The organism is Pseudomonas sp. NPDC087697 (assembly GCF_044743155.1).
Classification (GTDB): Bacteria; Pseudomonadota; Gammaproteobacteria; order Pseudomonadales; family Pseudomonadaceae; genus Aquipseudomonas.
Genome location: NZ_JBIUVW010000012.1, coordinates 9,142 through 61,025 on the forward strand (window position 1 = coordinate 9,142; position 51,884 = coordinate 61,025).

Below are 51,884 nucleotides of genomic sequence, written 5' to 3' on the forward strand. Positions count from 1 at the left end.
CTTCTCATGGGCGAACTGGCCAAAGAAATCCTCCCGGTCAATATCGTAGTCGAGGTAGGACTGTTTCAGCTCGTCTTCGATATTGACCGGGAGGATTTCTTTGGCCAGTTCGCCCATGAGAAGCCTGATTCCTTTTTCTGGTGAAACTTCGTCACATCCATATGGGACGAACGAAGCTCGCCGCTGCAGGCTGAGTGCCAGCACCGACTTACGACAAATCAACGAGTTATGCCATGGATCTGCGCAGTAAAGGCAGCCACATCGGGCTACCTTGGAAACCGCCGGATGTTATCACAAGAGCCGCCACGCACCTATCCCCCTGATGCGCATGGAGCATAGTTAGTTGACCGGTGACAGGCGCAAAGGCGACGAGAGAGGCTTAGAGGCAGATCCCGGGTTCGACCCAGGCTGTTTTGTTGACTTTGAGGACCCCTTCGCGAGCAAGCCCGCTCCCACAATTGACCGAGCCGGTCGCAAATTTGCGCACAACACCGAACCACTGTGGGAGCGAGCTTGCTCGCGATGGCGATCTTTCAGACGCCAGATAACGTCAATGCAACCGCTTGCGGCACATCAACTGCGCCATCTTCGCGGTGTCCGGCCGCTCGACGATGCCTTTTTCGGTGACGATGACGTCAATCAGATCAGCCGGCGTGACGTCGAACACCGGGTTAAAGGCATCGACATCAGCCCCCACCCGCTTGCCGCCGACCTCCAGCAACTCGCTACCATCACGCTCTTCGATCGGGATGTCATCGCCACTGGCCAGGTTCATGTCGATGGTCGAACTAGGCGCCACCACCATGAAGCGCACGCCATGGTGCATGGCGTTGACAGCCAACTGGTAAGTGCCAATTTTGTTCGCCACGTCACCGTTGGCGGTAATTCGGTCCGCACCAACGATCACCCAGGTCACGCCTTTGGTTTTCATAATGTGCGCGGCGGCCGAGTCGGCGTTCAGAGTGACCGGAATGCCTTCGTTGGCCAGCTCCCAGGCGGTCAACCGCGAGCCTTGCAGCCAGGGCCGGGTTTCGTCGGCGTAAACCCGCTCGATCATGCCTTCCAGGAACGCTCCACGAATCACTCCGAGCGCAGTGCCGAAACCGCCAGTGGCCAGCGCGCCGGTATTGCAGTGAGTCAAAACCGCCTGGGCATTGCCCTGATGCTTGCGGATCAGGTCTACACCCAACTGCGCCATGGTCAGGTTGGCTTCGCGGTCACTTTCGTGGATCGCCAACGCCTCTGCTTCAAGGACTGCCAATGGATTGGCGTGATCCCTGAGCCGTTCCAGACGCTCACGCATGCGACCCAATGCCCAGAACAGGTTGACGGCGGTCGGCCGCGAATCCGCAAGCAAGGCAAAGTCTTCTTCCAGCGCCACCTGCCAATCACCGCCGGCAGCGAACCGGGCGCGCGCCGCCAACACCACACCATAGGCGGCGCTGATGCCGATTGCCGGAGCACCACGCACTACCATCGAGCGAATAGCCTCAGCCACACCCGCGGCACTGGTATAGGCAATCCAGGTTTCTTCGAATGGCAAAATGCGCTGATCCAGCAGATACAGGGCGCCGTCCCGCCAATCGATGGCCTTCACCTTCTCCGCAGCCAACAGTCGATTGCGCATCCTTCACCCCGTACTCAATGAACAAAAGCCGCCGATTATAGCGATCCCCCCGCGAAGACGCTCGGGTATACTTCGCCATCCTTCATAAAAGCACTGGACCGAACCCTCGATGCCGAATCCTGCCGCTGCGCTCGACTTACTCTTGCTGCCGACCTGGTTAGTACCTGTCGAACCCGCTGGTGTGGTCCTCAAAGAGCACGGCTTGGGCATCCTCGACGGGCGCATTGCCTTCATCGGCCCGCGCAATGAGGCCCTGAAGCTCAACGCCACTGAAGTCCGCGAGCTGCCGGGCATGCTGCTCAGCCCTGGCCTGATCAATGCCCACGGGCATGCGGCGATGACGCTGTTCCGTGGCCTGGCCGATGATTTGCCACTCATGACCTGGCTCGAACAGCACATCTGGCCAGCCGAGGCCAAATGGGTCGATGAGGCCTTCGTCCGCGATGGCACCGACCTGGCCATTGCCGAGCAGATCAAGGGCGGCATCACCTGCTTCTCGGACATGTACTTTTTTCCGAAAGTTGCCAGCGAACGCGTGCACAACAGCGGTATTCGCGCGCAAATTGCCATCCCGATCCTCGACTTCCCGATTCCCGGCGCCAGCGATGCGGATGAGGCGATCCGTCAAGGCGTCGAGCTGTTCGGCGACCTCAAGCATCACCCGCGCATCAAAATCACCTTCGGCCCTCATGCACCCTACACCGTCGGCGACGAAAACCTCGAAAAAATCCGGGTAATCACCGAAGAACTGGACGCTGCGATCCACATGCATGTCCATGAAACCGCCTTCGAAGTCCAGCAATCGGTCGAGCAACACGGCGAGCGGCCACTGGCCCGCCTGGGACGCCTGGGCTTGCTCGGACCGCGCTTTCAGGCCGTTCACATGACGCAAGTCAGCGATGAAGACCTGGCGTTGCTGGTAGAAAGCAACAGCAGCGTAATTCATTGCCCGGAATCGAACCTGAAACTGGCCAGCGGCTTCTGCCCGGTGGAGCGCTTGTGGCAGGCTGGAGTCAATGTGGCGATCGGCACCGATGGCGCGGCCAGCAACAATGACCTCGACCTACTGGGTGAAACCCGCACCGCCGCCCTGCTGGCCAAAGCCGTTGCCGGCTCGGCCACGGCGCTGGATGCTCATCGCGCCTTGCGCATGGCGACCCTCAACGGTGCCCGTGCGCTGGGACTGGAAGCAGAAGTGGGCTCGCTGGAAGTCGGCAAGGCCGCGGACCTGGTGGCCTTCGATCTGTCTGGCCTGGCCCAGCAACCGATTTACGACCCGGTTTCGCAGCTTATCTATGCCACTGGCCGGGACTGTGTGAAACACCTTTGGGTCGCCGGCAAGCAATTGCTCGACGACCGGCACCTGACGCGCTTCGATGAACAACAGCTATGTGCTACCGCCACCGCCTGGGGCCAGCGCATCAGCGGACACACCGAATAGAACGCTCCCTTGAACTGAACCTCAAGGCTGACAGCAGAATTTTTTAGATTTAGAGGATTACCCATGAGCAACGTCGACCACGCTGAAATCGCCAAATTCGAAGCCCTGGCTCATCGCTGGTGGGACCGCGAAAGCGAGTTCAAGCCGCTGCACGACATCAACCCGCTGCGGGTCAACTGGATCGACGAACGCGTCAAACTGGCTGGCAAGAAGGTGCTGGACGTTGGTTGCGGTGGCGGCATCCTCAGCGAATCCATGGCGCAACGCGGCGCAACCGTGATGGGCATCGACATGGGCGAAGCACCGCTGGCGGTCGCGCAACTGCATCAGCTGGAATCCGGCGTCAGCGTCGAGTACCGGCAGATCACCGCCGAAGCGCTGGCTGAAGAAATGCCCGAGCAGTTCGACGTGGTCACCTGCCTGGAAATGCTTGAGCACGTGCCTGATCCGTCATCGGTCATTCGTGCCTGCTTCCGCATGGTCAAACCCGGTGGCCAGGTGTTCTTCTCGACCATCAACCGCAATCCGAAGGCTTACCTGTTCGCCATCGTCGGCGCCGAATACATCATGAAGCTGCTGCCGCGCGGCACGCATGACTTCAAGAAATTCATCCGCCCTTCTGAACTCGGCGCCTGGAGCCGCCAGGCCGGCCTGAGCGTCAAGGACATCATTGGCCTGACGTACAACCCGCTGACCAAGCACTACAAGCTGGCCGCCGACGTTGACGTCAACTACATGATCCAGACCCTGCGCGAGGAATAAGCCCATGGCAATCAGAGCAGTTCTTTTTGACATGGACGGCACCCTGCTCGACACCGCGCCGGACTTCATTGCTATCTGCCAAAGCATGCTCGCAGACCGCGGGTTGGCACCGATCCCGGATAAACACATCCGCGACGAGATTTCCGGCGGGGCGAAAGCCATGGTCGCGGTGACCTTCTCGATGGACCCGGAATCGCCGGGCTTCGAGGCGTTGCGACTGGAATTCCTGGAGCGTTATCTCAAGGGTTGTGCGGTTCACAGCAAACTCTTCGATGGCATGGCAGAACTGCTGGCCGACATCGAGAAAGCCAATCTGATCTGGGGCGTAGTCACCAACAAGCCGCTGCGGTTCGCTGAGCTGATCATGCAACAACTGGGACTGGCCGAACGCTCGGCGTTGCTGATCTGCCCGGACCATGTAACGAACAGCAAGCCAGACCCGGAGCCGTTGATCCTCGCGTGCAAAATGCTCGACCTGGACCCGGCCAGCGTGCTGTTTGTGGGCGATGACCTGCGCGATATCGAGTCGGGCCGCGATGCCGGTACCAGGACCGCCGCAGTGACCTTTGGCTACATTCACCCCGATGACAATCCAAGGAACTGGGGGGCGGATGTGGTGGTGGATCACCCTTCGGAGTTGCGCAAGGTACTGGACGGCGCGTTGTGTAGCTGCTGATTCAGTCAAAAGATCGCAGCCTGCGGCAGCTCCTACGCCGATCGCGGCCCTCTGTAGGAGCTGCCAAAGGCTGCGATCTTCTTCAGCCCTGTAAATGGATTGTTTAGAGGTTTTTTATGTTTGATTATTCAGCCCGTCCTGAACTGCTCAAAGACCGGGTCATTCTGGTCACTGGCGCCGGTCGTGGTATCGGCGCTGCTGCGGCAAAAACCTATGCCGCTCACGGCGCCACCGTGCTGCTGCTGGGCAAGACCGAAGCCAATCTGACTCAGGTTTACGACGAAATCGAAGCAGCCGGTTATCCACAGCCTGCGGTGATTCCGTTCAACCTGGAAACCGCCCTGCCGCATCAGTACGACGAACTGGCGGCCATGATCGAAACCGAATTCGGCCACCTCGATGGCCTGCTGCACAACGCCTCGATCATTGGTCCGCGTACGCCGCTGGAGCAGCTGTCCGGCGAAAACTTCATGCGCGTGATGCACGTCAACGTTAACGCCATGTTCATGCTGACCAGCACCCTGCTACCGCTGCTCAAGCTGTCTCAGGACGCATCGGTGATCTTCACTTCCAGTAGCGTCGGTCGTAAAGGTCGCGCGTACTGGGGCGCTTATGGTGTGTCGAAATTCGCCACCGAAGGCCTGATGCAAACCCTGGCTGACGAAGTCGACACTGTTGCGCCGATTCGCTCCAACAGCATCAACCCAGGGGCCACCCGTACCAGCATGCGCGCTCAAGCGTATCCAGGCGAAAACCCGGCCAACAACCCGACGCCCGAAGAGATCATGCCGGTCTACCTGTACCTGATGGGACCGGACAGCACCGGCATCAATGGTCAGGCGTTCGACGCCCAGTAAGCCCCTCGCCACACCCCGCTGCCGCGACGGCATACCGTCGCGGCACGCTCCACACCCCCCTTCAGGCGCCTGACTGAAGTCAAACAAATGCCGCCGCACCCGCCACCACTGACAGCAGTACATCCCAACAAATTGATTTATAACGAGTTTTATAAAATAGAACCGAATGGCACAACTTTCGCTCTAACACTGCGTAAACACGCAGCGTGTTAGCGGTCGGGCAGCACCCTGTCGAGGCTTACTTTTGCTCGGCAAAGCGGACTAAACTTCAGCCACATGTCCTACGGGACTGATGGACCAGTATGACGCGCAGCCCAAAGCCGCTCTCACCCAGCCTGTAAGACAGCATTCCTGCTTAGGGGCTCACACCATATGAAATCTCCAACCCAGACCAACGCAATTGACTTCGATAGCGCCAAATTGCAACGCCTGGGCTTTGGTCAGCAGTCTCCCCTCCTGGAGCGTCCCGCCAGCCTCGGCCAATTGCGCCAGCAAATGGGCCTGCAACTACAAACCAGCCTTGAGCCGCAGCGCATTCTGGGACTGTTTTTCCGTGAAGTTCAGCGCCTTGTCCCACTGGACGCCTTGAACTATCAGCACACGTCCAGCGATTTGCGCCTGGAGTTCGGTCAGCGCGGACATCACTCGGTGAGCTACAGCCTGAGCCACGAAGGTGCACACCTGGGCGAGCTGGTGTTCCGTCGCAATCAGCGCTTCAGCGAAAAGGATCAGGGCAACCTCGAATCCCTGCTGTCCGCTCTGCTCTTCCCGATGCGCAACGCCCTGCTCTATCGAGCAGCCACTCAAAGTGCACTGCGCGATCCCCTGACAGGCACTGGCAACCGCATTGCCATGGATCAGACCCTGCAGCGAGAGATCGACATGGCCCGGCGACACATGCAGCCGCTGTCATTGCTGATGCTCGATATCGATCACTTCAAACGGATCAATGACACCCACGGCCACAGTGCCGGTGATGACGTGCTAAAGGCTGTCGCAAGCTCAATCAAAAGCCAGTTGCGCAACGTAGACATGGTCTTTCGCTTTGGCGGTGAAGAATTTCTGATCCTGCTTTCCAACACCAACCGCGAAGCCGCCGCGATGGTTGGCGAACGCCTGCGTTATGCCGCACAAACCGAGGAGTATCGGGCCGATGGGACGCTGATCGAGTTGACGGTCAGCCTCGGGTGCTCGACGCTGCTGCCGGGTGAGTCCGCCGAGAGTCTGTTGCGACGCGCAGATAGTGCGTTGTATGTGGCTAAACGCGAGGGACGTAATCGATTGGCGATGGCGGGTTGAGTCGCCAGCAACAACACAAACCAAATGTGGGAGCGGGCTTGCTCGCGAATGCGGACTATCAGTCAACATAGTTGTTGAATGTTGAACCGCATTCGCGAGCAAGCCCGCTCCCACACTGGTTTTGTACTGCCTTCGGATCAGCTTTCGACCAGCACCATCCGCTCCCGGGCTACCGGAGCCCTTTCCGAGTGCTCCAGTTGCATGCAGCGCTCCAGGAACAGGAACATGTAGTCGTAGCTTTTGCAGACCGCCTGACGCAGTTCAGCTTGCAGGGATTTGCTAGGGTTCAGGCCTGCCAGCGTGCAGATGATTTCCAGTGCTTCCCACGGATGGGCATCATCGTATTGAGCGTGCATTTTCAGCCACTTCATGGCGCGTTTGCGGTCTTCCTCAGGGAACGCTGCCGCATAGACCCCGCTGGAACACACCACAGCCGACCACTCCCCGGTAGCCCCTTCAATGGCATAGTTGGTCGCCGCAATGGCGACAATCAGCGAGTCCGCCGAACTGGTATGCCAGCACCAATGACTCAATGCATGAAGTTCAGGGGCAACCTGCTGCGCCTGCAAGTCTTCCAGACTGACGCCATGCGCTCGACTCCAGTGCACCCAATAGTCGGCATGGTTGAGCTCAACCCGAATATTGCGCATCAGCCAGCGACGTGCCATGTCCTCACCGGGGTGGCGGGCAAAGCGGGTTTTGGTCAGGTTTTGCGCCATGTACAACGCGAACTGCTCAACGACCGGCCAGCCACCAATCAGGTACTGACGCATGGTCTTTGCGCTGAGTTTGTTGTCACGCATCCGCTGATACAGTTCATGTTCGACAACCCGGCGCTTGCTCTCGCTGCAATCCTGGATCAGCTGCTGAGCCCAGGCTGGATAACTTGCGGCTTCCATAAGCGGGCCGGATCTGTTGAATGTATCGATCACTGTCGCACTCCTTTTGATTGTGATTGTACGGATCAGCAAGAGACTTCAACGGAATGTGCCAGGCGCCTTGAATAACAGAGGCCGCGGTCTGGTGGGCCGACATTGCAGGCTGTCACAGGTAAACAATTGCGGGCGTTCGATGACATACCCTTGAGCATAATCCACCCCGATCTCCAGCAATGCCTGCTCGATCTGCGGTGTTTCAACAAACTCGGCAATGGTGCGCTTACCCATGACATGACCGATGTGATTGATCACTTCGACCATTGCACGGTTAATCGGGTCGTCCAGCATATCCTTTACGAAACTCCCGTCGATCTTCAAGAAGTCTACAGGCAAATGTTTTAGATAAGCGAATGAGGACATACCGGCACAAAAGTCATCCAACGAAAAATGGCAACCTAACCCTTTGAGTTCATTAATAAATCTGATAGCGCTGCCCAAATTCGAAATAGCACTGGTTTCAGTGATTTCAAAACAAATCATTTCAGGCGGGATGGCATAGGCAATGAACTTCTCACGCAGGAAGTGTAGAAAAGCCTCATCACCGATCGTAATACCTGACAGATTTATCGCACACATGGCCAACGGCCCTTCGCACTCTTGCGCGATGCCCTGCGCAATGATCCTGAAAACGTTCTCGACCACCCAACGATCCAGGGACGTCATCAGTCCATAACGCTCGGCGGCGGGAATGAAGCTGTCCGGCAGAATCATCCGCCCGGCTTCATCATGCAGACGCAGCAGGATTTCGATATGCCCACCTCCTCGCTCTGTATGCCCCAGCGCGGCGATTTCCTGTGAATACAGGCAGAAGCGATTCTCTTCAAGCGCCATGTGCAGGCGCTGCACCCAGGCCATCTCGCCAAAGCGCAGGGACAATTCGGAGTCGTCAGCATGATAGACCTGCACCCGATTGCGACCCTTTTCCTTGGCCATATAGCAGGCCATGTCGGCAGCACGCAATGAAGCCTCAAGGGTGGCCGGAGCTTGAATGATGTGCACCAGACCGACGCTGACGGTGGTCACGAACGGCCGGCCTTTCCAGACAAAGTGCAGGTTTTGCACCGTCTGACGCAGGCCCTCGGCGATTTTCTCCGAAGCCTCCGGCGAGCAGTTCTCCAATAGAATGCCGAACTCGTCACCACCCAGTCGGGCCAGGGTGTCGCCCTCGCGTAAACCCGACTGCAACAACGCGCAGATGTGTCGCAGCAGCTCATCACCCGCAGCATGTCCGCACGTGTCGTTGACCAGTTTGAATTGATCCAGATCGAGGAACATCAACGCATGTCGGGCAGGTTGGCGCGTCAGGTTGTGCAGTGCCTGCTCCAGGCGATATTCGAATTCGCGGCGGTTGGCCAGGCCGGTTAGCGCATCGTGGGTGGCCTGCCAGGAAAGATTGGCGATGTACTGCCGCTCCTGGGTCATGTCATGCAGCACCAGCACCGTGCCGCTGACTTTACCGGCATTGCGAATCGGCGAGCCCACCAGCGTTACCGAAACCGTGCTGCCGTCCAACCGCTGAATCAGCTTGGAGTGTTCACTGCCACCGCTGAGCTGACCGCTGAGAATATGCTCGATCAGTGTGAAGCCATCCGCCTGGGCATTTTCATCCAACAGATTGAACAATGCCGCCAGCGGCAGCCCAACCGCCTGCTCGGCCTTCCAGTGAGTCAACTCCTCGGCTGCCGGATTCATGTAAGCGATGGCACCTTCAACATCGGTGGTGATCACGCCGTCGCCAATGGATTGCAGAGTGATTTGCGCGCGTTCCTTTTCCAGTTGCAAGGCATTGGCGAACGCATGGCGCTGGGCCAGAAGCTTATGGGTCCGCAACAGTGCCAAGGCAATCAACCCCAGCGCCGTGGCCAGGTTGGTGAACAGCAGCAACCGCAGAATCAGCCGCGAGCCCTCGCCCAATGCGTCACTGAACGCTTTGGCAGCGGGTGTCACCCCTTCGTTGATGGCAAATATCTGGGCTTTCCAGCGTTGGATGTCAGCGTCGGTCGCCTGGTTGCTGACGATGCGCTGATGCATTTCAAGGGCGACGTTATCGAGCTGCACCAGGTAGGCATCACCCACGGTCCAGCGATCGATAGCGGTTTCCAGGTAACTGAAATGCCGGAAGTTCAGGTACAGCCAAATCAGGCTTGAAACGTCATCGGGATGGTTACCGCCCTTGAGGATGCCCCGCCGTGCGGCCGCAAGATCGGGCGGTTGATGATCCAGCGCGACCCGCAGTTCATGCCCGCCCTGGGGAACCGAAATAGCATTCTGGTACTTGAGGAAAATCGACTCGTCGCGACTGTCGGCGTAGAGATTGAGGTAATAGATGGCGTCTTTCTGGCCCTTGGACCACAGGCTTTCGCCGGCAACATAGCCGCGAACCGCCGACAGAACGTACAGGCTGACGCCGCCCAACAGGGCCTGAAATAACACGACGGCGATAAATGGCCAGACGATGCCCAACAACCGTGGCGTTCCGAGAGTCAGCTTTTGCTTCATGAGGTCCCTTGCACAAGCACTGCCTGATGAACACCCGAGAGAATTCCATTCCTAACAGCACAGACTAGGCTAATTTTCGATTTTTCGAAGACATTAGGCTTCGATCAAGATCGTTTTAGGGGCAACGCAACAATCAGACGGTGCACAAGCCTGATTCCCCCAAAGGGACATCTGATCAATAAGCACAGAAATCCGGGCAAAATTCAAGGTTGCTAAAGCTGCTGCAAATGCCCATAAAGCTTGGCATACAAACCACCATCGGCAATCAATTGCTGATGGTCGCCATCTTCGGCAATGTGGCCGCCATCGAACACCAGCACACGGTCCGCCTGTTTTACCGCCGATAACCGGTGAGCAATGATGAGTGTCGTGCGACCGCTCAAAAACCGCGCCAGCGCTTGATGGAGGTTGTATTCGGTGGCGGCGTCCAGCGCCGAAGTCGCTTCATCGAGGACCACGACCTTGGGTTCGGCCAACACCATGCGCGCAATGGCCAGGCGCTGGCGCTGGCCGCCGGACAAGCGCACACCGGAACGGCCAACGACACTGTCCAGACCTTGCGGCAACGCCTTGACCGTAGCGTCGAGCTGGGCGATTTCCAGCGCCTGCCAGCAGGCTTCGTCGCTGCGTTCGCGGCCCATGGCCAGGTTGGCCCGTATAGTGTCGTTGAACAATGCCGGATGCTGCAAAACCACCGCAACATTCTCGCGTACGGTTTCCAGACCGATGTCCTGTTGAGTCGCGCCACCAAAACGGATGCTGCCCGACTGCGGCGTATAGAGCCCCAACAGCAATTGCACCAGCGTGCTTTTACCGCCACCGCTGGCACCCACGATCGCGACTTTCTCGCCTGGGGCGATGGACAGGTTCATCTGATCCAGCACCAGCTCACCGCCGTAGCCGAAACTCAAGCCTTGCACCTCGATGCCTACCGTCTCACGCCCCTTGAATGGATCGATGCCACCCGGGTACTGCGGCTCATCGGCACGCGACAACAACTCGTTGATTCGCGTCAGCGCACCACCGGCCGCGTAATAGGCATATTGCAGATTCAGCAATTGTTCGACCGGCCCGATCATGAACCACAGGTAGCTGAACACTGCGAGCATCTGGCCAATGGACAAGTCAGAAAACAATACGGTGAGCATGGCGGCGGCGCGGAAGATATCGATGCCGAACTGGAACAGCAATCCACTGGCGCGGCTGGATGCGTCGCTTTTCCACTGTGAGTTGACGGCATAGTTACGCACTTCCTGCGCCCGCAATCCGAGCCGTCCAAGGAAAAAACCCTGACGATTGCCAGCGCGGATTTCCTGAATCGCATCCAGGGTTTCGGTCAGCGCCTGGGTGAACCGGGAGGTGCTGTCGTTCTCAAGCTTTTTCAGGTGTTTGACCCGTTTGCCCAATTGCACCGTGGCGTAGATCACCAATGGATTGAACAACAGAATCAGCAGCGCCAGTTTCCAGTGCATCCAGACGAGAATGCCCGCCGTGCCCACCAGCGTCAGCATCGCCACCAGAAAACGACTGAGGGTTTCACCGACGAATTTATCGAGCGTGTCCAGGTCGGTGACCAGGTGCGTGGTCACCGTACCGCTGCCCAGGCTTTCGTATTCGCCAAGGGAAATGCGCTTGAGTCGCTCGATCAGCCGCACGCGAATGCGATAGACGATGTCTTTGGCCAGACCTGCAAACAGACGCGCTTGCAAGACGTTGAACATCAACGCACCGCAACGCAGGGTCAAGGTCACCAGCAACATCAAACCGATGTAGCCGGCAGCGGTTTGCCAGCCGGCCGGCAGCGCGTGGTTCATGACTTTCAGTGCCGCGTCGCCATGTCCCAGCAGCACTTCGTCCACCAGCAATGGCAGCAGCAAAGGAATCGGCACACTGCACAGGGTCGCCAATACGGCGACGCCGTTGGCGATCCACAAGGATTTTTTATGGTGAAGCGCCAGACGACGGATTTCCGCCCAACTCAGCCGATCGACCCGCTTGGGTTGTTGCTCATCATCGGGCTGGTCATACACAGGCAGCACGCTCCAGCCAACGGCCGAGCAACGGTGACAGCTCGCTGAGCGGTTGATAGCCATTGGTCAATAGCGCCAATTGACCATTGCGCTCGGCCAGCAAGGTCGGGAACCCGGCGATGCCCAGATCCTGAACCCAGGTGAAGTCTGCCGCCGTGGCCGCGTGCTGATCAGCACGATCGAAGGCTGCAGCGAACTCGATACGTGGCAAACCGGCTTGTTCGGCCAACTCCACCAATACGCTGGCGCGGGTAACGTCACGACCCTCGGCATAAAACGCCTGCTGGATGAGTTTAAGCAGTTTCCAGGCACAATCCGGCGCCAGGCTGCGCGCCGTCACCAGCGCGCGACAGGCCGGTTCAGTGTCGTAGACAAATCCGTCAGGCAGCGCGCCTTCGAACTTGAACGGCTGGCCGGTGGCTTCGGTGACCGCCTGCCAGTGTTCGAGAATGTAGCGCCTGGTGGTGGGCTCCAGTGCCGCACCGCTGCCAGTGCGCAAACCGCCGACCACCAGATGTACTTCAACACCCGCGGCCTGCGCCTGCTCGACCAGGGCCTCGGCCACCGGAGCGAAGCCCCAGCACCAGGAACACATCGGATCCATTACATAGAGCAGGCGCGCGGACATGGTTCAGGCCTCGGTGTTGGATTGCTTGTAGTTGTAACCAATCGGGTGCGGCTGATTGCGGGCCTTGGCCAGTTCGATCTGTTTCTGCCGGTCGATCGCACTGCGACGGGTCTTCTCACTCAGCTTATCCCAGCAATGCGGGCAGCTGATGCCGGCGACATAGTGCTCGGATGCACGGTCTTCCACGCTCACAGGCGTACGACAGGCATGACATTGATCGTAGTCGCCTTCGCTCAAGTCGTGGCGAACGGTGACGCGGTTATCGAACACAAAGCAGTCGCCCTGCCATTTGGTCTCTTCCTGAGGCACCTCTTCGAGGTACTTCAGTATCCCGCCCTTGAGGTGATAGACCTCGTCGAAGCCTTGGCTGAGCATATAGCTCGAGGCCTTTTCACAACGAATGCCGCCAGTGCAGAACATCGCGACTTTCTTGTGTTTGGCGGGGTCAAAGTTGGCTTTGATGTAGTCAGGGAATTCGCGAAAACTGGTGGTTTTCGGGTCGATCGCACCTTCGAAAGTGCCGATCGAAACTTCGTAGTCGTTGCGGGTATCGATCAGCAGGACTTCAGGATCGTTGATCAACGCGTTCCAGTTCTGCGGATCAACGTAGGTGCCGACCTTCTTGTTCGGGTCGACGCCTTCAACGCCCAGGGTGACGATCTCTTTCTTGAGTTTGACCTTGGTGCGGTAGAACGGCTGCTCATCGCAGTACGACTCTTTGTGGTCGATGTCGTCCATGCGCGGATCGTTCTTGAGCCAGGCCATCAGCCCGTCGATGCCTTCGCGGCTACCGGAAACCGTGCCGTTGATGCCTTCTTCGGCAATCAGCAAAGTGCCTTTGATGCCGTTGTCGACCATCGCCTGCAACAGGGGCTCGCGCAGGGCGACGTAATCTTCAAGGGTGACGAACTTATACAGTGCCGCCACGACAATCTGTTGTGTCATGGGTGATTCTCCAGGTGGCTACCCTCGTAAAGGGTGAACCGGATGCGAAAAAAAACGCGCCGGCTAAGCGGCGCGTTGCGGATTCTAACAAAAACTGTTGCGGATGGCTGCAGACCTTCAAGATCGCAGCCTGCGGCAGCTCCTACAAAAGCCCAGCCATGCGCAACTCCGTAGGAGCTGCCGCAGGCTGCGATCTTTAGTTTTTGCTACCGCCAGCGCAGGTCGGCGAGGCAGGTGCCGCACCGGTCTTCGCCCATTCCTCAGGCGTGTACGTATGCAGCGCCAACGCATGGAACTCGCCCATCAGGTCACCCAACGTGGCGTAGACCTTCTGGTGGCGCTTGACGCTGTTGAGCCCGGCAAATTGCTCGCTGACCACCACGGCCTTGAAGTGGGTTTGCAGCCCACGGCTGTGCATATGGCTTTCGTCCAGCACATCCAGATGCGCAGGCTGCAAAGCGTCCAGTGCCGATTCAATACGTTGTTGCATGGTCATTGCGGGGCTCCGCTCAAGGCTTTTTCTTGACTGGAGCGGCAGCGTCTTTCGGCGTCAGCTCGGCAGTCATGTCAGACAGCAGCTTGTTGACCACAGGCACCGCGCTTTCCAGTTTGGCTTGAGTCATCTGGGCCGATTGCTGAGTCAGCTGAGGCATTTTTTCCAGGACTTTCTTGCCCAGTGGCGACTGGTAGAACGCGACCAGGTCCTTGAGCTCGGATTCGCTGAAGTTGCTGGTGTAGAGCTTGACCATGTCCGGCTTCAGCTTGTTCCAGCCAATGGCCGCGTCCAGAGCTGCGTTGGCCTTGGCCTGGTAGGTTTCCAGCAGGGCTCTTTTCGATTCCGGCGCTTTGGTTTGTTCAAAGCGCTGAGCGAACATTTGCTGCACTTGCATGTACACCGGAGTGCCCAGTTTGTCAGCGTGCGCCAAGGTCAGGAACGCTTCGGCACTGGCGTTGTGGCTGGCGGTATCGGCGAAAACCTGGCCGCTGGCACAGACCAGAGCAACCGCGGTACAGATGGCACGAAGACGAGTCATCGAGTTTCCTATTCTAACAGGCGAGGTAAAACCCCAAGGGGGGACATTCTGCGCCTAAAAAACTCGTGCGCTCAACCCCTCCCCCTTGCCAGGCCTGATTTACAGGACCGAACGGTAGAAAAAACGACTGATGGAACCCCAAGCGCCAATCACGGCCTAAACTGCGCTATCAGACCTACAGGAAGGTGACCCATGAGCCGTATCGAAACCGACAGCCTTGGCCAGGTGGAAGTCCCGGATGAAGCCTACTGGGGCGCTCAGACGCAGCGCTCGCTGATCAACTTTGCCATCGGCAACGAACGTATGCCGCTGGCCGTACTGCATGCCCTGGCACTGATCAAGAAAGCCGCGGCGCGGGTCAATGATCGCAACGGTGATCTGCCGGCCGACATTGCCCGACTGATCGAACAGGCGGCCGACGAAGTGCTTGACGGCCAGCATGACGACCAGTTCCCGCTGGTGGTCTGGCAGACCGGCAGCGGCACCCAAAGCAACATGAACGTCAACGAAGTGATTGCCGGCCGCGCCAACGAACTGGCCGGCAATCCCCGTGGCGGCAAGGTGCCGGTGCATCCCAACGATCACGTCAATCGCTCGCAGAGTTCCAACGACAGCTTCCCCACCGCCATGCACATCGCCACGGTGCAGGCCGTGCAACAGCATCTGTTGCCGGCGATCACTGAACTCTCCGGAGGTTTGGCAGAGCTGGCAGCCCGACACATGAACCTGGTGAAAACCGGGCGCACGCACCTGATGGATGCCACGCCGATCACCTTCGGGCAGGAGCTTTCGGCGTTCGTCGCGCAGCTCGATTACGCCGAACGCGCCATCCGCAGCGCCTTGCCGGCAGTCTGCGAGCTGGCTCAGGGCGGCACTGCGGTGGGGACCGGCCTCAACTCGCCTCATGGCTTTGGCGAAGCGATTGCCTCCGAACTGGCCGCCCTCTCCGGCCTGCCATTTATCACCGCGCCGAACAAGTTTGCCGCGCTGGCCGGGCATGAGCCGCTGACCACTTTGTCCGGCGCGCTGAAAACCCTCGCTGTGACCCTGATGAAAATTGCCAACGACCTGCGTTTGCTAGGCTCCGGGCCGCGGGCCGGTTTCGCCGAGGTCAAGCTGCCCGCCAACGAACCGGGCAGTTCGATCATGCCCGGCAAGGTCAATCCGACTCAGTGCGAAGCGTTGTCGATGCTTGCCTGTCAGGTGCTGGGCAATGACGTGGCAATCGGTTTCGCCGCCAGCCAGGGTCACCTGCAACTGAACGTGTTCAAACCAGTGATCATTCACAACCTGCTGCAATCGATCCGCTTGCTGGGCGATGGCTGCAGCAACTTCCAGCAGCATTGCATCGCGGGCCTTGAGCCGGACGCCGAGCAGATGGCGGCGCATCTGGAACGCGGCTTGATGCTGGTGACCGCGCTGAACCCGCACATTGGTTACGACAAATCCGCCGAGATCGCCAAGAAAGCCTATGGCGAAGGACTGACCCTGCGTGAGGCGGCGTTGCAACTGGGTTATCTGACGGATGAGCAGTTCGATGCCTGGGTAAGGCCGGAGAACATGCTGGAGGCTGGCAGCAAGGGTTGAATCAGGCGTTTATGTAGCGTCTGATCGCCAGTCTTCGCGAGCAAGCCCGCTCCCACATTTGATTTTTGGTGTATGCAAAACCAGTGTGGGAGCGGGCTTGCTCGCGAAGAACGATGACGCGGTCTATCGACTGACCGCTGCTCGCATCCGCCGGGCCTTGAGCCCGGCGATCAGCGACGGCCCCAGCGCGACCAGCGCCGAGCCAAGCACCACTAGCACCGCGCCGCCATACGCCAAACTGTTGATCTGTTCGGCATGCACATAATCGGGCCATAACCAGGCAGCGAGTGCCACGGCAGCGAAGGTCACCAACGGAGTGATAGCGAGCGTTGCACTGACCCGCGACGCCTCCCAATGGGCCAGCGCCTCGGCAAAAGCACCGTAAGCGATCAGCGTGTTCAGGCAGCACGCGAGCAGCAACCAGCCTTGCAGCGGGCTCAGTTGCAAGGCTTCCAGTGGATGTACCCACGGCGTCAACAACAAGGCGCAAAACAGGTAGATCACCATCATCACCTGCAACGAGTTCCACACCGTCAGCAGTTGCTTCTGGCCCAGTGCATAGAAGGTCCAAACGGTCGACGCCGCCAGCACCAGCAGCACGCCCGCGGTGTAATCACTCAACGACGTCAGCAGCTCGCTCAACCGCTGATTGAAAAACAGCCCGAAGCCCAGCAACAGCACCAGCAGGCCAATCCCCTGCCCCAGGCTGAAACGCTCCTTGAACACAAACAGGCTGGCGATCAGCAACAGGATCGGCCCCATCTGCACCACCAACTGCGCGGTGCCCGGACTCAGCAGGTTCAAGCCCATCAGGTACAACACGTAGTTGCCCACCAGCCCGAGTACCGCCATCAGCACCAGCCAGCCACCTTTAGGCCCGAGCGCCTGTCGACTCGGCAGACGCTTGGTCGCCGTCAGGTAGAGAAACAGCAAACCGCCGGACACGGTCAGTCGAAACCAGGTCACCGTGACCGGGTCCATCACCAGCAGCACTTGCTTGAGTTTGATTGGCAGGATTCCCCACAAAAACGCGGTCAGCAAGGCGAGGAACAGACCATAAACCCAGCGACCGGACGAAATGTGCATGGAAACCCCAAAAGCCAACGGCAAGAAACCCCATTCTAGGCTGCCGTCGAGGCATCACACAGTAACAGTTGGCGAGAAGCCGTAAATGAGACTGTATCGGTCGCACCGACACAGCCTTTCGGACTTAACGCACCGCTTCAAACAACCCCGTAGCGCCCATCCCGCCGCCCACGCACATGGTCACGATGCCGTAACGCACGTTGCGCCGTTGCAGTTCGCGCACCAGATGGCCGACCTGACGCGAGCCGGTCATACCGAACGGATGGCCAATCGAAATCGAACCACCGTTGACGTTGTATTTCTCGTTGTCGATTTCCAGACGATTGCGGCTGTAGAGGCACTGCGAAGCAAAGGCTTCGTTGAGTTCCCACAGATCGATATCCGCCACCTGCAAGCCCCTGGCCTTGAGCAGTTTTGGCACCGAAAACACCGGGCCGATGCCCATTTCGTCCGGTGCGCAACCGGCAACGGTGAAACCACGGAAGAAGGCTTTCGGCTTGAGACCCAGCTGTAGCGCTTTTTCCAGGCTCATCACCAGGGTCATCGAGGCGCCATCAGACAGCTGCGAGGAGTTGCCGGCCGTGACCGAACCGTCTTCGGCAAACACCGGATTCAATCCCGCCAGGCTTTCGTAGGTGGTCTCCGGACGGTTGCAGTCATCGCGACCGACAATGCCTTCAAGGATCTGCACCTGACCGGTGTTTTTATCCTCGACCTTGTACTTCACTGCCATCGGCACGATTTCGTCGTTGAACAATCCCATGGCCTGCGCCTGAGCGGTACGCAGCTGACTTTGCAGGGCGTAGCGGTCCTGTTCTTCGCGGCTGACGTTGTAGCGACGGGCGACGATTTCCGCGGTCTGGCCCATCGGGAAGTAGATACCCGGCACCTGCTCCTTGAGCAGCGGGTTGATCAGGTTGTCAGTATTGACGCTTTTCATGGTCAGGCTGATCGACTCGACACCACCCGCGACGATGATGTCGCTGCAGCCCGAAGCAATCTGGTTGGCCGCGATGGCAATCGCCTGCAAGCCCGAGGAGCAGAAGCGGTTGAGGGTCATGCCGCTGGTGCCGACGCCCAACTGCGAGAGCACCGCCACGTTGCGACCGATGTTGAAACCCTGCGCGCCTTCGTTGGAGCCGGCGCCGACGATGCAATCCTCGACGCTGGCCGGGTCGATGTCGTTGCGCGCAAGCAATGCGTTGACGCAATGGGCCGCCATGTCGTCCGGGCGAGTCTGGTTGAACTTGCCGCGAAAGGATTTGGCCAGGCCAGTTCGCACGCTATCGACGATTACTACTTCACGCATGGCATACCTCATTGTTGTTGTCGTTCAGGAAGTGGATCGAGCATAAATCCAGCTCCCGGCCGACCGCGACAATCATTCACCTCGCGTATGCAAAACCATCGGACTACTTCTTCGACTTCTTTTCCTGCTTGTCGGATTTCTCGAAGGCATCTTCAAGCGCGCGGTTGAGGGTGCGCAGCACTTTGACCCGGGCCCAGCGCTTGTCGTTGGCCTCCACCAGGGTCCAGGGCGAAACCTCGGTGCTGGTGCGGTCAACCATATCGCCGACGGCAGTACGGTAGTCGTCCCACTTCTCGCGGTTGCGCCAGTCGTCTTCGGTAATCTTGAAGCGCTTGAAAGGGATTGCCTCACGCTCCTGGAAACGCTCCAGCTGAGTCTGCTTGTCGATGGCCAGCCAGAACTTCACCACGATCACGCCGGACGCAGTGATCTGCTCTTCGAAATCGTTGATTTCGCCATAGGCGCGCATCCAGTCCGCCGGGCTGCAAAAGCCCTCGATGCGCTCCACCAGCACCCGGCCATACCAGGAACGGTCGAAGATAGTGAATTTTCCCCGTGCAGGAATCTGTCGCCAGAAACGCCACAGATAGGGCTGGGCACGCTCATCCTCAGTGGGCGCGGCAATCGGCACGATGCTGTACTGGCGCGGGTCGAGTGCGGCAGCCACACGACGAATCGCCCCGCCCTTGCCTGCCGCGTCATTGCCCTCGAATACGGCGACCAGTGCGTGTCGGCGCATGCGTTTGTCGCGCATCAGGCCGGATAACCGTGCCTGTTCGGTAATCAGTTGCTCCTCGTAATCGTTCTTTTCCAGCCGCTGGCTCATGTCCAGACTACCGAGCAGACTCAGTTGATCGACACTGGTCGACAGCGGTGCGGCGCTGACTTTGTCCGGGTTGACCTTGGGCCGTTTGAGGGCGTTTTGCAGGCCTTCGAGCAGGATCTTGCCCACACTCAGACTGCGGTAATGGGCGTCCACCCCTTCGATCACATGCCAGGGTGCGTAGTCACGGCTGGTGCGGCGGATCACGCGCTCGCCGTACATCACGAACTTGTCGTAGGTGTGCGATTGCTGCCAGTCCAGTGGGCTGATGCGCCAACTGTGCAGCGGGTCGTCCTGCAAAGCCTTGAGGCGCGCCTTCATTTGTTTCTTGGACAGGTGAAACCAGAACTTGAAGATCAGCGCACCTTCATCGCAGAGCATTTTCTCCATGCGCTCGGTCTGGTTGATCGCCTGGTCCAGCACCGCGTCCTTGAACAGGCCATGGACCCGTCCTTGCAGCATCTGGCTGTACCAGTTGCCGAAAAACACCCCCATGCGTCCTTTGGCCGGGAGCATTCGCCAGTAACGCCAGGCCGCTGGTCGCGCCAGCTCTTCATCGGTTTGCTGATCGAAGGTGCGCACTTCAATCAGTCGCGGGTCCATCCACTCATTGAGCAACTTGACCGTCTCGCCCTTTCCCGCGCCTTCGATGCCGTTGATCAGCACGATTACCGGAAAACGGCCCTGCTGTCGGAGGTCGTATTGAGCTTCGAGCAAAGCCTCACGCAGCGCCGGCACTTCAGCTTCGTAGGTTTCTTTATCGATGGCATGACCGATTTCGGCAGATTCGAACATGAGTGGCTCCCTTCCAAGATTGAGCAAGACTAGCGGATTGACCGAGCGTTTGTCTGAGCAATCCAATCGCGGTTGCCATGGATCAATCGCCGTTGTCGCGATCGGCTAGAATGGCCGCCTTGCCTCGCCTGAGCCGACCATGAATCCTGAAATACTGCCGAACCCCGCACCGCATGCCCAGCTCGACTGGGACGACCAAGGTCGCCCGCGCTCGCGGGTGTTTGACGATGTGTATTTCTCCGACCAGTCGGGCCTCGATGAAACCCGTTACGTGTTCATCGAGCAAAACCGCCTGAGCGAACGTTTTGCCGAGCTGCCAGCCAATGGCCGGCTGGTAATTGGCGAGACGGGTTTCGGCACCGGGCTGAATTTCCTCTGCGCCTGGCAGCTGTTCGAACAACAGGCTGTGGCTGGCGCACGGCTGCATTTCATCAGCGTCGAAAAATACCCGTTGAGCCCGGCAGATCTGCAACGGGCCCTGGCGCTATGGCCAGACCTCAAGCCCTTTGCCGATCAGTTGTTGGCGCAGTACGTCGCCATCCATCAGGGCTTTCAGCGGCTGGTGCTGGACAATGGCCGGGTGACCCTGACGCTGTTGATCGGCGACGCGCTGGAGCAACTGCCACAGCTGGACGCGCAGATCGACGCGTGGTTTCTCGACGGTTTCGCCCCGGCGAAAAACCCCGACATGTGGACCGCCGAACTGTTTGCCGAACTGGCGCGTTTGGCGGCGCCCGGTTCGACCATCAGCACCTTCACCAGCACCGGCTGGGTACGCCGTCTGCTCAATGCGGCAGGCTTCAAAATGCGCCGCACGCCAGGCATCGGCCACAAATGGGAAATCCTGCGCGGTGCATTCGTCGGCTGGCCTGAAGAAACACCTGTACCGGCAACCGCCAAGCCATGGTTTGCTCGCCCGAATCCGGTTGTCGGCCAACGTCATGCGCTGGTGATCGGCGCCGGGCTTGCCGGTTGTGCCAGTGCCGCCAGCCTCGCCGCACGCGGTTGGCAAGTAAGCCTGCTGGAACGGCATGCCGATCTGGCGCAAGAAGCCTCGGGCAACCCGCAAGGCGTGCTGTACCTGAAACTTTCGGCTCACGGCACCGCACTTTCGCAATTGATCGTCAGCGGTTTCGGGTATACCCGACGTTTGCTCGAACACTTGCAGCGTGGCGTCGAATGGGACAATTGCGGGGTGTTGCAACTGGCGTTCAATGCCAAGGAAGCCGAGCGTCAGGCACAGCTGGCTGCGGCCTTTCCCGCCGATCTGTTGCACCTGCTGGACCCGCCGCAAGCGCAGGTCCAGGCCGGAATCGGCCTGGCGCACGGCGGGTTGTTCTATCCAGAGGGTGGCTGGGTTCATCCACCGGCCCTGTGCCAATGGCAAGCATCGCAACCCAATGTCCAACTGCTGACGCACCGCGATGTTCTGGAACTGCGCAAAGTCGATGAACAGTGGCAAGCCTGGGACGGCGAGACCCTGCTCGCCAGTGCGCCAGTGGTAATACTGGCCGGCGCGGCGGAAATCAAACGCTTCGCGCAAAGTGCCGAGCTACCGCTCAAACGCATTCGCGGACAGATCACCCGCTTGGCACAAACCGCTGAAAGCCAAAGTCTGGCAACCGTGGTCTGCGCCGAAGGTTACGTCGCCCCTGCGCGTTTGGGTGAGCACACCCTGGGCGCCAGCTTCGACTTCAAGAGCGACGACCTGACCCCGACCACCGCCGAACACCTCGGCAACCTGGAACTGCTGGAGGAAATTTCCACCGATCTGGTCACCCGCCTGCACGCCAAACAGTTGGACCCGGAACAGCTTCAAGGTCGCGCCGCGTTCCGCTGCACCAGCCCCGACTACCTGCCGATCGTTGGCCCATTGGCTGACAGCCAGGCATTCGCCCAGGCCTACGCCGCACTGAGCAAGGACGCCCGGCAGGTGCCAGATGTCGCGTGCCCGTGGCTCGACGGGTTGTACATCAACAGCGGCCACGGCTCACGCGGCTTGATCACTGCGCCACTGTCCGGCGAGTTGCTGGCGGCGTGGCTGGACAACGAACCGTTGCCCTTGCCCCGAAGCGTGGCCGAAGCCTGCCATCCGAACCGCTTCGCCTTGCGTCGCCTGATCCGCGGCAGCTGAATCAACAGCGGATTGCAGCCTTCCCCCGCGTAGGAGCTGCCGCAGGCTGCGATCTTTTTAGCGCCCTCAAAGGCGCCGAAGATCAAAAGATCGCAGCCTGCGGCAGCTCCTACTGGCTGTTAATGTTCATCCGCCGTAGGATCGCCGGATTGATGACCCGAGGTGCCTATGCTGATTCCCCACGACCAACTTGAAGTCGACACCCTGACCCGTCTGATCGAAGACTTCGTTACCCGTGACGGTACCGATAATGGCGACGAAACTCCGCTGGAAACCCGCGTACTGCGGGTCCGCCATGCGTTGAGCAAAGGTCAGGCGCTGATTGTGTTCGATCCGGAAAGCCAGCAATGCCAACTGATGCTCAAGCACGACGTGCCCAAGCACCTGTTTGACTGAGCAGCCATTTGACCGGGCGGCTATTTGACCGAGGGCTTCAGCTGCGTTTGTCGCGTACCCGTTTGGCCTGAATGCGCTCATAGACTTCGGCGCGATGCACATTGATGTTTTGCGGGGCTTCGACACCGAACCGAACGTTGCTTCCGTTCACGGCGAGGATGCGCACAGAGATGTTGTCGCCAATGGAGATCAATTCGCCCACGACGCGGCTGAGTACGAGCATGGCTCTAGTCCTTGAGGTTACCGGGCCTTGAAGATGACCGGCTGACGCCAGGTCTTCAATGCAACAGCGGCAAAACAGTCCTGCCCTACGCGGTAGAATGATTCCTCTTACAGACCCGCCCTGCATCGCAACGCCGATGGCTTAAGAGGCAGAAAAACGCGGGCCAAACAGAATGATGCTCGTGCCTAACACGCAGAATGCAACGCCCAGCCAGTCCGAGCTCAGCGGTCGAATCCGCTCCACAACACCGAGCCAGCCAATGGACGCGATGATGTAAATGCCACCGTAGGCTGCATAAGCGCGGCCCGCATAGGTCGATTCGACTTTAGTCAGCAAAATGGCGAACAGCGTCAAGCTGAGCAGCGCCGGCACGACCCACCAGGCGCTTTTGCCCTGCCGCAACCACATCCAGAAAGCGAAACAGCCGGCGATTTCGAACAGCGCCGCGAGGAAAAACCACAGGTAATTGAGCATGCACACATCTCGTCAGGGCTGCCAGATGCGGCAACCCTAACGACGCGGCCCGTTACTCGCAAGCTCACTGGCGCTTTGCCTGGCCTTGGCGCGCATCTTGTCGGCCATCACGGTCATCTCGTTGTAGAGCTGTTGCGGGTTCTTTTGTTTGATTGCCCAGGCCATACGGCCCTGTTCGTGGGGCAGGATCATGAACTCGCCTGCGGCAACATGCTGGTAGATGTAATCGGCGATATCGCTGGCGGTAATCGGCGAGCTTTCCAGCAACTTGCCGACCTGGGCTTTCATGGCCGGGGTCGGGCCACGGAAGGAATCCAGCAGGTTGGTCTGGAAGAACGACGGGCAGACCACATGCACACCGATTTCCTGCTGTGCCAGTTCAATCAGCAGGCTCTCGGACAGCGCCACTACACCGGCCTTGGCCACGTTGTAGTTGCTCATGGCCGGGCCTTGCATCAACGCGGCCATCGAGGCGATGTTGATGATCTTGCCTTTGCTCTTTTCCAGCAGCGGCAAGAAGGCCTTGCAGCCTTTGACCACGCCCATCAGGTTGATTGCAATCTGCCAATCCCAGTCTTCCAGCGACAGCTCACTGAAGAAACCGCCAGAGGCCACCCCGGCGTTGTTGACGATCACATCGATGCCGCCCAGCTTCTCTTCGCAGGCTTGTGCGAAAGCGGTCAGCTGGCTGTAGTCACGCACATCGCAACGCTGAATGAAGCCGTCACCGCCGGCCTCGCGGACCAGTTTGAGGGTTTCCTGCAGGCCCGGCTCGCTGACATCGGACAAGGCCAACTGCCAACCTTCACGAGCCCAGCGCAGAGCGATTTCGCGACCCAGGCCGGACCCGGCGCCAGTGATCATCATGCGATTTTGCATAGGGAGTTGCCTTGTTGTTCTGGGGAAGATGCTTCGCAGTGTAGCGAAGGATTTTCCTGCACCCATGACCATCAAATTGCTGAATGCCCCAGGCAAACCCTGACGGTTGAACCGTGCAGTTGAAAACCTGCCCAGCTAAACAAAAGAAATAAACCTGCGACAAAAAAGCAATAAAGAAACATTGAATCTTCTTTCACTCGCCAGAGTCGGAACTGTTAAGCCGCTCGGATTTATTGCAGTCGAGCCTGTCATTTAACTGCTGCGACTTTCCATAACACTCCAATAAGGAACTCGATATGGGCACCATTCTTCTCGTTATTTTGATCCTTTTGTTGATCGGTGGTTTACCGGTCTTTCCGCACTCCAGAAGTTGGGGTTATGGCCCGTCCGGCATACTCGGCGTGGTGGTGGTTGTGTTATTGATTCTGCTGTTGCTCGGCAGAATTTGATCGTCGACAATTCCAGCGGACAAAAAAAAAGAGGCCCTTATGGGCCTCGTTTTTTGCTGCAGCCTTACTTGTTCTGCATGCTTTCGGTTACACCCGCAGTGTTATCCAGCAAGCTCTTGGTCGCGGTTTGCAGGAACGCTTCCAGCTTGAGTTGCAGCTCAGCAGTACGCGGTGCATTCGGGATGACTTCAGCATGCGGGTTGGCACCCAGTTGGTATCGGTACATCTTCGGATCCATTTCCTTGGGCAGAATCAGGATCTGGTCAGCCGTGACGATGGCCGTGGTCTGCTCGGTGCCCGATGGCTTGATCACGCCAAAACCGGTGTCGCCTTGCGGCAGGTTGAGCAGGTCGCGGCCCCAGCACTGATGACGCACTTCACCACCGAGACGGCCCATGATGGTCGGCACGATATCAATCTGAGTGCCCACGGTGTGGTCACGCTGACCGAACTTTTCCTGGATGCCCGGTGCAATCATCAGCATCGGCACGTTGAAGCGGCCCAGGTCCATTTCGGTGATTTGACGCTCGTTGCCAAAACCATGGTCGCCCACGATGACAAACAGGGTTTCCTTGAAATACGGCTCTTTACGGGCCTTTTCAAAGAACTGCCCCAACGCCCAGTCGGCGTAACGCATGGCGGTCAAATGCTCGTTCAGGCTGCCACGGTCGGTGACTTTCTCGACTGGCAATGGCGTTGGCAACGCATACGGCGTGTGGTTGGACAGGGTTTGCAGCAGCGCATAGAACGGCTGGCCTTCGCGCGCCTTGAGTTCCTGCAGGCCACGGTCAAACATGTCCTGGTCGGACACGCCCCATGTCGGGTCGGAGAACACCGGGTTGACGTAGTCGTTACGCCCGATGAAGTTGGTCATGCCCTGGTTGCTGAAGAAGCCCGACTGGTTGTCCCAGGCAAAATCGCCGTTGTAGACATACACATCGTCGTATTTACGGGCGCTGAGCAACTGCGGCAGGCCGGACAACTTGTGGCTGCCTTCCGGGGTCTGCATCAGGTATTCGAAGCCCGGCAGGTTCGGGAAGCAGGCCATGGTGGCGAACATACCCTGGTGGGTGTGGGTGCCGTTGGAGAAGAAACGGTCGAACAGCAGGCCTTCTTTCGCCAGTTTGTCGAGGTTCGGTGTGATGTTGCCCGGCGCGCCCAGAGCACCTACCGAGTGACCGGCCATGCTTTCCATCAGGATCACAACGACGTTCTTGATCGGCAGGGTCTTGTCGGCCGGCGGTGTGTAGTCGCGGCGTACCGCAGCGATATCGGCGTCAACCAGCTTGTCGTCCGGCATCACCAGCATTTCGCGGACGATTTTCTGGGCTTCAGGCTGCTCCATAGTCGCCTTCCAGATGTTGTCGCGCTCTTCGGACATGCGGCTCTGCGCGGCGGCAACCAACTGCAACGTGCCGTTCAGGCCCAACTGGTTGGCGAAGTTCGAGTCGGTGGTGTAAACATCCCCCCAACGCAATGGTGGACCTTGGCGCAGGGTGCCACGGGCAGCCACGACGCAGATCAACAGGCAAACCACGAACACTGCAATGCGCGCGTACCACGGGGCCACCTGACGGGTGCCGATGGTGCCACCGCTGAACGGGCCGCGTGGACGGGTTGCACGGTCAGCGCCCTTGAACGCCAGGCTCAGCAGCCAGGTGCCAACGGCCCAGGCCAACAGATAACGTACTACCGGAAAACCGTACCAGAGCATGCTCATGACGGTTTTCGGGTCTTCCTTCACATACTGGAAGACCAGGCCGTTGAGGCGCTGGTGGAACTCGCGGTAGAAGTCCATTTCCATCAGGCCGAGGAACAGAGCGACGCTTGAGGCTATGGTCAGCCAGAAGCGAAACAGACCACGGGCAGCCATCGCCCGGACACTGAACAGGGCCAGCAACAGCGGAATGCAAAAGTAGACTACCAGACGCAGGTCGAAACGCAGGCCGTTGGCGAAGGCTTCGAGGAAGGTCGAAGCCGGTGTATTGAGGATCATCTCACGGTTGTAAACCAGCAGCGCAACGCGCAGCAGGGAGAGCATCACCATTATGACCAAGGCGCAGAGCAGCGTATAAGCCAGATGCGATTTGACGGTCGGTTGCAGCAAGCGATTCGAAGCTCGCTGCGGACTCAGGGCGTCCGGGTTTGCCATGTCGTTTTAGGACCCATTGGAAGTTGAAATTTCAAAGATATAGCTGCGCCCTGCCCTTTCACTGCAGTTTCTTGCAGGAAATGGCCGGGAGCGTGCGCGATGCGCAAATGTTGCACGATCACTCACGGCATTGCCATTCATTACTGGCAAGCGCCCCCCAAAGTCTGGCTTCCAGGGCTCTGGAACAAGCGTAAACAGAAGGTTGAGTGTGAAATCGATGCGGACGAATTGTCTTGGAGCGTTTGTAAAAATTTCGTACAACGCATATTTGGAAATACAAAAAAGGGCCTCGCGGCCCTTTTTAGTCAGCTCAGCTTAATCATTACTTGGCTTGTTCACCGCTTGCAGCACGTACTGCGGAAGAGCGAATGCGCCAATATGAATTTCCGGGTTGTAGTAGCGCGTGATAATGCCGCTGCCGGCAAAACGCTGACTCAGGGTTTCGCGCGACAGTTTGCGGTAAGACGTGTTGGTCGCGCCCCAGGCAAACGTCATGGCGCCGCCGATATAGGTCGGCACCGCGGCCTGATAGAAGTGCCAGTCCGGGAACAGGCTGCGCAGGCGCCCGGCGGTGGTTTTCACTTCTTCGATCTGCATGAACGGCGTGCCGTTCTGGGTCACCAGAATGCCGCCTTCGTTCAGGCAACGGCGGCAGGCCTGGTAGAAGTTCTCCGAGAACAGCACTTCACCCGGACCGATCGGGTCGGTCGAGTCGGAGATGATCACGTCGAATTTTTCCTGGGTGGTGGCGACGAAACGCATACCGTCGTCGATCACCAGGTTCAGGCGTGGGTCATCGAACGCACCCTTGGAGTGGTTCGGCAGGAACTCCTTGCACATGTCAACCACGGTGCCGTCGATTTCGACCATGGTGATGTGTTCGATGCTGCGGTGCTTGGCCACTTCACGCAGCATGCCGCCGTCGCCACCGCCGATGATCAGCACACGCTTGGCGGAACCGTGAGCAAGGATCGGCACATGGGTGAGCATCTCGTGGTAGATGAACTCGTCGGCTTCGGTGGTCTGGATCACACCGTCCAGCGCCATGACCCGGCCCATGCGCGGGTTCTCGAAAATCACCAGGTGCTGGTGCTCGGTGCGCACTTCGTGCAGCAGCTTTTCCATGCGAAAACGCTGGCCGTAGCCTTCGTAGAGGGTTTCCAGGTACTCGCTGGTCTTGGTGGTGCTCATGGGAAGTCCCCCGGTGAATGCTGGTGGCAACGGACGGTTACCCGCCCATGATGGACAATCGCAAACGCAGGGCAGGCGATTGACCAAGGAAAGGCGCGCATTCTACGACGCCGAACATGACAGGTCGAACCTTCGTCGAACAGAAGATATTCTGAAAGCTCAAAAGACCTGATGTGGGAGCGGGCTTGCTCGCGAAGGCGGCATCACATTCAGCATCAATATCGAATGTACCGGCCTCTTCGCGAGCAAGCCCGCTCCCACAGGTTCGGCGCTCCCACAAAGAAATGAGGTTCGCCTGTCAGAACCGCACATTACCTCGGGGCCCTGCAATCGCCCAAATAACCAGGCCCAGCACCGGCAGCAGCAGGATCAACAGCACCCAGATGATTTTCATCCCGGTTTCTGCGCTGCTTTTAAGCACGTTGATGATCGCCCAGATATCCAGCGCGAGGATGATCAGGCCAACCAGGCCATTGAAGGTGGAACCCATGGTGTCGCTCCCAGGAGAAGAATTTCCCCCTTAGGATAGTCGGGCCTGACGAGGGTTCTGCTTTATTACGTTTGGCGCAGTCATGGCCTTAAACGTGGATCGCCACTTTCAGCGCTTCCAGAGACGGCGCCGCGGCAATCCCGATTTGCGCACACAACTCCAGCACCCGCGGGACGTCGTTGCCATAGACCAGTACGGTCTGAATCTCGTCATCGAGCAGTTGGCTGAAGTTCATCAGCGTGTAACCACCGTTTTCCGGGGTCATGCTGCCCATCTGAATCTGAATGCGGTTGAGCGCGGTCAACGCTTCGGTCTTGGCCAGTTGCTTGGGTTTGATGTTGAACGTCACACCCGGGCCGAAAGACGCGACGATCTGCGCGAACAGGTCCATGTAGGTGTCGGCCTGGAACAGCACGGTTTCCGGCAGGCTGCCGACCACCACCCACTCACCCAGCGGAATCGGGAAAGTGTTGTCGTAGTTGATGTCCGGGTTGGCAGCCAGAAACGCTTCAGGATCGGCGTAAGCCTGGGCCGCTTCGTCGGCGATCTGCTGGATTTCCGCCTCGCTCATGCAGCCAGAGCTGATTTTGCTGATGAGTTCGATGAGTGCGGCTTTCATGGGCGGATCCTGTAGCGAGAGTAGTTTGAAGGCGCGAAGGATAGCGCATTCGCGAATAGATACCGAGTTGTAGCGAGGGGGCTTAGCCAGTACGCAATCCGTAGCAGCTGCCGAAGGCTGCGTTCGGCCGCGAAGCGGTCGCAAATTCGGCATCCACGGATAACTGGAAGACCACAGCGTTTGATTTTACGACGGCTACGCCGCCGAACGCAGGCTACGCCAGCTGCTACGGGTCATGCGGCGTGCCCCCCGCCTGCCCTGTGATCAGCCCAACAGTTTTTGCAGCTGTGCGGTGGTATCTGCCGCGCCCATGGTCTTGGCCGCGTCGAGAGCGCTGATGCCGTTGGCGTCCTTGGCCTTGGGATCGGCGCCTTTGCTGATCAGGTAGTCAACGATTGCGGTGCGGTTGAACATCGCGGCCATCATCAGCGCGGTGCGGCCATCAAAGGACGAACCTTCAACCTCGGCACCCCCTTCGACCAGCGCAGTGACCACTGCCAGATCACCTTTGAACGCGGCGCCGGCAATCGGGCTTTGGCCGTTGTCGTTGCGGATCTCTGGATCGGCCTTGTGCTCAAGCAGCACTTTCACCGCATCGACATGGCCGTGGTAAGCGGCAAGCATCAGCAAGGTGTCGCCCTTGTGGTTACGCAGGTTCGGCGGCAAGCCTTTGCTCAGCAGTGCGGCGAGCATCGCCGCGTCGCCATCGCGGGCCTTGTTGAATACCTGCTCGGCAAACTCCGCGGCTTCTTCCGGGGTCATCTGGCGGGATTTGTCTGACATTGGGGACTCCACATTCGGTCAATCGCAAAGCCGCTAGTTTCCTTAAGCGGCCTTACCCCTGTCACCCCTTTTTTCTCTCGTCCGGCCATAGCCAGAATCAATAACGGAACTTGCCGCCGTGGATATCCGCCAGCACCTGTTCGGTGATCTGCACGTAAGTGTCCGAGCCCGGCAGCCAGGCGTAGATCGGATCGTCGCCGGTTTTTCCCGGATCGAACGCTTCATCCTTGAGGCGGGTCTTCTGATACTTGAAGGTCCCGGTGGTCTCCATTTTCACTTTTACCCGTAAAAACAGCGGCACCGCATAGGCCGGCATTTGCTGGCGAGCGAAGCTCAGCAACTCACTGAAGTCCAGGGTCGCCAGGGATTCAGCCGGGGTAATCGCCGCCATGCCAGCGCGGCCATTGGTGTTGTTGATCTCCACGCCATAGGCCACGGCCTCGGCAATATTAGGGTGCTGCAAGAGGATGTTCTCGACTTCGGTGGTCGAGACGTTCTCGCCCTTCCAGCGGTAGGTATCGCCGAGACGGTCGACGAACTGCGCGTGACCGAAACCGATGTTGCGCAGCAAGTCACCGGTATTGAAGTAGCGATCGCCCTTCTCGAAGACATCGTGGAGCACGACCTTTTCGGTCTTCTGCGGATCGGTGTAACCGTCCAGCGGCGCCTTGTCGTCGATCTTCGCCAGCAACAGGCCTTGCTGGCCTTTGCCGACTTTTTGCATGAAACCCTTGCTGTTGCGGATCGGCGCACCGCTGTCGTGGGCGTATTCGACCAACTCCCAGGACATCAGCGAGAAACCGATGGTGTTGTCGAAATTGAGGATGTTGGTGAAACCGATGTTGCCGTCGCTGGCGGCGTACAACTCGCAGATGTGATTGACCCCGAAGCGCCGCTTGAATTCGCTCCAGACGCCGGGGCGCAAGCCGTTGCCGATCATCTTCACCACCGAGTTATCACGGTCGTCGGCGCTGGGCGGTTGATCGATCAAGTAACGGCACAACTCGCCAACGTAGCCGATGGTGCTGGCCTGGTACTTGCGCACGTCGCTCCAGAACTGACTGGCGCTGAACTTGCGGCGAATGGCAAAGCCCGACGCCCCGCAAATCGCCGAGCCCCAGCACACGCACAACCCCGTGGCGTGGTAGAGCGGCAAGGTGCAATAGACGACATCGTCGGGGCGCATATCCAAAGCGATCAAGCCAAAACTGGCGGAGGTCCGCATCCAGCGACCATGCTTGAACACCCCGGCTTTGGGCAACCCGGTCGTGCCGGAGGTGTAGATATAAAAACAAGGGTCGTCGAGATACACCTGCTGGCTGCTGGGCGGGTTGTCGGCCGGGCAATCGGCGCTGGCGCGCATCAGGTTGGTGAAGCCTGCGGGAGCTTCGCCGGGGTCACGGAAGGTGTCCTGATCGGCCACCCACCAGGTTTTCGCCGCATTGATTGCAACCTGCTCACGGATCGCCGAAAACGCTTCGACCAACTCCCCGCCCACCACGATTGCCACAGGGTCGACCAGGTTCACGCTGTGCACCAGCGCCTGTTGGGTTTGCGAGGTATTGAGCATCGCGCTGATCGCACCAACCTTGGCCACCGCCAGCACTGTGACCAGCAGTTCCGGGCGGTTTTCGATGAAGACCCCGACCACATCACCTTTGCCAATACCCTGGGCAATCAAATAGTGAGCGATGCGGTTGGCCCACTGGTTGACCTGTGCATAACTGAGTTTGACTGCACCCTGCAGCAGCGCCGGACCATTGGGGTTGCGTTGCGTCGCCTGCTCGAAGCTCCAACCGAGGCCACAGGGTTGATCCGGTTGTTTGACGTTAGCGACTTTGAGGCCCTTGACCACCCGTGGCAGGGCTTTGGTAATGGACGGCAACTTACGGAGCATCATGCCCCAGGTGATCATGTCGTTTGACGCGCTGCTCATGGTTGCTCCCGTTCGGCCCATGATTTCGAGCCTATTTTGTTATTGTCGGGCGAAAATGTAATCGGGGGTGTTCAGGCAACTTCATCCCTGTATGAGAGACGACAGATAACCTCTCGTTAGAGATTCAATAAAAGACCTGGAAAAGTTGGTGCAGGGCAAAAAGTACGCCCGCACTTATGTCGCTGTACACGCAGTTTTTGAAATGTTTTGTATCCGGGTCGATACTGCGGCGAGCACGCAAAATGCAGGATGCACGATGGCCATTCATGCAGAATGCACGATACCAAAAAAACGTATATTTGTTATATAGTTGATTTATAAGGTTTTTTATAAATAGCCGTACTGGCACAACCTGTGCACCTATCACTCCATGCTTGCCATTCAAGTGCAAACGGAGCTAATCGACATGAGCCTGATCCAGGAAAAATTTTCGTCCCTGTTCTCCAACTTCGACGTCACCACGCAGGCACGCCCTGACGGCGGCATTCTGCTGACGCTGAATAGCAGCGATGGCCGCGTGTTTAAACGCTCGATTTCCTACGCTCAATTACATGCCGGTGATCAACTGTCCTGGGTGATCAGTGCCATTCGCCGTGACATGGCCGAACAGGCCAGCGAACTGCCGCAGATTTCGATGCTGCAAAGTCAGCAGCGTTTCGCCCTGCCGACCTATCACACGTCGTAAGCACTCCATCGCCCAAACCTTTCAGGTCGTGCAAGCCTTGTGCTGCACGGCCTGAGTGCATTCTGAGCTCAGCTCAGCAAGCCCCGGTTGACTGCCTCGCCGACCGCTTGGGCGCGGTTGGTGACTTCGAGTTTGGAGTAGATATTGCCCAGGTGGAACTTCACCGTTGCCTCGGAAATGTCCCGAATCACACTGATTTCCCACACCGTTTTCCCGGCCTTGGCCCAGCGCAAAATCTCCAGTTCCTTTTCGCTCAATGGTTTGCCCACCGGATCCGGACGCTGTCGTTTAGGTATTTTCAACACGGGCGCGCCGGCCCGGTCTGGTGTTTTCATCCTCACCCCTCTCGCCAAGAGTCCGCACCATTGCCAAGCGCACAAGGCGCCTGGAGAAGCGAACAAACTTCAGGGCCGAAGAGTTACACAGGGACGAGATTAAACAAGTAAGGAAAACCACAAACAGGCATGGACGACTTATCAACAGGCAACTTCCTACACGTCCTACAGACGTACGTTGCCCGTGATGTTAGTCCCTGATGGAAAGACGGCTGACCGCACGTGTTGCAGTCAGCCGTTGTCACTCAGAAAGTAGCTGGATCGATCTGCGAGAAGCTGTTGACGTTCAGATGCCCGGCGAGTTCACCGCCTTCGCGTACCAGTCCGCAAGTGGCCATACCGGCCTCCCGGGCGGCATCCAGCTCCTCAACAATATCGGACAGAAACAGGATCTGCGAAGCCTCGCAGCCAATCGCCTGAGTAATGCGCTGATAGGACTGCGCCTCACGCTTGGGCCCCGAGGTGGTGTCGAAGTAGCCGCTGAACAGTGGCGTCAGGTCACCGGCCTCGGAGCAGCCGAAGATCAGCTTCTGGGCCTGGATCGAACCGGACGAGTAAACAAACAGTTGATAACCCGCCTGATGCCAGCGTTTCAGCGCGTCGACCGCGTCCGGGTAAACATGGCCCTTCAACTGCCCGGCCTGATACCCCTGCTCCCAGACCATCCCTTGCAGGGCCTTGAGCGGCGTGGCCTTGCGGTCTTCGGCAATCCAGCCCAGGAGGATTTCAATCACCCGTTCAACGTCAGCGCCAGGCTCGGCGCTGTCCTGGCGAACCGCGTCGATCTGCCGGGCAACGTCGGCCCGTTGAGCCTGCTGACGGACAAAGTCCGGCAAATGTCTGGCGGCGTAGGGAAACAGCACGTCGAACACAAAACTCACCGCGCTGGTGGTGCCTTCGATGTCGGTGAGAATGGCTTTGATGGTCATGCCCTCAGTCCTCAAGGCGCGGGAAGCGACTGGCGATATCTTCGCCGGTGAAATTGGCCACCCAGCCTTCGGGATTGTTGAACAGACGGATCGCCACGAAGTGCGGATGCTCACCCATGTCGAACCAGTGTGCCGTACCCGCCGGCACCGAAATCAGGTCGTTTTTCTCGCAGAGCACGGCGTACACGTAGTCGTCGATGTGCAAGGTAAACAGCCCACGGCCAGCGACGAAAAATCGTACTTCGTCTTCAGCGTGACGATGCTCATCGAGGAACTTTGCGCGCAGTTCGGCTTTTTGCGGGTGATCGCTGTTGAGGCTGACCACGTCGACGGTGATGTAACCGCGCTCGGTCATCAACTGGTCGATCTGCACCTGATAAGCCGCAATCACTTCTTCCTGACTGGCGCCCGGCTGGATCTTCGCCGCAGCTTGCCAACGGTCGAACCGCACACCTTTTTCGGCCAGGGTCGAGGCAATATCCTCGAAGTGGGTCAGGACCTTGTTTGGCAGGTCCGGGCTTGAAACGTGGTAAACGGACAGGCTGCTCATATTGGCAATTCCTCGTTAGCGGCGCTGCCGTCCGGCTTTTACAGACCGGTCAGGCAACGCGTTTCATCAGGCGATTGGCGACTTCAGGTGAAGTAAGCCTTAACGGTTAATCAACGCGCGCATTTTCAGCTCGCATTCGAACAGGAACTCAAACGCTTCGATCTGCCGCAGCGCATCGCTCATCTTCGGGCCCCAGGTGTAGAGGCCATGGCCGCGAATCAGATAACCGACACAGTCAGGGTGGCTGTCGAGCCATGGCTGCACTTTGGACGCCAGACGCTCGATGTCCTGATCGTTGTCGAAGATCGGTACGCGCACCTTGGACTCATGGGTCGAGATCCCGCTGAAGGCTTTTTGCAGTTCGTAGTCTTCAAACGTGATGACCGGACTCTGCAGCAGCCGCGACAACACCGTGGCATTGACCGAATGGGTGTGCAACACCGCACCGATGTCGGCCCGCCAATTATATAACTGGGTGTGCAACAGGGTTTCGGCAGACGGCTTCTTGCCAGGTTCCAGGCTATTGCCCGACAAATCCGTGGCCAGCACGTCATCGATCCCCAACTGACCTTTGTGTTTACCGGAAACGGTCAACAGGGCTTCGGTGGCCGACAGTCGCGTCGAATAGTTGCTGCTGGTGGCGGGCGACCAGCCACGGCCATACAAAAAACGCCCGGCGTCGATGATTTGCTGGGCGAGCTGTTCACGGGTAAGGCTCATGGCCTGTCCTCTTGCATACGTGTGGCAATGATAACGGCTGCAGCGAAAGCTGCGAGGCTGGCAATACTAAAGGTCAATGTAGCGCCCAGAGCATTCCAGCTGTAGCCGGAATACAACGCGCCCAACGCGCCGCCGGTGCCGGCCAGTGCAGCGTACAACGCCTGGCCCTGCCCTTGCTGGCGTGCGCCGAAGCTACGTTGCACGAAATGGATGGCAGCGGCGTGAAAGCTGCCGAAGGTCGCCGCGTGCAGAATCTGCGCAAACAGCAGCACCCACAAGAATTCGGCGAACGAGCCGAGCAGCAACCAGCGTAACGCCGCCAACAGGAAACTCGCCATCAACACCCGGCGCACCGAGAAGCGCACAAGGATCTTGCTCATGAGCAAAAACATCACGACTTCGGCGACCACCCCCAAGGCCCAGAGCATGCCGATCACGCCACGGCTATAACCCAGGCGTTCCAGGTGCAGGGTCAGAAAGGTGTAATACGGCCCGTGGCTCATCTGCATCAGTGCCACGCAGGCGTAAAACGCCAACACACCGGGACTGCGCAGCTGCTTGAGAAACCCTTCGCCCGTCAGCCGATTGCCTTGCGCCGGCTGGGCGTTCGGCACCCAGAAACTGCTAATGACTATCCCACCCATGATTACCACCAGCGTCACCGGGTAGATGTCCAGACTTAAGCCTTCGAACAGCCGCCCCAGCGCGACCACGGTGATGATGAAGCCGATCGATCCCCACAAGCGAATCTGGCTGTAGCGCGAAGTCTGGCCCTGTAAATGCGCCAGGGTGATGACCTCGAATTGCGGCAATACCGCGTGCCAGAAGAACGCATGCAACGCCATGACCATCGCCAGCCAGGCGTAGCTTTTGCTGACGAAGATCAGCGAAAAGGTCAGCAGCGTACAGATCGCGCCGAAGCGCACGATGGTCAGGCGCCGGCCGGTGTAGTCACCGAGCCAGCCCCAGATATTCGGCGCGACACAGCGCATCAGCATCGGGATCGCCACCAGTTCGCCAATGCGCGCGCTGGAAAAACCCAGGTGATCGAAATACAGCGCCAGGAACGGCGCGGTCGAACCGAGCAAGGCGAAATAGAACAGATAGAAGCTGGATAACCGCCAGTACGGAAGCGCCGCCACGGCCGTCAGACCACGGCGACTTCAGAGCATGGCTTCACAGCTGGCCCAGCACCGGGGTGCTGACGCGCACGTCGGCGTTTTGCCCGCGATTGCGCAACAGATGATCCATCAACACGATGGCCATCATCGCTTCGGCAATCGGCGTGGCGCGGATGCCGACGCAAGGGTCGTGACGGCCCTTGGTGACAACGTCCACCGGGTTGCCGTGGATGTCGATCGAACGGCCCGGCGTGGTGATGCTCGACGTCGGCTTGAGTGCCAGGTGCGCGACGATCGGCTGACCCGAAGAGATGCCGCCCAGAATGCCGCCAGCGTTGTTGCTGAGGAAACCTTCGGGCGTCATTTCGTCACGGTGCTCGGTGCCGCGTTGGGCGACGCTGGCGAAACCGGCGCCGATTTCCACGCCTTTCACCGCGTTGATGCTCATCAGCGCATGGGCCAGTTCAGCATCCAGACGGTCAAAGATCGGCTCGCCCAGACCCGGTTTCACACCTTCCGCAACCACGGTGATCTTCGCACCGACCGAATCCTGATCGCGACGCAGCTGATCCATGTAGGCCTCAAGCTCTGGCACTTTGTCTGGATCCGGGCTGAAGAAGGCGTTTTGCTCTACCGAGTCCCAGGTCTTGAACGGGATCTCGATAGGGCCGAGTTGGCTCATGTAGCCGCGAATGACGATGCCCTGGGTGGCCAGGTATTTTTTCGCAATCGCACCCGCTGCCACGCGCATGGCGGTTTCCCGCGCAGAGCTGCGACCACCGCCGCGGTAATCGCGCTCACCGTATTTGTGGTGATAGGTGTAGTCGGCGTGGGCCGGGCGGAACAGGTCCTTGATCGCCGAGTAGTCTTTGGACTTCTGGTCGGTATTGCGGATCAGCAGACCAATCGCGCAACCGGTGGTGCGGCCCTCGAACACGCCGGACAGGATTTCGACTTCGTCGGCTTCCTGGCGCTGGGTGGTGTGGCGGCTGGTGCCGGGCTTGCGGCGGTCCAGATCACGCTGCAGGTCTTCCAGAGACAGCTCAAGGCCCGGCGGGCAGCCGTCGACAATGGCGACCAACGCCGGACCATGGCTTTCGCCCGCGGTGGTGACAGTGAACAACTTGCCGTAGGTATTGCCGGACATGCAGGGCGCTCCGTGAATTCGCTGAGTGACTCAACCTGAAAATGTAATGCTGGCGAGTATACGCAGGCTATCCAACTAGTTCATCCTCGAACCTTATCGGTGCCTGCGAGTCCAACCGACACCTTGTGAATGATGGCGTGATGATGCTGCGAGTTATTGCCTTGAGCCTTACCCTGTTTACCGGCCTGCTTTCCAATGTGGTCCAGGCCTCTGTTCTGCAACGTCCGGTCAGTCTGGATACCGGCAGCGGCGAGCTTTTCGGCTCGATGTTGCTGCCAAAGTCCGACAGCCCGGTGCCGGTTGTGCTGATCATTTCTGGCTCGGGTCCTACGGATCGCAACGGTAATAACCCGGACGGCGGCAACAACGACAGCCTCAAGCGCCTGGCCTGGGTATTGGCCAAACACAACATCGCCAGCGTGCGTTACGACAAACGTGGCGTGGCGGCCAGCCTCGCGGCGACCCCGGATGAACGCAATCTGACCCTTGAGGCCTACGTTGCCGATGCGGTGGCCTGGGGCCAGAAGCTCAAATCCGACCCGCGTATGGGACCATTGATTTTGCTCGGCCATAGCGAAGGTGCGCTGGTGGCTACGCTCGCCGCCCCACAAGTCGATGCTGCCGCGGTGATTTCCCTGTCTGGCACCGCGCGCCCGGTGGATCAGGTCTTGCGTCAACAATTGAGCAATCGAATGCCACCCGACCTGCTGCTGCGCAGCAATGAGCTTCTGGACAGTCTCAAGGCCGGGCATGTCGACGAAAACGTCCCGACACCGTTGCAGGTGATCTTCCGTCCCAGCGTGCAGCCGTACCTGATCACCCTGTTTCGCCAGGACCCGGCAGCGGCTTTCGCCAAGTTGAAAATGCCGGCGCTGATTATCCAGGGCAGCAACGACATCCAGGTCGGCGTCGGTGACGCACAGATGCTCAAAGCCGCGAAACCGGATGCTCAACTGGCGCTGATCGAAGGCATGAACCACGTCATGCGCATCGTACCCAACGACATCAAGCGTCAATTGGCCTCCTACAAAGACCCGCAACTGCCCCTCGCCGCAGAACTCGGGACGCGGATCTTGAGCTTTATTGACGGACTTCGCGCCAGTTAAGCCGGTTTTACCCTCCAGTCCTGGAAAAAACGGCCGATAAGCCTGTGTCGGCAGCCCATTGGCTGCCGCCAAGCAGGGCTTGGACAGGATCTCGCCGTTATGACTGATACCCAGAATTCACCCGACACCGCGCCAGAAACCACCGCCACGGAAGTGGTCGACCTGCCGTGGTCGGACGTCACTGCCGAGCACCACAAAATGCTTCGCCTGGCGCCGCTGAAAACCGATAGAGCGACCGGTGGGCGGCCATTGCGCTTTGTTGAGTTCGGCTATGCCGAACGCAATAGCAAAGAACGCAGCCTGCTGCGCATGAGCATTTCGCTGCCTGGCCAGCGGGTACGCAAAGAACAGAACCACCTGGATGTCTGGGTCGACCATGAGACCCGTCGCGTGCACTTCGGGCCCGACAGCGGTCTGCAGATTGAGCCGATGAACCGTGGTATTGGCCGTTTTCTGGCCGCTCAAGGCATTACCTGGGCGAAGAAAAAGTGGTCGAGCTACACCGTTGACGGTGCGGACCTGAACAACAAGGACGCTCTCAACGAAGACACCCGCCTGCGCCGCGATCACTTCCTGCGGGTGCACGGCTTTGACGTGGTCTACGCCGACGCCCAGCATTTGAAGGGTAGCGTCAAAGAGGTAAAGGTCGGCGATCTGCTGGGGGAGTGGAACACCGAAAAGCTGCAGTTCGTGGAAATCCTCGAAGCCGCGCAGATGCTGCAGCAAGCCGAGCAGAATCTGGCGGAGCAAGAGGTCAAGCTGCAAAAGCAGGAAGAGAAAGTCAGCAAATACAAGCGTGAGGACACCGGGCTACGCTTCACGATCAGCTGTCTGGTGGCGTTTGCCGTGTTCCAGGCGGGACTGCTGATCTGGATTGCGACACACCGCTGAACCTCTTGTGGCGAGGGAGCTTGCTCCCGCTGGGCTGCGCAGCAGCCCCCGACCTTTTATCTCTACAATGAGGTAACAGGATTGCGACCGCTTCGCGCTCGAGCGGGAGCAAGCTCCCTCGCCACATTGACCGCGTTTAAACCCGTGAAGCAAACAACGCCTGATGCTGGCGGCATTGCTCGGCGCTGAGCATGAACACGCCGTGACCGCCGCGCTCGAACTCCAGCCAGGCGAAATCGACTTCCGGGTACAACGCCTCGACGTGCACCTGGCTGTTGCCGACTTCAACGATCAGCAAGCCCTTCTCGGTCAGGTGATCGGCCGCTTCGGCGAGCATGCGCCGTACCAGGTTCAAACCATCGTCACCACAGGCCAGGCCCAACTCTGGTTCGTGCTGGTATTCGTCCGGCATATCAGCGAAATCTTCGGCATCCACGTAAGGCGGGTTCGACACGATCAAATCGAAACGCTGCCCCGGCAAACCGTCGAAGCCATCACCCTGAACGGTGTACACCCGCTCATCGACGCCATGGCGCTCGATGTTCTGATTGGCCACTTCCAGCGCTTCGAAGGACAGATCCGCCAACACCACTTCAGCGTTCTGGAACTCGTAGGCGCAGGCAATACCGATGCAACCGGAACCGGTGCACAGGTCAAGAATCCGTGCGGGTTCGGTGCCCAGCCACGGTGCGAAACGTTTTTCGATCAGCTCGCCAATCGGTGAACGCGGGATCAATACACGCTCGTCAACGATGAACGACAGGCCACAAAACCAGGCTTCGCCCAACAGGTAAGCCGTCGGGATACGCTCCTCGATTCGACGCTTGAGCAAGCGCTGCAAGTTCACCAGTTCGTCGTCTTCAAGACGGCAGTCCAGGTAGCTATCGGCGATTTCCCACGGCAGGTGCAACGCGCCCAACACCAGTTGACGGGCTTCGTCCCAGGCGTTGTCAGTCCCATGGCCGAAAAACAGATCCTCCCCATGAAAACGGCTGACAGCCCAACGAATGTGGTCGCGCAAGGTGCGCAGGCGGGAAGTGATCACGGGGCAAACTCCTGAAAAAACGACTGGCGATTCTAACAGCCTAAACCCGCCCCGACGACGCAAGAAAAATCACCGGACGAATGTAGGAATTATCCTGATTTTCAGCTTTTGGTTGAACATCCGGTCAGCTCTTGACAGGCTGCACGCCAGCAACGACGGTGCCTGCGATGCTAGCGATTCACAGAAGCGCTCAGCCAGAGGACAATGTCGCAAAAGCCCCACTCAAAGGAGCCCCAGAATGCCCGTTCCAAAAACGATGTTTCAACTCAGCGGTCGTGGTTACGCGCCGGCCAATCTGGCCCACGCGACGCTGGTGATCATCGATGCCCAGAAAGAGTACCTCAGCGGCCCGTTGGCCCTTTCCGGCATGGACGACGCCGTCGACAACATCAAACAATTGCTCGCGGCTGCCCGCAAAGCGGGTCGGCCGATTGTCCATGTACGCCACCTCGGCACCGTTGGTGGCCTGTTCGACCCACAAGGCGAACGCGGTGAATTCATCCCGGGCCTTGAGCCACTGGTTGACGAGACCATCATTGGCAAATTGCTGCCCAGCGCTTTCCACGGCACCCCGTTGGAAAAACGCCTGCAGGACCTCGGCTCGCTGGACCTGATCGTCTGTGGTTTCATGAGCCATTCCAGCGTCAGCACCACCGTACGCGCCGCCAAGAATCTGGGCTTTCGTTGTACCCTGGTCGAAGACGCCTGTGCCACGCGGGACCTGCCTTACAAAGGTGGAATCCTCAGCGCCGAACATGTCCAACAGACTGAAATGGCGATCATGGCCGACAACTTCGCTACCCTCGCTCAGACCCAGGACCTCATCTGATTGAGCGCTTGATGAGCGGCCAGCGCAGCCGCTCATCCGCAAAAACCTCTCATTCCCTGCAATTGACTTAGCCTCAGGAACCACCCTGCCATCTCCCGGTCGAAGGGCCGATACCCATTGAGGAAGGTCGGAATGAAGATATCCGATGGTTTTGACGCTCGCCGCTTGCGGCCCAAAGGCCCACGCAACTGGCGTTATCGCTTTGGCGCGGCATTTTCTGCACTGCTGGCGACCCTCGGCGTGCTGCTCGCGATGGCCGGTGCCGCCAGCCTGTTGGGCCACCCGCCAGCCTTGGGCGAGTTGAACACCAGCCGAGCAGGCGCGGCGGTCGTCTTGGCGATTGGCCTGTTGCTGCTGTATGTCGGTGTTGCGTTGTGGCGTCGCTGCCGCCGCCGGATGCGTCAACCTCGTGAGCTGAACATGGCTCCGCATTTGATGAAAAAACATGACTGAATGGCGCGCGTTGCGTTTTGACGCGCCCGATTCACCTCGACTTGGGTAAACTGGCCGCCCTTCGCGGAGGCTGACATGCAAGACGACGATTTTTCCCTGTTCAAAAGCGCGATCCAAGGCGTCAAGCCGATCAAGCACGATCGCGCTGAAACCGGTAAACCCAAAGCTGACCGCGCGCAAATCGCCAAGCTGCGTCAGGCCGCCACCGTGCGCACCGATGCCACCACCGTTGACGGTCTGTCCGACCAGTTCGTGATCGATGTCGGCCCGGAAGACGAGTTGATGTGGGCGCGTGACGGTGTGCAGGAAAGCCAGATGCGCAAGCTGAAGATCGGGCAGATCCCGTTCGAAGGCAGCCTCGACCTGCACGGTATGAACGTCGAAAAAGCCCGCGAGACGCTGTGGGCCTTTCTCGCCGAAGCGACAAAATTCGAAATCCGCTGCGTACGAGTGACCCATGGCAAAGCTGTGCGCCTGGACGGCAAGCGGCCCATGATCAAAAGTCACGTCAACACGTGGCTGCGCCAGCATCCGCAGGTGCTTGGCTTCACTTCGTGCCAGGCCAAACACGGCGGTGCCGGAGCGGTTTATGTAATGCTCAAACGGACCATGATGGAAGGTCGCGACGAGTAAAGCTGATGCGCTACGCTTGCAGCGCCGTGTCCGCCACCGTACCCTTGCCCTTTGCGTAAAATCCCACAGGTAGTTTCATGTCCCTGGAACAGAATTACACGGCGATCCTCGGCCAGCTAGGCGAAGACGCCACCCGCGAAGGTCTGCTCGACACGCCAAAGCGTGCCGCCAAAGCCATGCAGTACCTTTGCCGCGGTTATGAACAGACGCTCGAAGAAGTCACCAACGGTGCCTTGTTCAGCTCCGACAACAGCGAAATGGTGCTGGTCAAGAACATCGAGCTCTACTCGTTGTGCGAACACCATTTGCTGCCGTTCATCGGCAAGGCGCACGTCGCCTATATTCCGAGCGGCAAGGTCCTGGGCCTGTCGAAAGTCGCGCGGATCGTCGATATGTACGCCCGCCGCCTGCAGATCCAGGAAAACCTCAGTCGGCAGATCGCCGAAGCGGTCCAGCAAGTGACTGGCGCCCTGGGTGTGGCCGTGGTGATCGAAGCCCAGCACATGTGCATGATGATGCGCGGTGTAGAGAAACAGAACTCGTCGATGATCACCTCGGTGATGCTCGGTGAGTTCCGCGAAAACGCGGCGACCCGCAGCGAGTTTCTCAGCCTGATCAAGTAATCCGCAGCACGAAGAAAACCGGCATTCATCGCCGGTTTTTTTCGCCTGTGAAAAATCAGGTAAGCTGCGCGCCTTTCTCCTTCGCCCCGTGAGGCTACCGTGTCAGTCAAAGCACAACTTATCAAAGGGCTACGTGTCGGCCTCGGCCAACTGATCATCTTCATCGACTTCCTCACCCGTCCGAGCAAAAAGAAGCGCCCCGCCGCCGCTCAGGCCCAAGTCGCAAACGCCGCGAAAGGCCTGACGCTGTATCAGTTCCACGCCTGCCCGTTCTGCGTGAAAACCCGCCGCACCCTGCACCGCCTGAACGTGCCGGTGGCCCTGCGTGACGCGAAGAACAACGAACAGGATCGCCAAACCCTGCTGGAGCAAGGCGGCAAGATCAAGGTGCCGTGCCTGCGCATCGAAGAGAATGGCCAGACCACCTGGATGTACGAATCCAAGGTGATCATCGATTATCTGGACAAGCGATTCGCTGCTGCCTGATGGAATTTGTGGTGTTCTGACTGACGCCTTCGCGAGCAAGCCCGCTCCCACATTAGTTTTGTGTTTTAGCCGAGATCTGTATCCAAAACAGATCCAGTGGGGGAGCGAGCTTGCTCGCGAAAGGGCCAGCAAAGACAACCCAAATTCCGGACAAAAATAAACCGGCTCATTCGCCGGTTTATTTGTTTTTAGCCTTCCCTCACGCCGCTTTCGCAGCTTGTGCCTGACGCACCACCCCGGCCAATCGTTTAAGCCCTTCGTCCAGCCGTGCCGGATCGATGTGGCTGAAGTTCAGCCGCAGATGCCCCGGATTGTTGTCCGGTTCAGAGAAGAACGGCTCACCCGGCATGAATGCCACATCCTGCGCCAATGCCGCGTTGAGCAAGGTCCGGGTGTCCAAGGGTTGCTTCAAGGTCAGCCAGAAAAACAGCCCACCCTGCGGCACGTTCCACTCCGCCAGATCGGAAAAGTGGGTTTCCAGCGCCAACTGAAAGGCGTCGCGACGAACCCGGTAGAAGTCCCGCAGTTCACTCAGGTGATCACGAAACTTTTCGGTGCCGATCCATTGCAACGCCTGCCATTGGCCGACACGGTTGGTGTGCAGGTCTGCCGACTGTTTGAGTCGCAGCAGGTGCGGGAACAGATCCGGGCTGGCGATCAGGTAGCCAACGCGCAACCCCGGCAGCAAGGTTTTGGACACGGTGCCGGTGTAGATCCAACTGGACTTCTTCAAGCGGCTGACGATCGGCGTGGCGCTGCCGCCATCAAAGGTCAGTTCACGGTAGGGTTCGTCTTCGATCAGGGCCACACCAAATTCATCAAGCAACGCCGCCACCGCATCGCGCTTGGCTTCGCTGTAGCGCACCGCCGAGGGGTTCTGAAACGTCGGAATCAGGTAGATAAACGCAGGGTGATGCTTTTCCAGGCGCGCGCGCAGCTCATTCAGGTTGGGGCCATCGGCCTCAAGCGGCACGGTCAGGCAGTCAGCGCCGAATAGCTGGAATATTTGCAGCGCCGCCAGATAAGTCGGCGCTTCGAGCATGATCTCGGTGCCTTTGTCGATGTACAGCTTGGCCGCCAGATCGAGGGTTTGCTGGGAGCCGCTGACCACCAACACCTGACTCGCCTCGCACGGTACGCCCAAGGCGCGAGCCTCAGCGGCCAACGCTTCGCGCAAGTCCGGTTCGCCTTCGCTCATGCCATATTGGCCCATGGACAACGGCATGTCGGCCCACTCGACCTTTGGCAACATGGCTTCGGCGGGCAAGCCACCGGCGAACGACATCACCTCCGGGCGCTGAGCCGCGGCAAGGATTTCACGGATCAAAGAACTTTTAAGGCGCGAGACACGTTCGGAAAAAGCCATGAGGGTCACCGGTAGCGAAGGCCAAGGGAATTAAGTCAAACTACTTGACCGAAATTACGACAGCGCGAGCAGATACGTCAATATGCTTGACCTTAAAAATCAAACCACCCAGCAAGCCGCCATGGAAGCGTTCTTCTTCGGCTATCAAGCGTTCACCGCCAAAGCCGACGAAATGCTTGAGCGGCGAGGTTTGAGCCGCGTGCATCAACGCATCGTGTTTTTCATCGCCCGCTATCCCACGCTGAGTGTCACAGAACTGCTGGCGCTGCTGGGAGTAAGCAAGCAGGCGCTGAACATTCCGCTGCGCCAATTGCTGGAAATGAAGCTGGTGGACAGCGTGGCGTCAGAAACCGATAAGCGTAAACGCCTGCTGGAATTGACCGTCGACGGCGCGCGGTTCGAGGAATCGTTGCGGCGTGAGCAGGTGAAACTGCTTGAGCGTGTGTTTGCCGAGGCTGGCGAGGCGGCGGTGGACGGCTGGTTGGCGGTGAATAAGGCCCTGGGCGAAAACCAGCAGAAAATCTAGCGCGGCTGACGCTTCGGGATTTGAGTTGCGGGCACGCCAGTCATCGCGGGCAAGCCTTGCTCCTACGGATCTTGAGTCGTGTTCGATATTTGCAAACGACATCGATCCGTAGGAGCAAGGCTTGCCCGCGATGGCGTCCTTCCTGGCGATATATCCCTATTGCCAATCCTTTCGTCTACAAAATCAAAAACATTATTTGCTTTATTTGTATACAAAAGCATAATTCGCTTCGTGCGAGTTCCTGACCAACCGGTCAACAAATTCGCAAGTACCTCAAAGAGCCGCTGCCCACCTCATGTGTCCGGCTCTGGAAATAACAATAAAACTCTTGAGGAGTACTCGCTGTGGAAAGCCGCAAATCCGAAGCCTCGACGCTGGAACTCTCGCCGCCGTTACGCCATGGCTGGTTGGAGCGCATCTTCAAACTCAGCTTGCATGGCACCACGGTGAAGACCGAGCTGATCGCAGGTATTACTACCTTCATCACCATGGCCTACATCATCTTCGTCAACCCCAACATCATGGCGGACGCCGGGATCGATCACGGCGCAGCCTTCGTCGCGACCTGTATCGCCGCTGCACTGGGTTGCCTGTTGATGGGTCTGTACGCCAACTGGCCGGTTGGTCTCGCGCCAGGCATGGGCTTGAACGCCTTTTTTACCTACACCGTGGTCGGCACCATGGGCTACCACTGGGAAGCTGCGCTGGGTGCGGTGTTTATTTCCGGTGTGTTGTTCATGTTCCTGACCCTGTCACGCGTTCGGGAATGGCTGCTCAACAGCATTCCAGTGAGTTTGCGCTTCGCCATGGGCGCAGGCGTTGGCTTGTTTCTGGGGATCATCGGCCTGAAAACCGCCGGAATCATCGTCGCCAGCCCGGCCACGCTGATCAAACTGGGCAATCTGCGTGACCCTGGTCCGCTGTTGGCCGCCGTCTGCTTCCTGATGATTGCGGTACTCAGTTACCACCGCGTGTTTGGTGCGATCCTGATCAGCATCATCACCGTGACTCTCGCCGGTTGGGGTCTGGGCCTGGTGCACTACAGCGGCATCATGTCGACGCCGCCGAGCCTGGCACCGACCTGGATGGCCATGGACATCGCCGGCGTGTTTAACGTCAGCATGATCAGCGTGGTGCTGGCGTTTCTCTTCGTACACATGTTCGACACCGCCGGGACCCTGATGGGTGTGGCGCAACGGGCAGGCCTGGTCGGCGAAGACGGGAAGATCGAAAACCTCTCCCGCGCGCTGAAAGCTGACAGTGCTTCGAGCGTGTTCGGTGCGATGGTCGGTGTACCGCCCGTCACCAGCTACGTGGAAAGTGCTGCCGGTGTGGCCGCTGGTGGCCGGACCGGTCTTACCGCAGTGACCGTAGGTGTGCTATTTATTGCCGCGATGTTCTTCGCCCCGCTGGCTGGCATGATCCCCGCTTACGCCACTGCCGGTGCGCTGATTTATGTTGCCATGCTGATGATGAGCGGCCTGGAGCACATCAAGTGGAGTGAAGCCACTGACAGCATTCCGGCGATCGTTACGGCCATCATGATGCCGCTGACTTTCTCGGTTGCCGACGGTATCGCGCTGGGCTTTATCACCTACGTGGTGCTCAAGGCCGGTACCGGTAAACACAAGGAAATTTCCATCAGTCTTTGGGTGCTCTGCGCGATCTTTATCGCCAAGTTCATTTTCTTGTAAGCGATTCAAGCGTCACCCAGCCTCACCCCGTCGGGTGGGGCTTTTGCACATTGGGAGGAAAGTGATGAGTCTGGAAACCTGGCTGCTGTTCAGCGGCGCCGCCCTGGTGGTCATCCTGATCCCGGGCCCCCTGTCGTTGTTGATGATCAGCAACAGCCTGAACTACGGTTTGCGCCGTTCGTACCCGGCGTTTCTCGGCGGCGTGATTGCCTCGATCTGCCTGCTGAGCGCTTCGGCATTGGGGCTGGGTGCCCTGCTGCTGGCTTCGGGGCAACTCTTCAGCGCGCTGAAGATTGTCGGCGCGCTGTACCTGTTCTACCTCGCCTGGCAGAGCTGGCAGCAATCGCGACAACCGGCCCACGCCGCTGAGGTGCCGCAGGCGGCAGCGGTTCCGCGCTTTCGTGCACTGTTCGGGCGCGCGTTTGTGCTGGGCGCGAGCAACCCGAAAGACATTCTGTTCTTCGCCGCCTTCCTGCCGCAGTTTTTGAGTGCACAGCAGCCATTTCTGCCGCAGTTGCTGATCATGATCGCCACCTGGACCCTGCTCGACCTGTGCTGCAAGCTGGCCTACGGCCTCGGCGCGCATGGTGCGGCGCGCTATCTGCGCAGCGGCAAGGGCCAGAGCTGGTTCAACCGGATCAGCGCCGGGTTGTTCGGTGGCGCGGGGGCTGCGTCTCTGCTCAGCCGCTAAGAGCATCGCGGGCAAGCCTTGCTCCTACAGGTCCTGAGTCGTTCTCAATGTTCGCGAACGACATAAAACCGTAGGAGCAAGGCTTGCCCGCGATGGCGTCATCAGACACACCACATTCCCACAGGCGAAAAAAAGCCCGCAGTGTGAGCGGGCGAAAGACCAAAGAAGCTTATGCGCAGCTTTTTTTGACAAACATTGGGCTGGGGGGAAAGTCCTAGCTTCCTCTGTAGGTCGAATAGCTGTAGGGCGAAATCAACAACGGCACATGGTAGTGATCCTGCTCGGCAGAGATGCCAAACCGCAGCACCACCACATCCAGAAACGCCGGCTCCGGCAGCTGCACACCGCGCGCACGGTAGTAATCGCCGGCATGAAATTGCAGCTGATAAACCCCTGAACGGTAGTCATCGCCTTGCAACAAGGGTGCGTCGCAACGGCCGTCGCTGTTGGTCAGTGCACTGGCGACCAATTCCAGCTGCGAACCCTCAACGCGGTACAACTCGACCTTGATCGAGCTGCCCGGGCAACCGTGTGCTGCGTCCAAAACGTGTGTAGTCAAACGTCCCATTGATTCTGCGCGCCTTCCTGCGTTTGCAGCAGTCAGACCTCGCGCCTCCCGGAGTCAGTTAAAAAGGAGACCGCACCTTTTCGGAGCACGAAAAGCAGCGGCGAGCGACTGATTAAGACACTTTTCAAAAAAATTGTACACAATAAAAATTACATTTTTCCGCGTATCCTGACAAGCCAGGTTATCGCTCCAATCTTCAATCAAGCCATAAGCCATAAAGACCTCTTATCCATTAGCTGACCAGTCAGGCAGGTTTCTTGCTAGTTTTTTAACAGCACCTCGCGATAGCAGCCAAAGATGACAGTTGATGAAAAATGCAAAAAATCAGGCTTACAAAGTGAATATAAAGTTGTATACAATCAGCCCATCGCTGTGACGCCAGCCTGTCACCTCACCACCAGGCCGCCACACAACCCTTATCGCGAATAAGCAACCCCGAATAAGAAGGAAGACTGCAGTGAGCGCTGACTACCCACGCGACCTGATCGGTTACGGCAGTAACCCTCCCCACCCACACTGGCCGGGCAATGCCCGCATCGCCTTGTCCTTCGTGCTCAATTACGAAGAAGGCGGCGAGCGCAACATCCTGCACGGCGATAAAGAGTCGGAAGCCTTCCTCTCGGAAATGGTCTCGGCGCAGCCGCTGCAAGGCGAGCGCAACATGAGCATGGAATCGCTGTACGAGTATGGCAGCCGTGCCGGCGTCTGGCGGATCCTCAAGCTGTTCAAGGAATTCGACATCCCGCTGACCATCTTCGCCGTGGCCATGGCCGCCCAGCGCCATCCAGACGTGATCCGCGCCATGGTTCAAGCCGGCCACGAGATTTGCAGCCACGGCTATCGCTGGATCGACTACCAGTACATGGACGAAGCGCAAGAGCGCGAGCACATGCTCGAAGCGATCCGCATCCTCACCGAAATCAGCGGCGAGCGCCCACTGGGCTGGTACACCGGCCGCACCGGGCCGAACACCCGTCGATTGGTGATGGAAGAAGGCGGTTTCCTGTACGACTGCGACACCTACGACGATGATCTGCCGTACTGGGAACCGAACAACCCGACCGGCAAGCCGCACCTGGTGATCCCGTACACTCTGGACACCAACGACATGCGCTTCACCCAGGTTCAGGGGTTCAACAAGGGCGACGATTTCTACCAGTACCTCAAGGATGCGTTCGACGTGCTCTACGCCGAAGGCGCCGAATCGCCAAAAATGCTTTCCATCGGTTTGCACTGCCGCCTGATTGGCCGTCCTGCCCGCCTGGCCGCATTGAAGCGTTTTATCGAATACGCGAAAAGCTTTGATCAAGTCTGGTTCAGCCGCCGGGTTGACATCGCCCGCCACTGGCACGAAACCCACCCGTACCAAGGGGCTTCGAAATGAGTACTTTCCAAACCTTGAAGCCATCGACCTTGAGCCGCGACGCCTTCGTCAAAGCCTTTGCCGACATCTACGAACATTCGCCATGGGTCGCTGAAAAGGCGTTCGACCTGGGCCAGGACGCGGCGATCAACGAGATCGAAACCCTGCACCAGCGCATGAGCGACATCCTGTTGAGTGCCGATCACGAAAGCCAATTGGCACTGATCAACGCTCACCCGGACCTGGCCGGCAAAGCCGCCGTCCAGGGCCAACTGACCGAAGCCAGCACGAATGAGCAGGCTGGCGCCGGTATTCACCAATGCTCGAGCGAGGAGTTCCAGCGCTTCACCGAGCTGAACGACGCCTACAAAGCCAAGTTCAAGTTTCCCTTCATCATGGCGGTAAAAGGCAGCAACCGGCATCAGATCCTCGCAGCGTTCGAAACGCGCATTCACCATTCGGTCGACACCGAATTCAAATGCGCGCTGGCGGAGATCAACAAGATCGCCCTGTTCCGATTACTGACTCTTTAGCGAACAGCCCTTGAGAAAAGCCCCGAGCGTAAATGAACGCGTAAATCGCCCTGGGCCCTGCAAGAGCATCCCAAGCCACTTTATTAAAGGCAGACTAGAAGAATGAAAGCTTACGCCGTACCTTTCGAGAAGTTCGTCAACCTGGCCGATGCCCGTCTGGGCACCAAAATCATCTCGGTCACCGATGACTGGTTCGCTGATGCCAACCGCCTGTTCCAGCCGACCCCGGCCGTATGGAAAGAAGGTGTGTTCGATGACAACGGCAAGTGGATGGATGGCTGGGAATCGCGCCGCAAGCGCTTCGAAGGCTACGACAGCGCCGTGATCCGCCTTGGTGTACCGGGCTCGATCAAGGGCGTGGACATCGACACCTCATTCTTCACCGGCAACTTCCCGCCGTCCGCCTCCCTGGAAGCCTGCTTCGTGGCCTCCGGCGAGCCGACTGAAAACACCCAGTGGGTTGAAGTGCTGTCGGCCGTCGAGCTGCAAGGCAACAGCCACCACTTCCACGAAATCAACAACGACCAGGCCTTCAGCCACCTGCGTTTCAACATCTACCCGGACGGCGGTGTCGCCCGTCTGCGCGTGTACGGTATTCCGTTCCGCGACTGGTCGGCGGTTGGCGACAACGAGCAAGTGGACCTGGCTGCGGCCCTGAACGGCGGTCGCGCCCTGGCCTGCTCCGACGAACACTTCGGTCGCATGAGCAACATCCTCAACCCGGGCCGTGGCATCAACATGGGCGATGGCTGGGAAACCGCCCGTCGTCGTACCCCGGGCAATGACTGGGTGATCGTCGCACTAGGGCACCCGGGCGAGATCGAAAAAATCATCGTCGACACCCTGCACTTCAAGGGCAACTACCCGGACACCTGCTCGATCCAGGGCGCGTTCGTCAAGGGCGGCACCGACAGCCAGATCGAAACCCAATCGCTGTTCTGGCGCGAACTGCTGCCAGCCCAGAAGCTGGAAATGCACGCCGAACACACCTTCGCCGAGCAGATCAAAGCCCTGGGCCCGATCACCCACATCCGTCTGAACGTGTTCCCGGACGGTGGTGTGAGCCGCTTGCGTGTATTGGGCAAGGTCGCGAAGTAATGCTGAGACTGTAGGAGCACAGCTTGCTGGCGATGGCGCCAGTGAGGGCGCCATCGCCGGCAAGCCGTGCTCCTACAAAAGCAAAGCAACACACATCATGAACACATAGAAGAAGACCAGCATGCGCACATTGACGATTGAACCGCTGACCAAAGAAGCCTTCGCCCCTTTCGGTGACGTGATCGAAACCGATGGCAGCGATCACTTCATGATCAACAACGGTTCGACCATGCGCTTTCACCGTTTGGCGGATGTGGAAACCGCAACGCCAGAGGACAAGGCGATCATCAGCATCTTCCGCGCCGACGCGCAGGACATGCCGCTGACCGTCAGCATGCTGGAGCGCCATCCGCTGGGCAGCCAGGCTTTCATTCCGCTGCTCGGCAACCCCTTTCTGATCGTGGTCGCGCCACTGGGCGATGACGCTGTG

53 protein-coding genes and 1 pseudogene are annotated in these 51,884 nt (G+C 58.7%); 24 read left to right on the forward strand and 30 right to left on the reverse strand.

The genetic code is table 11. The annotated features are described in order from the left end of the window. Both ACIPIN_RS11315 and mtnA read right to left on the reverse strand, forming a co-directional pair. Window positions 1–117, reverse strand: a 117-nt coding sequence (locus ACIPIN_RS11315; RefSeq protein WP_401118683.1) for a hypothetical protein, incomplete at its 3' end; no start/stop codon positions are given. Window positions 118–550: 433 nt separating this feature from the next. Then, window positions 551–1,627, reverse strand: a complete 1,077-nt coding sequence (gene mtnA / locus ACIPIN_RS11320) for an S-methyl-5-thioribose-1-phosphate isomerase (protein ID WP_401118460.1) — start codon at window positions 1,625–1,627, stop codon at window positions 551–553. Between the two features lie 109 nt (window positions 1,628–1,736). On the opposite strand from mtnA, the gene ACIPIN_RS11325 reads away from it, so the two are divergent. The 5 genes from ACIPIN_RS11325 (at window position 1,737) to ACIPIN_RS11345 (ending at window position 6,662) form a co-directional block, all read left to right on the forward strand. Beyond that, entirely contained in the window at window positions 1,737–3,068 is a 1,332-nt protein-coding gene (locus ACIPIN_RS11325) for a TRZ/ATZ family hydrolase (protein ID WP_401118462.1), read from the forward strand. Between the two features lie 63 nt (window positions 3,069–3,131). Beyond that, entirely contained in the window at window positions 3,132–3,830 is a 699-nt protein-coding gene (gene ubiG, locus ACIPIN_RS11330) for a bifunctional 2-polyprenyl-6-hydroxyphenol methylase/3-demethylubiquinol 3-O-methyltransferase UbiG (RefSeq protein WP_019692990.1), read from the forward strand. Between the two features lie 4 nt (window positions 3,831–3,834). Then, window positions 3,835–4,506 carry an N-acetylmuramic acid 6-phosphate phosphatase MupP gene (mupP, locus tag ACIPIN_RS11335; protein WP_401118464.1) on the forward strand — a complete coding sequence of 224 codons (672 nt, stop codon included), beginning with the start codon at window positions 3,835–3,837 and terminating at the stop codon, window positions 4,504–4,506. 116 nt (window positions 4,507–4,622) lie between these two features. Further along, window positions 4,623–5,363 carry a YciK family oxidoreductase gene (locus tag ACIPIN_RS11340; protein ID WP_401118467.1) on the forward strand — a complete coding sequence of 247 codons (741 nt, stop codon included), beginning with the start codon at window positions 4,623–4,625 and terminating at the stop codon, window positions 5,361–5,363. Window positions 5,364–5,735: 372 nt separating this feature from the next. Further along, window positions 5,736–6,662 (forward strand): GGDEF domain-containing protein, encoded by a 927-nt coding sequence (locus ACIPIN_RS11345; RefSeq protein ID WP_401118469.1) that lies wholly within the window; start codon window positions 5,736–5,738, stop codon window positions 6,660–6,662. A gap of 137 nt (window positions 6,663–6,799) precedes the next feature. On the opposite strand, the gene ACIPIN_RS11350 is transcribed toward ACIPIN_RS11345, so the two are convergent. The 7 genes from ACIPIN_RS11350 to ACIPIN_RS11380 all read right to left on the reverse strand — a co-directional run bounded on the left by ACIPIN_RS11350 (window position 6,800) and on the right by ACIPIN_RS11380 (window position 14,736). Then, a complete protein-coding gene (locus ACIPIN_RS11350; RefSeq protein WP_401118685.1) occupies window positions 6,800–7,561 on the reverse strand; it encodes a TenA family transcriptional regulator in 762 nt (253 codons plus the stop codon). A 78-nt stretch (window positions 7,562–7,639) separates the two neighbouring features. Continuing rightward, window positions 7,640–10,099, reverse strand: a complete 2,460-nt coding sequence (locus ACIPIN_RS11355; protein ID WP_401118472.1) for an EAL domain-containing protein — start codon at window positions 10,097–10,099, stop codon at window positions 7,640–7,642. Window positions 10,100–10,311: 212 nt separating this feature from the next. Then, window positions 10,312–12,129, reverse strand: a complete 1,818-nt coding sequence (locus tag ACIPIN_RS11360) for an ABC transporter ATP-binding protein (RefSeq protein WP_401118475.1) — start codon at window positions 12,127–12,129, stop codon at window positions 10,312–10,314. Continuing rightward, window positions 12,122–12,724 carry a DsbA family protein gene (locus ACIPIN_RS11365; RefSeq protein WP_401118687.1) on the reverse strand — a complete coding sequence of 201 codons (603 nt, stop codon included), beginning with the start codon at window positions 12,722–12,724 and terminating at the stop codon, window positions 12,122–12,124. The genes ACIPIN_RS11360 and ACIPIN_RS11365 overlap by 8 nt, the downstream gene beginning before the upstream one ends. A 36-nt stretch (window positions 12,725–12,760) precedes the next feature. After that, window positions 12,761–13,702 (reverse strand): rhodanese-related sulfurtransferase, encoded by a 942-nt coding sequence (locus ACIPIN_RS11370; protein ID WP_401118477.1) that lies wholly within the window; start codon window positions 13,700–13,702, stop codon window positions 12,761–12,763. Between the two features lie 196 nt (window positions 13,703–13,898). Beyond that, complete coding sequence (locus ACIPIN_RS11375) at window positions 13,899–14,198, reverse strand: BolA family protein (protein WP_401118479.1); 300 nt, start codon at window positions 14,196–14,198, stop codon at window positions 13,899–13,901. Window positions 14,199–14,211: 13 nt separating this feature from the next. Beyond that, the gene (locus ACIPIN_RS11380) at window positions 14,212–14,736 is read right to left on the reverse strand and encodes a DUF2059 domain-containing protein (RefSeq protein ID WP_401118481.1); all 525 of its coding nucleotides are present in this window, start codon (window positions 14,734–14,736) and stop codon (window positions 14,212–14,214) included. A gap of 192 nt (window positions 14,737–14,928) precedes the next feature. Between ACIPIN_RS11380 and ACIPIN_RS11385 the strand changes: the two genes are divergently transcribed. After that, window positions 14,929–16,323 (forward strand): class II fumarate hydratase, encoded by a 1,395-nt coding sequence (locus tag ACIPIN_RS11385; RefSeq protein ID WP_401118483.1) that lies wholly within the window; start codon window positions 14,929–14,931, stop codon window positions 16,321–16,323. A 123-nt stretch (window positions 16,324–16,446) separates the two neighbouring features. On the opposite strand, the gene ACIPIN_RS11390 is transcribed toward ACIPIN_RS11385, so the two are convergent. From ACIPIN_RS11390 to pap, 3 genes are all read right to left on the reverse strand, one after another. Beyond that, on the reverse strand, window positions 16,447–17,409 hold the full coding sequence (locus ACIPIN_RS11390; RefSeq protein ID WP_401118485.1) for a DMT family transporter: 963 nt from the start codon (window positions 17,407–17,409) through the stop codon (window positions 16,447–16,449). Window positions 17,410–17,533: 124 nt separating this feature from the next. Further along, window positions 17,534–18,718, reverse strand: coding sequence for a thiolase family protein (locus ACIPIN_RS11395; protein WP_401118487.1), 1,185 nt, complete (start codon window positions 18,716–18,718; stop codon window positions 17,534–17,536). Window positions 18,719–18,821: 103 nt separating this feature from the next. Continuing rightward, complete coding sequence (pap, locus tag ACIPIN_RS11400) at window positions 18,822–20,336, reverse strand: polyphosphate:AMP phosphotransferase (protein WP_401118489.1); 1,515 nt, start codon at window positions 20,334–20,336, stop codon at window positions 18,822–18,824. 139 nt (window positions 20,337–20,475) lie between these two features. On the opposite strand from pap, the gene mnmC reads away from it, so the two are divergent. Together mnmC and ACIPIN_RS11410 are read left to right on the forward strand one after the other, a co-directional pair. Then, the gene (gene mnmC / locus ACIPIN_RS11405) at window positions 20,476–22,470 is read left to right on the forward strand and encodes a bifunctional tRNA (5-methylaminomethyl-2-thiouridine)(34)-methyltransferase MnmD/FAD-dependent 5-carboxymethylaminomethyl-2-thiouridine(34) oxidoreductase MnmC (RefSeq protein WP_401118491.1); all 1,995 of its coding nucleotides are present in this window, start codon (window positions 20,476–20,478) and stop codon (window positions 22,468–22,470) included. Window positions 22,471–22,638: 168 nt separating this feature from the next. Further along, window positions 22,639–22,866, forward strand: a complete 228-nt coding sequence (locus tag ACIPIN_RS11410; protein ID WP_019693006.1) for a YheU family protein — start codon at window positions 22,639–22,641, stop codon at window positions 22,864–22,866. A 37-nt stretch (window positions 22,867–22,903) separates the two neighbouring features. On the opposite strand, the gene csrA is transcribed toward ACIPIN_RS11410, so the two are convergent. The 3 genes from csrA to ACIPIN_RS11425 form a co-directional block, all read right to left on the reverse strand. Then, window positions 22,904–23,089 carry a carbon storage regulator CsrA gene (csrA, locus tag ACIPIN_RS11415; protein ID WP_401118493.1) on the reverse strand — a complete coding sequence of 62 codons (186 nt, stop codon included), beginning with the start codon at window positions 23,087–23,089 and terminating at the stop codon, window positions 22,904–22,906. 141 nt (window positions 23,090–23,230) lie between these two features. Next, window positions 23,231–23,563 carry a YnfA family protein gene (locus ACIPIN_RS11420; protein ID WP_401118496.1) on the reverse strand — a complete coding sequence of 111 codons (333 nt, stop codon included), beginning with the start codon at window positions 23,561–23,563 and terminating at the stop codon, window positions 23,231–23,233. Between the two features lie 36 nt (window positions 23,564–23,599). After that, window positions 23,600–24,442: an SDR family oxidoreductase gene (locus ACIPIN_RS11425; RefSeq protein ID WP_401118498.1), complete on the reverse strand. Its 843-nt coding sequence runs from the start codon at window positions 24,440–24,442 to the stop codon at window positions 23,600–23,602. Window positions 24,443–24,738: 296 nt separating this feature from the next. Here ACIPIN_RS11425 and ACIPIN_RS11430 point away from each other — a divergent pair, with 296 nt between their 5' ends. Continuing rightward, the gene (locus ACIPIN_RS11430; RefSeq protein WP_401118500.1) at window positions 24,739–24,891 is read left to right on the forward strand and encodes a DUF3309 family protein; all 153 of its coding nucleotides are present in this window, start codon (window positions 24,739–24,741) and stop codon (window positions 24,889–24,891) included. A gap of 64 nt (window positions 24,892–24,955) precedes the next feature. On the opposite strand, the gene ACIPIN_RS11435 is transcribed toward ACIPIN_RS11430, so the two are convergent. From ACIPIN_RS11435 to ACIPIN_RS11460, 6 genes are all read right to left on the reverse strand, one after another. Next, on the reverse strand, window positions 24,956–27,043 hold the full coding sequence (locus ACIPIN_RS11435) for an LTA synthase family protein (RefSeq protein ID WP_401118502.1): 2,088 nt from the start codon (window positions 27,041–27,043) through the stop codon (window positions 24,956–24,958). A gap of 315 nt (window positions 27,044–27,358) precedes the next feature. Continuing rightward, entirely contained in the window at window positions 27,359–28,234 is an 876-nt protein-coding gene (gene speE / locus ACIPIN_RS11440) for a polyamine aminopropyltransferase (RefSeq protein ID WP_401118505.1), read from the reverse strand. A gap of 298 nt (window positions 28,235–28,532) precedes the next feature. Further along, window positions 28,533–28,724, reverse strand: coding sequence for a PLDc N-terminal domain-containing protein (locus ACIPIN_RS11445; RefSeq protein ID WP_401118508.1), 192 nt, complete (start codon window positions 28,722–28,724; stop codon window positions 28,533–28,535). An 88-nt stretch (window positions 28,725–28,812) separates the two neighbouring features. Beyond that, the gene (locus ACIPIN_RS11450) at window positions 28,813–29,343 is read right to left on the reverse strand and encodes a hypothetical protein (RefSeq protein ID WP_401118511.1); all 531 of its coding nucleotides are present in this window, start codon (window positions 29,341–29,343) and stop codon (window positions 28,813–28,815) included. A 264-nt stretch (window positions 29,344–29,607) separates the two neighbouring features. After that, window positions 29,608–30,126 (reverse strand): ankyrin repeat domain-containing protein, encoded by a 519-nt coding sequence (locus ACIPIN_RS11455; protein WP_401118514.1) that lies wholly within the window; start codon window positions 30,124–30,126, stop codon window positions 29,608–29,610. Between the two features lie 97 nt (window positions 30,127–30,223). Next, window positions 30,224–32,062 (reverse strand): long-chain-acyl-CoA synthetase, encoded by a 1,839-nt coding sequence (locus tag ACIPIN_RS11460; protein WP_401118517.1) that lies wholly within the window; start codon window positions 32,060–32,062, stop codon window positions 30,224–30,226. 406 nt (window positions 32,063–32,468) lie between these two features. Here ACIPIN_RS11460 and ACIPIN_RS11465 point away from each other — a divergent pair, with 406 nt between their 5' ends. Then, complete coding sequence (locus ACIPIN_RS11465; RefSeq protein ID WP_123426924.1) at window positions 32,469–32,747, forward strand: DUF3509 domain-containing protein; 279 nt, start codon at window positions 32,469–32,471, stop codon at window positions 32,745–32,747. A 68-nt stretch (window positions 32,748–32,815) separates the two neighbouring features. On the opposite strand, the gene ACIPIN_RS11470 is transcribed toward ACIPIN_RS11465, so the two are convergent. From ACIPIN_RS11470 to aroC, 6 genes are all read right to left on the reverse strand, one after another. Further along, a complete protein-coding gene (locus ACIPIN_RS11470) occupies window positions 32,816–33,082 on the reverse strand; it encodes a helix-turn-helix transcriptional regulator (RefSeq protein ID WP_123426923.1) in 267 nt (88 codons plus the stop codon). Window positions 33,083–33,327: 245 nt separating this feature from the next. Beyond that, window positions 33,328–34,011 (reverse strand): acireductone synthase, encoded by a 684-nt coding sequence (gene mtnC, locus ACIPIN_RS11475; protein ID WP_401118520.1) that lies wholly within the window; start codon window positions 34,009–34,011, stop codon window positions 33,328–33,330. Between the two features lie 4 nt (window positions 34,012–34,015). Next, window positions 34,016–34,561: a 1,2-dihydroxy-3-keto-5-methylthiopentene dioxygenase gene (locus tag ACIPIN_RS11480; RefSeq protein WP_401118523.1), complete on the reverse strand. Its 546-nt coding sequence runs from the start codon at window positions 34,559–34,561 to the stop codon at window positions 34,016–34,018. Window positions 34,562–34,660: 99 nt separating this feature from the next. Continuing rightward, window positions 34,661–35,281, reverse strand: coding sequence for a methylthioribulose 1-phosphate dehydratase (locus tag ACIPIN_RS11485; RefSeq protein ID WP_401118526.1), 621 nt, complete (start codon window positions 35,279–35,281; stop codon window positions 34,661–34,663). Continuing rightward, on the reverse strand, window positions 35,278–36,423 hold the full coding sequence (locus ACIPIN_RS11490) for an MFS transporter (protein WP_401118529.1): 1,146 nt from the start codon (window positions 36,421–36,423) through the stop codon (window positions 35,278–35,280). Before ACIPIN_RS11490 ends, ACIPIN_RS11485 begins: the two co-directional genes overlap by 4 nt. A gap of 34 nt (window positions 36,424–36,457) precedes the next feature. After that, a complete protein-coding gene (gene aroC / locus ACIPIN_RS11495) occupies window positions 36,458–37,549 on the reverse strand; it encodes a chorismate synthase (RefSeq protein WP_019693022.1) in 1,092 nt (363 codons plus the stop codon). Window positions 37,550–37,644: 95 nt separating this feature from the next. On the opposite strand from aroC, the gene ACIPIN_RS11500 reads away from it, so the two are divergent. Further along, the gene (locus ACIPIN_RS11500; RefSeq protein WP_401118688.1) at window positions 37,645–38,655 is read left to right on the forward strand and encodes an alpha/beta hydrolase; all 1,011 of its coding nucleotides are present in this window, start codon (window positions 37,645–37,647) and stop codon (window positions 38,653–38,655) included. 99 nt (window positions 38,656–38,754) lie between these two features. Further along, a complete protein-coding gene (locus ACIPIN_RS11505; protein ID WP_401118531.1) occupies window positions 38,755–39,546 on the forward strand; it encodes a hypothetical protein in 792 nt (263 codons plus the stop codon). Window positions 39,547–39,682: 136 nt separating this feature from the next. Here ACIPIN_RS11505 and prmB read toward each other — a convergent pair whose 3' ends face one another. Then, window positions 39,683–40,591 carry a 50S ribosomal protein L3 N(5)-glutamine methyltransferase gene (gene prmB / locus ACIPIN_RS11510; protein ID WP_401118534.1) on the reverse strand — a complete coding sequence of 303 codons (909 nt, stop codon included), beginning with the start codon at window positions 40,589–40,591 and terminating at the stop codon, window positions 39,683–39,685. Between the two features lie 238 nt (window positions 40,592–40,829). Between prmB and ACIPIN_RS11515 the strand changes: the two genes are divergently transcribed. From ACIPIN_RS11515 to ACIPIN_RS11535, 5 genes are all read left to right on the forward strand, one after another. Continuing rightward, entirely contained in the window at window positions 40,830–41,420 is a 591-nt protein-coding gene (locus ACIPIN_RS11515) for a cysteine hydrolase family protein (protein WP_401118536.1), read from the forward strand. A gap of 132 nt (window positions 41,421–41,552) precedes the next feature. Further along, window positions 41,553–41,873, forward strand: a complete 321-nt coding sequence (locus tag ACIPIN_RS11520) for a hypothetical protein (protein WP_401118539.1) — start codon at window positions 41,553–41,555, stop codon at window positions 41,871–41,873. Window positions 41,874–41,948: 75 nt separating this feature from the next. Then, window positions 41,949–42,506 (forward strand): Smr/MutS family protein, encoded by a 558-nt coding sequence (locus ACIPIN_RS11525; RefSeq protein ID WP_095059191.1) that lies wholly within the window; start codon window positions 41,949–41,951, stop codon window positions 42,504–42,506. A gap of 77 nt (window positions 42,507–42,583) precedes the next feature. Then, window positions 42,584–43,129, forward strand: coding sequence for a GTP cyclohydrolase I FolE (gene folE, locus ACIPIN_RS11530; RefSeq protein ID WP_019693029.1), 546 nt, complete (start codon window positions 42,584–42,586; stop codon window positions 43,127–43,129). Between the two features lie 99 nt (window positions 43,130–43,228). Continuing rightward, window positions 43,229–43,615 (forward strand): glutathione S-transferase N-terminal domain-containing protein, encoded by a 387-nt coding sequence (locus ACIPIN_RS11535; RefSeq protein WP_401118542.1) that lies wholly within the window; start codon window positions 43,229–43,231, stop codon window positions 43,613–43,615. 199 nt (window positions 43,616–43,814) lie between these two features. Here the strand turns inward: ACIPIN_RS11535 and ACIPIN_RS11540 are convergent, their stop codons facing one another. Then, a complete protein-coding gene (locus tag ACIPIN_RS11540) occupies window positions 43,815–44,981 on the reverse strand; it encodes a PLP-dependent aminotransferase family protein (RefSeq protein ID WP_401118544.1) in 1,167 nt (388 codons plus the stop codon). Between the two features lie 82 nt (window positions 44,982–45,063). On the opposite strand from ACIPIN_RS11540, the gene ACIPIN_RS11545 reads away from it, so the two are divergent. From ACIPIN_RS11545 to ACIPIN_RS11555, 3 genes are all read left to right on the forward strand, one after another. Beyond that, window positions 45,064–45,507 carry a MarR family winged helix-turn-helix transcriptional regulator gene (locus ACIPIN_RS11545; RefSeq protein ID WP_401118546.1) on the forward strand — a complete coding sequence of 148 codons (444 nt, stop codon included), beginning with the start codon at window positions 45,064–45,066 and terminating at the stop codon, window positions 45,505–45,507. A gap of 344 nt (window positions 45,508–45,851) precedes the next feature. After that, window positions 45,852–47,201, forward strand: a complete 1,350-nt coding sequence (locus tag ACIPIN_RS11550) for an NCS2 family permease (RefSeq protein ID WP_401118548.1) — start codon at window positions 45,852–45,854, stop codon at window positions 47,199–47,201. Window positions 47,202–47,265: 64 nt separating this feature from the next. Beyond that, window positions 47,266–47,892, forward strand: coding sequence for a LysE family translocator (locus ACIPIN_RS11555; RefSeq protein ID WP_401118550.1), 627 nt, complete (start codon window positions 47,266–47,268; stop codon window positions 47,890–47,892). Window positions 47,893–48,106: 214 nt separating this feature from the next. On the opposite strand, the gene uraH is transcribed toward ACIPIN_RS11555, so the two are convergent. Next, window positions 48,107–48,460: a hydroxyisourate hydrolase gene (gene uraH / locus ACIPIN_RS11560; RefSeq protein WP_095078352.1), complete on the reverse strand. Its 354-nt coding sequence runs from the start codon at window positions 48,458–48,460 to the stop codon at window positions 48,107–48,109. Between the two features lie 457 nt (window positions 48,461–48,917). On the opposite strand from uraH, the gene puuE reads away from it, so the two are divergent. The 4 genes and pseudogenes from puuE to ACIPIN_RS11580 form a co-directional block, all read left to right on the forward strand. Further along, window positions 48,918–49,844, forward strand: coding sequence for an allantoinase PuuE (puuE, locus tag ACIPIN_RS11565; RefSeq protein WP_401118553.1), 927 nt, complete (start codon window positions 48,918–48,920; stop codon window positions 49,842–49,844). Beyond that, the gene (gene uraD / locus ACIPIN_RS11570; protein ID WP_401118555.1) at window positions 49,841–50,356 is read left to right on the forward strand and encodes a 2-oxo-4-hydroxy-4-carboxy-5-ureidoimidazoline decarboxylase; all 516 of its coding nucleotides are present in this window, start codon (window positions 49,841–49,843) and stop codon (window positions 50,354–50,356) included. Before puuE ends, uraD begins: the two co-directional genes overlap by 4 nt. A gap of 102 nt (window positions 50,357–50,458) precedes the next feature. Next, window positions 50,459–51,454 (forward strand): allantoicase, encoded by a 996-nt coding sequence (gene alc / locus ACIPIN_RS11575; RefSeq protein ID WP_401118557.1) that lies wholly within the window; start codon window positions 50,459–50,461, stop codon window positions 51,452–51,454. Window positions 51,455–51,575: 121 nt separating this feature from the next. Then, window positions 51,576–51,877, forward strand: a pseudogene (locus ACIPIN_RS11580) (ureidoglycolate lyase); the annotation flags it as partial. Window positions 51,878–51,884: the final 7 nt, after the last annotated feature.

Bases quoted from the DNA above. Each gene is read 5' to 3' on its own strand.
- ubiG (WP_019692990.1), top strand. From the start codon at position 3,132: ATGAGCAACGTCGACCACGCTGAAATCGCCAAATTCGAAGCCCTGGCT.
- csrA (WP_401118493.1), bottom strand. From the start codon at position 23,089: ATGCTCGTACTCAGCCGCGTCGTGGGCGAATTGATCTCCATTGGCGAC.
- ACIPIN_RS11515 (WP_401118536.1), top strand. From the start codon at position 40,830: ATGCCCGTTCCAAAAACGATGTTTCAACTCAGCGGTCGTGGTTACGCG.
- speE (WP_401118505.1), bottom strand. From the start codon at position 28,234: ATGAGCACCACCAAGACCAGCGAGTACCTGGAAACCCTCTACGAAGGC.
- ACIPIN_RS11460 (WP_401118517.1), bottom strand. From the start codon at position 32,062: ATGAGCAGCGCGTCAAACGACATGATCACCTGGGGCATGATGCTCCGT.
- ACIPIN_RS11455 (WP_401118514.1), bottom strand. From the start codon at position 30,126: ATGTCAGACAAATCCCGCCAGATGACCCCGGAAGAAGCCGCGGAGTTT.
- ACIPIN_RS11425 (WP_401118498.1), bottom strand. From the start codon at position 24,442: ATGCAAAATCGCATGATGATCACTGGCGCCGGGTCCGGCCTGGGTCGC.
- ACIPIN_RS11370 (WP_401118477.1), bottom strand. From the start codon at position 13,702: ATGACACAACAGATTGTCGTGGCGGCACTGTATAAGTTCGTCACCCTT.
- folE (WP_019693029.1), top strand. From the start codon at position 42,584: ATGTCCCTGGAACAGAATTACACGGCGATCCTCGGCCAGCTAGGCGAA.
- ACIPIN_RS11525 (WP_095059191.1), top strand. From the start codon at position 41,949: ATGCAAGACGACGATTTTTCCCTGTTCAAAAGCGCGATCCAAGGCGTC.
- ACIPIN_RS11390 (WP_401118485.1), bottom strand. From the start codon at position 17,409: ATGCACATTTCGTCCGGTCGCTGGGTTTATGGTCTGTTCCTCGCCTTG.
- ACIPIN_RS11555 (WP_401118550.1), top strand. From the start codon at position 47,266: ATGAGTCTGGAAACCTGGCTGCTGTTCAGCGGCGCCGCCCTGGTGGTC.
- ACIPIN_RS11365 (WP_401118687.1), bottom strand. From the start codon at position 12,724: ATGTGTTCCTGGTGCTGGGGCTTCGCTCCGGTGGCCGAGGCCCTGGTC.
- aroC (WP_019693022.1), bottom strand. From the start codon at position 37,549: ATGTCCGGCAATACCTACGGCAAGTTGTTCACTGTCACCACCGCGGGC.
- ACIPIN_RS11485 (WP_401118526.1), bottom strand. From the start codon at position 35,281: ATGAGCCTTACCCGTGAACAGCTCGCCCAGCAAATCATCGACGCCGGG.
- ACIPIN_RS11430 (WP_401118500.1), top strand. From the start codon at position 24,739: ATGGGCACCATTCTTCTCGTTATTTTGATCCTTTTGTTGATCGGTGGT.
- mnmC (WP_401118491.1), top strand. From the start codon at position 20,476: ATGAATCCTGAAATACTGCCGAACCCCGCACCGCATGCCCAGCTCGAC.
- pap (WP_401118489.1), bottom strand. From the start codon at position 20,336: ATGTTCGAATCTGCCGAAATCGGTCATGCCATCGATAAAGAAACCTAC.
- ACIPIN_RS11540 (WP_401118544.1), bottom strand. From the start codon at position 44,981: ATGGCTTTTTCCGAACGTGTCTCGCGCCTTAAAAGTTCTTTGATCCGT.
- ACIPIN_RS11345 (WP_401118469.1), top strand. From the start codon at position 5,736: ATGAAATCTCCAACCCAGACCAACGCAATTGACTTCGATAGCGCCAAA.
- ACIPIN_RS11375 (WP_401118479.1), bottom strand. From the start codon at position 14,198: ATGACCATGCAACAACGTATTGAATCGGCACTGGACGCTTTGCAGCCT.
- uraD (WP_401118555.1), top strand. From the start codon at position 49,841: ATGAGTACTTTCCAAACCTTGAAGCCATCGACCTTGAGCCGCGACGCC.
- mupP (WP_401118464.1), top strand. From the start codon at position 3,835: ATGGCAATCAGAGCAGTTCTTTTTGACATGGACGGCACCCTGCTCGAC.
- ACIPIN_RS11385 (WP_401118483.1), top strand. From the start codon at position 14,929: ATGAGCCGTATCGAAACCGACAGCCTTGGCCAGGTGGAAGTCCCGGAT.
- ACIPIN_RS11380 (WP_401118481.1), bottom strand. From the start codon at position 14,736: ATGACTCGTCTTCGTGCCATCTGTACCGCGGTTGCTCTGGTCTGTGCC.
- ACIPIN_RS11545 (WP_401118546.1), top strand. From the start codon at position 45,064: ATGCTTGACCTTAAAAATCAAACCACCCAGCAAGCCGCCATGGAAGCG.
- ACIPIN_RS11480 (WP_401118523.1), bottom strand. From the start codon at position 34,561: ATGAGCAGCCTGTCCGTTTACCACGTTTCAAGCCCGGACCTGCCAAAC.
- ACIPIN_RS11465 (WP_123426924.1), top strand. From the start codon at position 32,469: ATGAGCCTGATCCAGGAAAAATTTTCGTCCCTGTTCTCCAACTTCGAC.
- ACIPIN_RS11325 (WP_401118462.1), top strand. From the start codon at position 1,737: ATGCCGAATCCTGCCGCTGCGCTCGACTTACTCTTGCTGCCGACCTGG.
- ACIPIN_RS11420 (WP_401118496.1), bottom strand. From the start codon at position 23,563: ATGCTCAATTACCTGTGGTTTTTCCTCGCGGCGCTGTTCGAAATCGCC.
- ACIPIN_RS11350 (WP_401118685.1), bottom strand. From the start codon at position 7,561: ATGGAAGCCGCAAGTTATCCAGCCTGGGCTCAGCAGCTGATCCAGGAT.
- ACIPIN_RS11470 (WP_123426923.1), bottom strand. From the start codon at position 33,082: ATGAAAACACCAGACCGGGCCGGCGCGCCCGTGTTGAAAATACCTAAA.
- ACIPIN_RS11450 (WP_401118511.1), bottom strand. From the start codon at position 29,343: ATGAAAGCCGCACTCATCGAACTCATCAGCAAAATCAGCTCTGGCTGC.
- ACIPIN_RS11340 (WP_401118467.1), top strand. From the start codon at position 4,623: ATGTTTGATTATTCAGCCCGTCCTGAACTGCTCAAAGACCGGGTCATT.
- ACIPIN_RS11355 (WP_401118472.1), bottom strand. From the start codon at position 10,099: ATGAAGCAAAAGCTGACTCTCGGAACGCCACGGTTGTTGGGCATCGTC.
- ACIPIN_RS11505 (WP_401118531.1), top strand. From the start codon at position 38,755: ATGACTGATACCCAGAATTCACCCGACACCGCGCCAGAAACCACCGCC.
- ACIPIN_RS11435 (WP_401118502.1), bottom strand. From the start codon at position 27,043: ATGGCAAACCCGGACGCCCTGAGTCCGCAGCGAGCTTCGAATCGCTTG.
- alc (WP_401118557.1), top strand. From the start codon at position 50,459: ATGAAAGCTTACGCCGTACCTTTCGAGAAGTTCGTCAACCTGGCCGAT.
- uraH (WP_095078352.1), bottom strand. From the start codon at position 48,460: ATGGGACGTTTGACTACACACGTTTTGGACGCAGCACACGGTTGCCCG.
- ACIPIN_RS11410 (WP_019693006.1), top strand. From the start codon at position 22,639: ATGCTGATTCCCCACGACCAACTTGAAGTCGACACCCTGACCCGTCTG.
- ACIPIN_RS11520 (WP_401118539.1), top strand. From the start codon at position 41,553: ATGAAGATATCCGATGGTTTTGACGCTCGCCGCTTGCGGCCCAAAGGC.
- mtnA (WP_401118460.1), bottom strand. From the start codon at position 1,627: ATGCGCAATCGACTGTTGGCTGCGGAGAAGGTGAAGGCCATCGATTGG.
- mtnC (WP_401118520.1), bottom strand. From the start codon at position 34,011: ATGACCATCAAAGCCATTCTCACCGACATCGAAGGCACCACCAGCGCG.
- ACIPIN_RS11445 (WP_401118508.1), bottom strand. From the start codon at position 28,724: ATGGGTTCCACCTTCAATGGCCTGGTTGGCCTGATCATCCTCGCGCTG.
- ACIPIN_RS11395 (WP_401118487.1), bottom strand. From the start codon at position 18,718: ATGCGTGAAGTAGTAATCGTCGATAGCGTGCGAACTGGCCTGGCCAAA.